A 57671-nucleotide genomic window follows, 5' to 3' on the forward strand; every position below is an offset into this window, starting at 1 on the left:
CTGCTACTTCAACGGCCGGTTCTTCAGCAACTGGCGCTTCAGGTTGTGCTGCCACTTCAACGGCCGGTTCTTCAGCAACTGGCGCTTCAGGCTGTGCTGCTACTTCAACGGCCGGTTCTTCAGCAACTGGCGCTTCAGGTTGTGCTGCCACTTCAACGGCCGGTTCTTCAGCAACTGGCGCTTCAGGATGTGCTGCCAGTTCAACGGCCGGTTCTTCAGCAACTGGCGCTTCAGGTTGTGCTGCTTCTACAACGGCCAGTTCTTCAGCAACTGACGCTTCAGGTTGTTCTTGTGCTTTAAGCTGTGCTTCGTATTCTGCAGCGGCTTGATCGGCAACAGGAACAAACGCAGGTTCGGCATCTTTACTACCTTCTGGCTTACGACGTCTTTGACCTGCCGCACGGAGGTGGCGAGGGGAGCGACGAGAACGCGTTTTGGGTGTCTCGTCAGTTGTCTCTACATCACCTTTTTCTGTGCTAGGTTGAACGTCAGTTAGTTGCGGAACCTTTGCTTGGGCTTTGTCTTCTTGCTTGGTATCGGCTTGCGCCTCTACCGCTACCTCAGCAGTTACCGATGTATCAGTCATTATCGGTTGGTCTTTAGTAGCACTTACTTCAGCACTTTGCGCAACAACTTTCGTGTCTTTTTCAGTGGTTTTTTCCACATCTTGATTCAACGCTTCTACTACAGCTTCCTGCGTTTTCTCACCAATGCGCACTTTCTTACGTAGATTACGACGCTGTCGACGTGGTTTTACTTTAACTTCTTTCGCTTCAGTCTCAGTATTGTTCGCAATAGCTTCTTTATTATCAGTATTAGTCGTTTTGTTGTCGTTGCGTTTACGCGGGTTTTGACGACGACGCTTATTACGACCTTCACCTTTTTCACGATTGTCATTGCTGCGCGTATCTTGCTCCGCTCGCTCTTCTTGAGCATGCTCTTCACGCTTTTTCCCATTGTTACGACGGCGATTTTGGTTTTTGCGACGGTTGTCGTTGTTACGACGCGGCTTCTGAGTAGCTGGCTTTTTCTCTTCCTCTTGCTCAGGTTCAGAGCTAAATAGCCCTTTTAGCCACAGACCGATTTTTGCAAGTAACCCAGCTTCTGACTTCTCAGCTGCTTTTGCTTTTACTTTTGGCTGTTCAGCAACCGGTGCAGGTGCTGGTGCGCTAGGCATCACGACACCTTTAAGTACTGGTTCTTCTTTAATGGCTGTTGGTGTGCGCGATACTTCGATCACTTCCGGCTCTGGCACAGTCATTTGCTCGTAGCTTGCAGCTTCCGATGTTTCATCTTTGCGAAGACGAAGCACTTCGTAGTGAGGCGTTTCCAAATGCTGGTTTGGAATGATCACGACGTCACAGTTATGGCGCTTCTCAATACGGTGTACCGACTTACGTTTTTCATTCAGTAAATAGGCACCAACAGGTACTGGTACTTGCGCGTTTACTTGCGCGGTATTATCTTTGATTGCCTCTTCTTCGATTAAACGAAGAATTGATAGGGCGATAGACTCATTTGAGCGAATGGTTCCTTGACCGCTACAACGCGGGCATGAGTGCTGACTCGCTTCACCTAGACTTGGACGCAAGCGTTGGCGAGACATTTCTAAAAGGCCAAAACGTGATATCTTACCAATTTGAACGCGCGCTCTATCAGGGCGAACAGCCTCTTTAAGACGGTTTTCAACCTCACGCTGGTGGCGAGGAGGTGTCATATCGATAAAGTCGATAACAATTAAACCACCTAAGTCACGTAAACGTAATTGACGCGCAATTTCGTCTGCGGCTTCTAAGTTGGTGTTTAGCGCTGTCTCTTCGATATCACCGCCCTTGGTTGCTTTAGACGAGTTGATATCAATTGACGTTAATGCTTCTGTTGGGTCGATAACGATTGAACCGCCTGAAGGCAGTCTCACTTCACGCTGGAAAGCGGATTCAATTTGGCTTTCGATTTGGTAGTGAGTAAATAGTGGTACGTCGTTTTGATATAGCTTTACGCGATTAATAAAGTCAGGGCGAAAACGCTCAATATGCGCTTTGGCTTCTTCAAAAACACGCGCTTTATCTATCAAAATCTCACCAATATCGCGACGTAAATAGTCACGAATAGCACGGAAAATAACGTTACTTTCTTGATGGATTAAAAACGGTGCCTTACCACTATTTGCTGCTTCTTGAATTGCTTGCCAGTGCACCAACAGTGCTTTCAAGTCATATTCAAGTTCTTCGAAAGATTTACCAACACCAGCGGTACGAACGATTAAACCCATACCTTTAGGTAAGTTTAGGCGGCTTAATGCTTCTTTAAGTTCAATGCGTTCATCACCTTCAATACGGCGTGAAATACCACCCGCTCTTGGATTATTAGGCATTAAAACTAAATAGCTACCGGCTACGCTGATAAAAGTAGTTAACGCTGCGCCTTTTTGACCGCGCTCTTCTTTATCAACTTGAACAATAACTTCTTGGCCTTCTTTGATCACATCTTTGATGTTTGGACGGCCATTGAACGTATAGCCGCTCGGGAAGTATGTTTTGGCAATTTCTTTTAAAGGAAGGAAACCGTGACGCTCAGCGCCGTAATCAACAAAGGCGGCTTCTAGAGATGGTTCGATACGGGTGATTTTACCCTTGTAAATATTCGCTTTTTTCTGTTCGTGACCTGGGCTTTCGATGTCTAGATCGTATAACCTTTGGCCGTCAACCAGTGCTACGCGCATTTCTTCTTGCTGCGTGGCATTGATCAGCATACGTTTCATATTGTTACTCTACTTTCAAATTAGTCGAGTCTGACTGTTTACTACACTGAGTTAATTTAGTGTTCCACTGGTATTGATGCAGTCTCACGACTGGGGAAACAGGAACAAATTACAGTAACCTGCCGTTGCACTTAAGTTAGTTTTCTAACGGTTCAAGCGCCAAACTGGGCAATGCATTCGCATTTAGGTTCGTCGCACGGGCTAAATTGCTCAACGTGGCTAACTATCAGACAAATATATTTATTTCTTGCTTTTTCGTTTTATTAATCGTGCTTAACTGCGCTGACGATCTATTACGCGCATCGTAAGGCGTTAAAGGCACGTGTTTTCCGGGTGTGACAAAAGCTTTGGAAATCCACGCTTCAATCTGTATGATCTGTCACCCATGATGTGCATCACGATTAGTATTTTGCGAGTAAAAAGCAGTTACGCAAAATTTGCGAGCCGATTATCCCACTAATACCCTTGTGATAGCAACTAAATTATTACTCAAATCAGTGATTAGGCAATGTCAGAAAAGTCCGGTTTAAAAGTTAGTTTTGTTACCATAACCGAAGACCAAGAAGGTCAGCGTATTGATAACTTTTTGGTTACCCACTTAAAAGGGGTGCCCAAAAGTGCCGTGTATAAAATTTTGCGTAAGGGTGAAGTGCGTGTAAATAAAAAGCGCGTGAAACCTGTTTATCGACTGCAAATTGATGATCAGGTGCGTATTCCGCCGATCAAGGTGGCGGAGCGTGAAGAATTTGTGCCTCGTAATCTAGATAAAATTTCAGCATTGGAAGACGCCATTATCTTTGAAGATAAGTATCTTATCGTTATCAATAAACCATCGGGTATGGCAGTACATGGCGGTAGCGGTTTAAGTTATGGCCTGATTGAAGCGTTACGTGTCTTAAGGCCAGATGAAAAAAGTCTAGAGTTGGTACATCGCCTTGATAGAGATACATCGGGCTGCTTACTTATTTCAAAGCGCCGCTCCATTTTAAAAGGGCTGCATGAACAGTTGCGTGAAAAGACCATGGAAAAAAATTACTGGGCCTTGGTGTCTGGTGAGTGGGCTGCGAAAATAAAGAATGTAACTGAACCGCTACGTAAAAATACTCTGCAGTCGGGTGAACGAGTTGTGCGCGTCGATGAAGAACAAGGTAAGCCATCACATACGCGCTTTCGGGTGTTAGAACGCTTTGAAGGCTGTACTTTGGTGCAAGCATCACCTGTGACTGGCCGAACACACCAAATTCGCGTTCATACCCAGTGTAAAGGTCATCCGATAGCATGTGATGACAAATACGGAGATCAGGTCTTTGATGCAACAATGCGTAGCCAAGGGTTAGGGCGATTGTTTTTACATGCCCATGATTTACGCTTTTTACATCCAAAAACAGAAACGACGATGTATGTCGAGGCGCCACTCGATAAAGCACTCACAAATTGTTTGCAAGCCTTAAGGAACGGGTAAATGAAGTACAAACTGGTTATTTTTGATTGGGACGGTACAGTGATGGACTCTGTGCCAAAAATAGTAAACACCTTACAATTAGCAGCTCAACAAGTGGGTGTAGAAATCCCTTGTGAAAAACGCGCTGCCTCGATAATCGGTTTGTCTCTCGATACAGCCGTTGCAACCTTATTTCCTAATGAACAGCCTTTATGGGAAGACCTAGTAGCTGCATATCAACACCAATATAAACATGGCGATAATATCCCTACGCCACTTTTTGAGGGGGCTGAAGATTTAATCCAGCGCCTAAATAAGAGCGGTGTACATCTCGCGGTGGCTACAGGAAAGGGGCGTTCTGGATTAAATGCGATGTTGTCTCAAACTGGTGTAGGTCATTATTTTTCTACAACGCGTACCGCTGATGAAGCAGCCTCTAAACCGAGCCCGGATATGGTGCAGCAAATCTTATCTGAATTAGATGTGTTAGCGGAAGATGCCGTCATGATCGGTGACTCGCTGCTAGACATGCAAATGGCATTTAACGCAGGTGTTGATGCCATAGGTATGAGCTGTGGCGCAGCCAGCGAAGAGCAATTATTACAAAGCAATGCACTGGCCGTTTGTGCTGACTTTGAACAGTTAGCGCATAGCTTGCGCGTTCAGCACATCGAGTCCGTTCTTTGCGAGTAGCTTAGTCAGTTGAATAAGGGGAAGACCTATCAGTGAATTTGGGTCATCTCCTTCAAGCCTTTCGAACAAGCATATGCCGAGCCCTTCACTTTTAAAACTACCAGCACATTGATATGGTTTCTCGGCATCACAATAAGCTTCTATCTGTAATTGTGTTAGCTTCCTAAAATGTACTTGAAAAGGCTCTACTATCGTTGTGATAGTGCCACTTTCAATATCGTACAAGCTGAGCCCGGTTAAAAAGGTGACTTTATTGCCACTAAAGCGAGTTAACTGTTCAACAGCATTCTTTTTTGTATGGGGCTTTCCTAATACGCTGTTGTCATAAACAGCCACTTGGTCTGAGCCGATTACCAGTCCTTTTGAGAAAAATTGGCTGGCAGACTTAGCTTTAAGCTCACTGAGACGATGAACAAGTTGTTCCGGCTTTTCATCAGGCAGTGGTGATTCGTCGATGTTGGGAGAGAAGCTCTCAAATGGCAAGTTGAGTTTTTTCAAAATTTGCTGCCTAAATGGCGAACTTGACGCTAAAATGAGTGGGGTTTTCATAAATACTCGAGAGTCAATTTAAACTTGCAGCTAGGATAGGGCGCAATAACGCGAAAAACAAAGGAAAGTTTGATTTTTATTTTGACTAAGGCACTAACTATCTATATGATGCAGCCCCTATGCAAAAGGTGAAAATTCCCATCACCCTTGATCCTTGTAGAGCCGCACAGCGTCGTCTAAATTATGACGGAGTTGTTCAGCTTGAAGAGCTTTCTCGTTTAGAGCAAGTTGTACAAGATCAATCGGGTGAGATAGCGGTAAACATTCATTGCAAAAATGACGAGCAAGGGTTAGTCGTTGTGAGCGGAACTATTCGTGCACACCTTACTGTTATTTGTCAGCGATGTAATGATGAATTAGGGTTGGATTTGGTACAAGACTTTGCTTATTCTCCAGTTGGATTAGGTTCAGAGTCAGATGATCTTCCCGAATGCTACGATGTGGTAGAGCTAAACGAAGAAGGTGAAATTAATCTTCGTCAACTTATAGAAGACGAGTTAATTTTAGCGCTTCCGATTGTTCCTATGCACAACGAAGCATCATGTGCCTATTCTGAGGAGCCTGCCAGCTTCGGAGAAATAGACACGCAAGAGAGCAAACCAAATCCATTTGAAATTTTAAAACAACTTAAGAAAAATTCTTAGGAGAAGGCTAATGGCAGTACAAAAGAGCAAAAAGTCTCGCGCACGTCGTGGCATGCGTCGTTCACACGATGCGATCAGTGGACCAGCTTTAACTGTAGATCAAGTTTCAGGTGAGACTCACCGTCGTCACCACGTGACTGCAGATGGTTACTACAAAGGCGTTAAAGTAATTTCTAACTAAGAGATTGCTTTATGCTGACTCATCTAACCATAGCGTTAGATATGATGGGGGGCGATTACGGCCCCCGTTCATCTATCCCCGCAGCAGTCGCTGCAGTAAACAAGCATCAACATTTAAAGCTGCTTTTGTGTGGTAATGAAGTCGTTATCAGCGAAGGTCTGACTAAACTTGATTCGTTACATCATCCTCGATTAGTTATCAAACACTGTGAAGAAGTTGTTACCAATAGTTGTGAACCGGCACATGCGGTACGCAATAAAAAGGCCTCTTCTATGCGCATTGCCCTCGATTTAGTGAAATCGGGTGAAGCGCAGGCTTGTGTTAGTTCAGGCAACACCGGTGCTTTATTTTTCATGGCACATCATGTGCTGAAAATGCTCCCTGGTATAAAAAGACCCGCGCTTATCTCCTCAGTACCGACAGAAAAGAAACAGCCCGTATATTTACTCGATCTTGGTGCGAACGTGCACTGTGATGCGGAAACTTTATTCCAATTTGGCATTATGGGTTCCATTGTTGCGGGACAAGCCTTGCAACTTGAGCAGCCGAAAGTGTGTTTGTTGAACATCGGTTCAGAAGACATTAAAGGCCACGAAGATATAAAACAAGCAGCGCAATTGATGCGACAATCACCCCATTTAAACTATCAAGGCTACTGTGAAGGTAGTGATATGTTTTCAGGCAAAGCTGATGTGATTGTTTGCGAAGGCTTTGTAGGTAATGTTGCACTAAAAACCTGTGAAGGAATTGCTAAACTTATCATGCATAAGTTTACAAAAGCGTTGAAAAAGCATTTATTTTATCGTTTATTAGCGATTGCATTACGCCCTGTAATAAAAAAACTATATAAAAGGGTGAACCCCGACCAGTATAACGGCGCAAGTCTGGTAGGATTGCGGGGTATTGTAGTGAAAAGTCATGGAAATGCTTCGAATAAAGCATTTCTTGCAGCGATAGAGGAAGCCGCTAGAGAAGTTGAACGCCGTATTCCTGAAAAGATCCAAGCTACTTTTGCGCAGATAATAGCAGCAAATTCAGAACACCCGCCAACGTCAATCGGCAACTAATGTAGTGTCGTAACCGATTTTACGTGGCGCAACAATTACTAGAAGAGCACAATATGTCACAAAAAATTGCACTTTTATTTCCTGGCCAAGGGTCTCAATCCGTTGGCATGCTGTCAGAATTACTTGATTCATCAGAGATTGTAAAACAGACTTTCGCTGAAGCTTCAGAAGCACTGGGTTATGACTTGGCAGCGCTAGTCCTCAATGGCCCAGAAGAAGAATTGAACCAAACTCATCGCACACAACCTGCGCTTTTAACCGCAAGTGTTGCTATTTATCGCCATTGGCTTGCAAGCAACTCTGAGCAAGAAGTCGTAATGGCAGGGCATAGCTTGGGTGAATACTCAGCATTAGTATGTGCAGGTGTGTTGTCTTTATCTCAAGCAGTGAAGCTAGTTGAAAATCGTGGCTTATACATGCAAGAAGCAGTACCTGCGGGTATTGGTTCAATGGCTGCGATCATTGGCCTTGACGACGAAACGATTGTTAAAGCGTGTACAGATTCAGCACAAGGTCAGATAGTATCTCCTGTTAATTATAATTCACCAGGCCAAGTTGTTATTGCTGGTCACAAAGAAGCCGTTGATCGTGCGTCGGAAGCTTGTAAAGAGGCAGGAGCTAAGCGAGCGTTACCCTTGTCTGTCAGTGTTCCATCACACTGTGAACTTATGAAGCCTGCAGCAGATAAGTTGGCACAAGATTTAGCTAACCTAGCAATGAATGCAGCTAATTGCGATGTGATCAACAACGTTGATGTTGCTGTCGCTACATCTGAGCAAGAAATTAAAGATGCACTTATTCGACAGCTATATAGCCCTGTTCGCTGGACCGAGACAGTACAAGCGCTGGCCAAACAAGGTATCACTCAGGCATATGAATTCGGCCCAGGTAAGGTATTAACGGGTTTAGCTAAAAGAATTGATAAATCTGTTGCATGTGCTGCTGTTAATAACAGCGATTCACTTGCAGCAATATAAGAGAAGAAAAGGATCATGAACAAATTATTTTCATTAGAAGGTAAAGTCGTTTTAGTAACCGGTGCAAGCCGTGGAATTGGCAAAGCAGTTGCTAATGCGCTTGTAGCACAAGGTGCAAAAGTTGCGGGCACTGCAACAAGCGAAGGTGGTGCTGAAAAAATAAGTGAATACCTAGGTGAAAACGGTAAAGGCTATGCACTGAACGTGACTGACGCTGAGTCTATTGCACAAACATTAGAAGCAATTAAAGCAGATTTGGGTGATGTTGATGTATTGGTTAACAACGCGGGTATCACACGCGATAACTTATTGATGCGTATGAAAGACAGCGAATGGGATGACATCATAGATACGAATTTAAGTTCTATTTATCGCCTATCAAAAGCTGTGTTACGTCCTATGATGAAGAAAAAATGTGGTCGCATTATCAACATTGGTTCTGTAGTCGGTACTATGGGGAATGCTGGTCAGGCTAATTACGCGGCGGCAAAAGCGGGTGTGATTGGTTTTTCGAAATCGTTAGCACGTGAAGTTGCTTCTCGTGGTATTACAGTCAATGTCGTTGCACCAGGCTTTATCCAAACAGATATGACCAATGAGTTGACTGATGAGCAAAAAGCAGCAACGCTAGCAAGTGTTCCTGCGGGTCGTTTAGGCCAACCAGAAGAGATAGCAGCAGCGGTATGCTATTTGGCATCTGATGCGGCGGCTTATGTATCTGGTGAAACATTGCACGTAAATGGTGCTATGTACATGGTATAAAGTTGCAAAGATCGCAATCTAGGCTTTTAATTTTTTGTGATCTTGCTGCAAACTTACTTGAAATTGCTATTAAAATAGGCGATAAAAGTAACAAATATAACCAAAGAGGTTTGACCAGACAAAAATATCTGAGCAAATCCTTGAATCACAGTATTATGCGCCGTAAACTACGCCGCAATCTGAAAATAACGCAAATGCGTTTTAATAAAGGAAAGAAGAATGAGCGATATTCAAGAACGCGTAAAAAAAATCATTATCGAGCAACTAGGTGTTAAAGAAGAAGAAGTTAAATCAGAAGCGTCTTTCGTTGACGATTTAGGTGCAGATTCTCTAGACACTGTTGAACTTGTAATGGCTCTTGAAGAAGAGTTCGATACTGAGATCCCTGATGAAGAAGCTGAGAAAATCACGACTGTTCAAGCAGCGATCGATTACGTTACTGCTCACGCTGAGTAATTAGCGAAGTATACACTCAGGGCAGCGCACGCTGCCCTTAGTTTTTTATATCCCCTCATAAAATAATAATCCCTTTTTGGAGGAAACCGTGGCTAAACGTCGAGTCGTAGTAACTGGCTTGGGTATGTTGACGCCGCTGGGTAATGATGTAGCATCAACCTGGCAGGGCTTATTAGATGGCCGTAGTGGCATCGAAAACATCACTCACTTTGATACATCTTCTTTTGGAACCAAATTCGCGGGCCTAGTCAACGATTTTGATGCCACTTTGTACATGCCGAAAAAAGAAACCAAAAAAATGGACTTGTTCATTCAATATGGTGTCGCGGCAGGTTCTCAGGCAATTAAAGACTCAGGCTTGGAAGTGACTGATGCAAATGCTGATAGGATTGGTGTGGCTGTAGGTTCTGGTATCGGCGGTTTAACGTTGATCGAAGAAAACCACATTAAGCTGTTAAATAGTGGTCCTCGTAAGTTATCACCTTTTTACGTGCCTTCTACTATCGTCAATATGATCTCTGGTCATTTATCTATAATGCATAATTTACGTGGTCCAAACATTTCCATCGTAACTGCATGTACAACTGGCCTGCACAACATCGGTCATGCAGCACGTATGATTGCCTATGGTGATGCTGATGCCATGGTCGCTGGTGGTTCTGAAAAAGCATCAACTCCAATTGGTATGGGTGGATTCTGTGCGGCTCGTGCGCTTTCATCACGTAACGATGATCCTCAAGCGGCATCGCGCCCATGGGATAAAGATCGTGATGGCTTTGTATTAGCGGACGGTGCTGGTGTGATGGTATTAGAAGAATATGAGCACGCTAAAGCACGTGGCGCGAAAATATACGCTGAGCTGGTTGGTTTTGGTATGAGCGGTGATGCGTATCACATGACTTCACCACCTGAAGATGGTGCAGGTGCAGCATCGGCAATGCGAAATGCGCTCAACGATGCGGGCATTAATGCCGATCAGATTGGTTATATCAACGCACATGGTACGTCAACACACGCCGGTGATAAAGCTGAAACTCAAGCGGTTAAATCTGTATTTGGTGATGCGGCAGGTAAAGTAATGGTGAGTTCATCGAAGTCTATGATGGGTCACTTGTTAGGTGCGGCAGGTTCAGTCGAGTCTATTATCACAGCGCTATCATTGGTGGAACAAAAAGTAACGCCAACGATCAACCTTGATAACCCGGATGAAGGTTGCGATCTAGATTATGTGCCGCATACAGCACGAGACGCTAAGTTTGAATACGCGCTATGTAACTCGTTTGGGTTTGGTGGTACCAATGGCTCGTTGTTATTTAAAAAGGTATAATGCCGTTTAGGCAATGTAAAAAAGCCTGGCTATGCCGGGCTTTTTTGTGGGTGATAAATGGATATTAAACAATCAGATTATATATCAAACGCCGATAGAGGCTTGTCGTATGGCGATGGCTTTTTTACCACGGCTATGATCCAACATGAGCATGTTCAGCTATGGGACTTGCATTTGCATAGGCTCAAAACATGCCAACAACGTTTAATGTTTCCTGACATTGACTTTGAGCAGCTAACTGAGAATATCCAACAAGCGTGTAAAGGCGTTCAGTCTGGCGTACTCAAGGTGATTATAACACGAGGCGAAGGGGGCAGAGGTTACTTACCCGATGCATCCGCGCAACCACAAGTTATAATCAAAACCAGTGAATATCCAAATCATTACCAACAATATCAGCAAAGTGGACTCATTGTGCAACATAGTACGATTAAGCTTGGTCATCAGCCATTATTTGCTGGGCTAAAAACGCTGAATCGTTTAGAGCAAGTTATGATAAAAATAGATGCACAGCACTATGATTGTGATGATGTTTTGGTGAGTGACATTGATAACAACATAATTGAAACTTCGGTAGGTAACCTCATTGCGATTAAAGGTGGTCAAGCGTATACCCCTGCATTGAATAATTGTGGTGTCTCAGGCGTCTATTTGGCACATTTAGCGCGTATAAATAATATTGAACCTATAAAGCTCAAAGCTAGTGACTTAAGCCAGTTAGATGCACTATTCGTGTGTAATAGTTTAATGGGCTGTGTACATGTGGCTTCAATTTTGGATCATCACTATGATGTATCACTTGCAAAACAGTTTAAGTCTCGTTTAGAGTCTGGCTTGTTATGATAAAGAAGTTACTAATTGTTATTTTATTAACTGGGGTCGCGCTCAGTGTTTTTGTTCATCAGCAATTTAAAGTGATGCAGCAAGAACCTCTGCGTGCGCAAACAGCGTTATATGAAGTAAATGCAGGAACGGGATTCCATCGTCTATGCCGAGATTGGCAAAAGCGAGGTTTTTTGCAATCTTGCCTACCATATCAAATTTATTCCAAATTTTTACCGGAACGCTTTGAGCTTAAAGCGGGTGTATATGATTTGAGCAATTTAACTGTGATGGATGCAATTGATAAAATCCACAACGGTAAGCAGCAGCAGTTTAGTTTCACTATTATCGAGGGTGAAACCTTTAAAGATATTCTCGAAAAGCTTAAAACAAGCCCTTACTTACAAGTTTCGGACAATGACGATGAGTTAATCGCAGCATTAGAGGTTGATAATAAGCCTGAAGGGTGGTTCCTACCGGAAACATATCATTACGAAGCGTATACCCGTGCAGCGACTTTATTGAATCGTGCTAAGCAAAAAATGCTGCACATACTAGAACAAGCATGGGAAAGCCGAGCGCCTGAGCTGCCATTGAAATCGTCTTACGAGGTGCTCATTTTGGCATCTATCATAGAAAAAGAAACGGGATATGCACCCGAGAGACAAAAAATAGCTTCTGTATTTGTCAATCGCTTAAAAGCCAATATGCGCTTACAAACTGATCCGACAGTAATTTATGGCATTGGTGATAAGTTTGATGGTGACATAAAGCGTCGTGATTTGAAGCAATATACACCGTATAATACGTACAGAATTAAAGGTCTGCCTCCTACACCGATTGCAATGCCATCAGCTGATGCAGTGCGGGCAGCAACGCAACCAGCGCAAACGCCTTATTACTATTTTGTAGCAAAAGGAAATGGACAACATCAGTTTTCAATTAACTTGCGTGAGCACAATCAGGCAGTACAGAGATATATTTTAAAGAGAAATAATGACAGCTAAATTTATTGTAATTGAAGGGCTTGAAGGTGCCGGAAAATCGACAGCTATGGCTATTTGTCAGCAGTTTTTACAACAACGACATATTGATTTTGTGCAAACGCGTGAGCCCGGTGGTACTCCTTTAGCTGAATCATTGCGTACACTTATTAAACAGCAACATCAGGAAAAAATTGCCAGCGAAACAGAGTTATTGCTTATGTATGCTTCGCGTTGCCAACTTTTGCATAATGTGATTAAGCCTGCATTGGATAATGGTCAGTGGGTACTAGCCGATAGACATGACATGTCATCTCAAGCATATCAAGGTGGTGGTCGAGAACTATCAATATCGACGTTGTCAGCGTTATCTAAGATTGTGCTTAATGGACTGAAACCAGATTTGACTTTGTATCTAGATATACCACCTGAGATTGGTTTGGCCAGAGCGAAGGGGAGAGGTGAGCTAGATCGCATCGAACTTGAGGCATTGAGCTTTTTCGAGCGTACCAGAGCACGTTATTTAGAGCTCGCTAGTGCTGATAAAAACTGTGTTATTATCAATGCAAATCAGAGTATTGACGAAGTCCACAGTGATATCCTTACAGCGCTCGAGCGGTTTTATGTGCAGGTGACAATCTAATGTATGAGTGGCATGCGCAACTTTGGCAGCAATTGGCGCTAACGCACCAGCAGCACCGCTTTCATCATGCGCAATTACTTGTCGGCTTAGTGGGTGTAGGTAAGCGAGAGTTGGCGCAAGATATTGCCTATGGTTTGTTGTGTGATGCCAACGAAACGCTCAATGCGTGTGGTCGATGCAAAAGTTGTGCGCTAATCCAAGCGCAAACTCACCCAGATCTCATGCAGATCAGTGCGCAAAGCCAGAGTATTTCGGTTGAGTCAATCCGCGAACTTGCGAGTTTTGTGCATCATTCAGCTCAGCAAGGTGGTAAAAAGGTGGCGATCATTACGAATGCCCAAAAAATGACGCATTCGGCAGCCAACGCATTGTTAAAAACCCTAGAGGAGCCCAATGATGGGCGCTATATTTTGCTTACTTGTGATGACACAGAACAGCTGCCAGCGACTATTTTAAGCCGTTGCAGTCATGTGCCAGTACGAGTTTTACAGCAATCTCAAAGTTGGGATTGGCTGGTAGGACAAAATATCAATATTGATCAGTATCCTTGGGTTAAACATTTTTTGAGCCAGCCACTTATTGTAATGAAATGGCATGAAGATCAGCTGTTAGATAAAGTGGACGCGTTACACAAATTTGCATGTAACGTCAAAGAGGGAGATAATTTCACACAGGTACAAGCAACTTTGGCTGAAACGCCTGAGTTGATGAGTGTATTTTGCCTCTTTATCCAGATGCAACTTAAAGATAGACTGTTATCAGGTTTATCGTTTCAAGCATATGATAAGCTTCAACATGCACTGCACCAGTTTATGTCAGACACACAACAGATATTGGGCTTAAACCAGGCTTTAGCACTGAATAAATTGGTCGATACAATAAAAAATATGAGTGAATAGGAAACCCAGTGCAAGAATTGCTACTAGACCTTCAAGATCCAGATGAATTATATCTTTGCTACATGGCAACGTTTAAGCAGGGAGGCCTTTTTGTTAAGAGTAACGCGCGTTTTGAGCTTGGCCAGACTGTGTCACTTAGAGTTACACTTCCTGATGAAATAGAAGATCATGTTATTGTTGGCAAAGTTGTCTGGTTGACACCTCAAGGTGCGCAGAACTCAAACCCACCGGGTGCTGGCGTTAGTTTTGTTGAAGACCCAGATAGAGTTAATGATAGAATTATCAAGCAGCTTGGTACTGCTTTGAACTCTGGTAAACCCACCTACACCATGTAAGAGTAGTTATGATTGTAGATTCTCACTGTCATCTAGACAGATTAGATTTTGATAAACTTGACTTGAGCCTGTCCCAAGTCTTGGACGCCGCGCGAGCGAAGCAGGTTGAACACTTTTTGTGTGTTAGCGTCACGTTAGAGCAGTTTCCAAAAATGTTGGAGGCGATTTCACAGTATCGCGATGTGTCTGCTTCTTGTGGAGTGCACCCACTAGATCAAAAAGACAAGTTGAATAAAGAATTACTCACTCGTTTAGCAAGCCATGATAAAGTTGTTGCAATTGGTGAAACCGGATTAGATTACTACTACTCAAAAGATACCCATCAAGTGCAGCAAGATAGCTTTGTTGGCCACATAGAAGTTGCTAATGAGTTGAATAAACCTTTGATAATTCACACTCGGGATGCAAAAGCAGACACTATCAATTTGATGAAGACACATAACGCTGAAAACTGTGGCGGTGTATTACACTGTTTTACTGAAGATTGGGCGATGGCAAAGCAAGCGCTTGACTTGGGCTTTTATATTTCAATCTCAGGTATTGTCACATTCAAAAATGCAGTTGAGTTGAAGGATGTTGTTAAACAAATCCCATTAGATAGATTACTGATTGAAACTGATTCACCGTATTTGGCACCGGTTCCACACCGAGGCAAAACAAATCAACCTGCCTATGTGCAGGACGTAGCCTATTACATCGCAGATTTGAAAGGAGTAAGCTACAAAGAGCTTGCAACTGCGACCACAGATAACTTTTATCAGCTGTTTAATCTAGCTTCTCGGGCGGATGGCTAGTCGCGCGCAGTTACCTACCTTATTACTTGGTCCCATGCTTCGGCGTGCGGAGCAAGCCGCTATTTGTATTCAATTGGCTACGAGTGCGCAACACAAAGTAGAGGTAGTGATAGAAGGTTATGCGTGTAAAACGCAGCAAAAAACTCTGCGCCTTGGTGAACACTGTTTTTTTCATATCCTAGTTGTTTCACCTTGCTCAGGGCTGTTCGCACCTGATATTCATTGCGATTATGCGTTAACTTTAGATGGACAACCGCTATCACTTGACGACTTCAGTTATAGCTGCAAAACCTCTCCGCAATGCATTGTGCCTCAGAAGTTAACACACGTACTTCATGGTAGTTGCAGAAATCCGCATCACCCTAGCCGTGATAGTCTTGTAGCGGCAGATAAGCACCTAGAGCAAGGTTTTGAAAAAGGCCTTGAACTTCCTAGTTTACTTCTGATGTCCGGCGATCAAATTTACGCTGATGATGTTGCCGGCCCCATGTTATTAGCGATAGAGCAACTCATAGAATTGCTAGGGCTATATAAAGAACCCGCGCATATTGAAACGCTGCCAGAAGATATTCAGCAGCAACTGTACGCACGCCAAAATTACTTACCAAAAACGCCTTGGCAATTATGTTCAAAATTTAGTTTTGGTTATTGGTTTAAAAAAGGTGAAGCGCATTTTACTAGCATGTATGCAGGCAACCACCTTGTTTATTTTCAAGAGTTTGTTGCTTGTTATCTGCTTAATTTTGGTAGTCACTGTTGGCAATTGATTGATAAATCATCTTTACACTATCTAGGCTCAGATCAAAAGGTACAAAAGCGCTTTGATAGCCATCTAGAGGCCATCAATGGGTTTGTGAGAGACTTGCCAAAAGCACAGCGTTTATTTGCAAATATTCCTACATTGATGATGTTTGATGATCATGATGTGACCGATGATTGGAACTTAACGGCGCGCTGGGAGCAAGCCATTGCTGCACACAATAGCAGTCGGCGCATTATCAATAGTGGTTTATTAAGTTATTGGTTGTTTCAAGGGCTAGGCAATGATGCTATGCAACATACAGGTGCACTGTGCAGTGAGTTTGAGCGCAGCCTAATAGACCACAAATGGCAATTTAAGGCTTTAGACAAAGCACTTACTCGCTTTGCAAATTGGCATTATTGCCTCGAAACCTACCCGAAAGTGGTTGTGTTGGATACGCGTACTCATCGCTGGCGCAATGAGCAAAATTTTAATGAACCAAGCGGCCTCATGGATTGGGAAATGCTCATGGAACTAGAGGACACGTTGCTCGATCATACAGAAGTTATTCTTGTTTCCCCAGCGCCGGTATTTGGTGTTAAATCGATTGAAGCAGTGCAATCTATCTTTAATTTTTGTGGGCAACCTTTATTAGTTGATGTAGAAAACTGGATGGCACACGAGGGGTCAGCTAAAAAGTTGCTCGAGATTTTTAGACGCCCAGATACACCGAAGGAAACAATTATTTTATCTGGTGACGTACACTATTCATTTTGCTTTTCGGTACAAAGCCGGTTTGGCAAGCATCATAATCGTATTTGGCAGTTGACTGCATCAGGCATCAAAAACGAGTTTCCTAAAAAGCTCATCCGTTGTTTTGATAAATTGGACTCAATTTTATACGCGCCATGGAGTCCATTGAATTTCTTCACTAAACGTTGGCATATGGAAGTAAACAAACATCCATTGAAGACGTCATATAAAAAGCAGCCTTATTTGATCTCAGATAGCGCAATCAGCTTGATCTCACTAGAGCAAGGTAAGTTATCTCGCTATCAATTGCTTCATGGTTGTGGAAAATTACAAGAATTTGAATTGAGTGACGAGTAATAACAATCCGCAATAACACTTAATCATTTTGAGGGATTTAACCTGATGATAGCTGCGTTAAAAATTTCTCATTTAGAACAACTAAATAACGAAATTTTTGCCTTGCCTACATGGATGTAGGTACCTTGACGGTAGCGGTGCTACCGTCAAGGTTTTCTTGCCTCAAAATAGACTACTTCGTTAAGTGAGTTGGTTTAAAAACCTCATACCTTTTTAGGCGTGTTGAACTTTGCTGTGTATCATCGCGCATTTGGGCTATTGAAAGCCTTTGATTTGAACAAAAATCATACCTCAAAATTCAACACGCCCAAGTCTTTGCTATATTTTAGTTAAACTCATTTGGACTTGGCGCCTTATGCAGAAGAAATGGCTCTTGTGCTTATGTTTCATATTTAACGTCGCTTATGCAGTCCCTCAGTTTACTGACACTGCGCAAATAATGCGTCACTACGATTACAGCAATGGATTAAGTCAAGTTACGGTAACAGCATTAGCACAAGATCAATATGGTTATATATGGATTGGCACACAAGCTGGGCTTAATCGCTTTGATGGCCATGAATTTAAGCAATTTGTTCCTAAGCAACAGAATGATAGTAGTCTAGCTGGTGGCTTTATTAGCGACCTGTGCATTAGTGCGGACAAGGTTTGGATTGGTACACGCACTGGGTTGAGTGTCTACCACAGTACTAGAGGGGTCTTTACTTCTTTTTTGTCTGATCAACATGACGCAATTGTCTCGGACCGAGTCATCTCTTTGGACTGCAATGGATCGAATGTAGTGGTATCGCAAGAAGATGGCAATGTTTATCAAATTAACCAATCAACACTGCAACCTTCTAAAGTTTCATTACCCGGCCGTTTTATTCGTAATGTTGTTGAACGTAATGACGCTTATTTTTACTTGAGCGAACAAGGTTTGATGAAGTACATGAAACAGTCTAGAGAAGCGATATTATTACTTGATGGCGAATTTGAAAAAATGAGCTTTTCGGTTCAGCGCATTATTTTGATCAGCAAAGCACAGCAACTGGTCAATTACGACACTCTATATGAACGTGTATTATGGTCGCGCAGTTTTAACAATGACGTAAATGTCACCCTGCATAATGTTGTGGTGAATGGCAATGAGGTGCTGGTGACCAGCAACAATGGCTTATATTTGCTCGATAGGCAAGGGCAACTAATTAATCACTGGTATAAACGTACAAATCAGTCAAGCGGGTTGCTAGACAATAATGTTATTACTGTAATGCGAGATTTAAATCAAGACCTTTGGCTTGGTACAGAAACACGCGGCTTACACTTCTTTAGTCAGCTGAGCGAATCATTTGGTCATGTTAGCCAATTTAATTACCCAGAATCACCATTACAAAGCACAGATATAAGAAGCTTCGCGATTGATAAAAAAGATAGGTTGTGGTTTGGTACATCAAGTGGCTTGTTTGTGTTTGATGGAAAGGGGTTTCGTGAGGCCAAAGCTTTGTACGCGCAGCTTGATGTGTTAGATAACAGCTTTGTCACCAAAGTCGCATTTATTGATGGCGTGCTCTGGATCACAACGCGAGGTAATGGTGCACTTAGATTTGATATGCAATCAGAGCGTTTAGAGCATCTAAAACCTGACTTTGGTAATGGACCTGAGCTGACCTTTAACAGTCTCATCAAGTTTGAAGGGGAGGTTTTAATCAGCTCGCGAACCACAGGTATTTTAAAATACGTGCCGAATAAACATAACTTACAACCATACTTTCATCCCTCTATTCGCGCGCCAAGCCATGTTTCTTCACTGAAAAATATCGATGGTGAGTTGTGGTTTGGTTCTATTGGTAACGGGTTATTTAAATATTCTAAGGGGGAGCTTCGGAATCTGACAACTCAAGATGGCTTGGTTTCTGACCTCGTATTTATGCTCGAAAGAGATCAATATGGCAAAGTATGGGTTGCAAGTGAACTCGGTCTTTCAATCGTGACAGCAGAGTTTAAGATTGCCAACGTGCTGACCAAGGAGCATGGATTGGCAAACACGGCGATTTGGGCATTGGTTTATGATGGCTCGGAACATATTTGGGCGGGGACGAGCGGTGGACTGAGCCAAATTAACACCACCAGTATGTCTATTCATAACTTTTCACCTATTGACGGTGTTCAAGATAATGAATTCAACTATAACGCTGCTTGGCTAGCACCGGATGGCAGAGTATTTATTGGTGGTGCAAAAGGGTTTAATCAATTTTACCCGCAAAAAGTCGTTATAGATAAGAGCGAACGGGCCTTGCTGATAAGCCATATTGAGCTGTTAGGAAAGCTGTTAACCCCAAAAGAAGAGGGCTTGTTGAGTACATCTCCAGAGCTTGCAACAGGCCTTAACCTAGCTCACGATCAAAATATTGTTTCATTACAATATTCTAGCTTAGATTACGGGTCTGAGCAGCAGCAATTTTTTTATCGTGTTTTAGGTTTGAGTGATAAATGGTTAAAGCTTGCTTCAGGTGTAAGGCAGGTTAGCTTGTTACGATTGGAGCCTGCTGAATACGTAGTTGAAGCCTATACCGTAAATCGTTTTAATATAGCTTCACCCGTGCACCGTTTTACTCTAAATATTGGCGCGCCCTGGTGGTGGAATGTTTATTCCAAAACAGCCTACGCGCTGTTTGTATTACTGATATTGTTTCTAATTACTCGAGCTCGCCAAAAGCGCTACGAACAAGTGCTAGTTGCTAACAAAAAAATGCATGATTTACAGCAACGTTTAGAGCTATCGTTGTGGGCCAGCGGTGATGAACTTTGGGATTGGCATATCACTAGCAGCACCATATACAGGCATAGTGTGTCACCAAGAGTTGATTATGGTGTGACTCAAGAACGTATGACTATAGATGATATAGGTGAGTTTGTGCATCAAGCGGATGGTGAGAGGCTTCGCAGCAAAGTAAAAGCCTGCATAAGTGGTGAAGCCCAAAGTTATGAAATTCCCATCAGAGTTAAAGATCTAAACGGAAACTGGGTCTGGGTGCTTGATAGAGGAAAGGTCGTTAAACGGGACCGGCAGGGCCAAGCTATTCGCATTGCGGGTGCTTTGAAAGACATTGAAGAGCTTAAAGAGCACGAAAATGCTTTGCAGGCACTTAACGAGCAACTTGAGATAAAAGTTGCGCTGCGCACTGATGAAATATACAAGAAAAACCAAAAGCTTGAACAGGCAATGCTGGAATTAAAACATACCCAAGATGAATTAATAGAAAGCGAGAAAATGGCGTCATTGGGCGGGCTGGTTGCTGGTGTGGCTCATGAAATAAATACGCCTTTGGGTGTTGCACTGACGGCCTTGACTTACAACGAAGAAAGTATGCAAAAAGTAGCGAAAAAGCTACAGAATAAAACCCTGAGTCAAAAAGATTTGAGTAAAGCAATTGAAGATCAAACGCAGGGTTACCAACTTGTATTTAGAAATTTAGACAGGGCACAAGAGCTTATAGGTAACTTCAAACAAGTAGCAGTTGATCAATCCAGTGAAGTTTGTCGAGAAATCAACCTTAAAGCGTATATAAAGGATGTTTTGGTCTCTTTAGAGCCATTGATTAAAGGCAAAAACATCGTAATTGATGTGCATGGCGCAGAGGATATTGAGTTATTCACTTATGCTGGTGCTATTTATCAAATTATGACCAACTTACTGAATAATTCAGTGATCCATGGCTTTGAAAACAAAAGCAGTGGTCGGGTTGATATTGAGTTAACAGCGGATCAAAACGAGTGGCTTGTTACTTATCAAGATGACGGTGTTGGGATGAGTAAAGAAATGTTGAAAACTGTGTTTGATCCGTTTGTAACGACCAAGCGAAGCCAAGGAGGCTGTGGATTGGGCATGCATATTGTTTACAACCTCGTGACGCAATTGCTGAAAGGGGAGATCCGTTGTGTATCTGAGCAAGGCAAAGGTATTGAAGTAAAATTAAAGGTGCCAATCATTCAAGCTGATAGCTTAGATGATGGCACCAAACAGTCAGTTAGTACTGATAGCTAATGTGCTGAAAGAAACGCACATTGACGTCTTGTTTAGCTGGATTGATTTTTAATTCGTTGGTGAATGCACGGATCATTGCTTCAACGTTGTTCATGAAGCGCCCATAGCCCATATCTTTTTTGTCTGAGTTATGAGCAACAAGTACAAAATTCATGGTATCGACTAGTTTACTAGCATCCCATGTTGAGTGAAATTGTGTTTCTTCGTTATCAGTGTCAAAACTCAATTTACACAGCTCTTCGTTGCCACTGCTTTTATCTATTTGACTATTACGTATTAGCGGTAAACGGTCATCAGCTAGGAAGGCACATAACCGCAGATGTTTGTCTGCACAGCTTGATAAAAATAAGTCTTCAATATTGTTATAAAAAGCACTGTAATCATCGTGGTTATTGATGAGATGCTGATATTCTGTCTTTAAAGCTCGGGTTACTGGCAAGCTGAATGTTGCATACGTCATTTCCGAATGTTCATCAGGCAAGTTACAATTTCTCGCTTGGTATCTCGGGTACAGACCACGCAATTTATAGCCGTAGCTTTCTTTACTGCCCTTTGCCTTTGCAAAAATATCGTAGGTCAAGTGTTGGTGGTCGCGCACACGTAGTGTGTTTTCAGCAATTGGTTTAACGACCTCCACTAATGCATCTAAAGTGAGTTTTACTTTACTGTGAAAACTTGCTGCATTAGCGCGGATGTCGTCACCTGTCGCTAAAAATAGCAATGTGATTTTTCTCGCTTTTACGCCTTCTTCCCAATAAGACTTGTGGGCTTCATGATATTTCGGGTTGTAGAAAAACAACATTTGCTTTTGCGTTTGCAAGCAGTAAGATTCTTCGTGATAACGCACGACAGGTAATTTGTCGTTGGCTATAAAATGCACGTTGTGCAATTCGTACTCATCACATAAAGCAAAAAGTTGTCGAGCTAAACGCTCATAACAGCTATTCAGGTCATCGAAGCAATTGTAAAATTCGTCCGTTGGTTTGAATTCAGCCAAAATATATTGGTTATTTCGCGCTTTTGACGGAATATATACGCGATTCAAATTCATAGAAGCCATGTGTGTTGTCCTTGAGTTACTTCACTTTTATGGGCGCACTATAATTCAATTTTATGACTTTTTTATTGCGATAGAACAAAAAATGTCATGAAATTTTAAGATCTTGTTAAATAGTTGGTTTGGGCATCATGTGCCACTCATATAGGTTGCTATGTGTCATTGCGCATTTGGAGTATTAAAAGCCTTTAATTTGAACAAAAACCATACCTCAAATATCAACACGCCCTAAATCAGGTAATTATTCTTATCTTCAATAAAGGATTTACTGTAAGTTAGCGATGGTTTTTGTAATAATGCCGAGGTTATTAAGTGCAAAATTTCAGAGGAATGCATACCCATGGCGGAAACAGAGAATCGCCCAACAAACTTTATAAGAAATATCATTGATGCAGATTTGGCGAGCGGTAAGCACCAGCAAACTCACACGCGTTTTCCGCCAGAGCCAAACGGCTTTTTACACATTGGTCATGCCAAATCAATTTGCTTAAACTTTGGCATCGCACAAGATTACAAAGGCCTTTGTAACCTGCGTTTTGATGACACAAACCCAGAAAAAGAAGACATCAACTACGTAAAGTCTATTCAAGAGGATGTATCTTGGTTAGGTTTCAATTGGGATGGTGACATTTGTTATTCATCAAACTATTTTGACAAGTTGCACGGTTATGCCGTTGAGTTGATTGAAAAAGGTCTTGCGTATGTGTGTTTCTTATCACCAGATCAAGCACGTGAATATCGTGGCACTTTAACTGAACCCGGCAAGAACAGTCCTTATCGTGATACGTCTGTAGAAGAAAACTTGGCTTTGTTTGCCAAAATGCGTAACGGTGAGTTTAAAGAGGGAGAGTGTGTACTGCGTGCCAAGATTGATATGGCAAGTTCATTCATGGTGCTACGTGACCCAATTATTTATCGTATTCGTTTTGCACACCATCACCAAACGGGTGATAAATGGTGTATTTATCCAATGTACGACTTTACACACTGCATTTCGGATGCGCTAGAAGGGATCACACATTCGCTTTGTACGCTAGAGTTCCAAGATAACCGTCGTTTATACGATTGGGTACTTGATAACATCAGCATTGAGTGTCATCCACAGCAAATTGAATTTTCACGCCTTAATTTAGAATACACCGTGATGTCAAAGCGTAAGCTCAATGATTTGGTTGTAAACGGTCATGTAGAAGGGTGGGACGATCCTCGTATGCCGACGATTGCTGGCTTACGCCGTCGTGGTTATACGCCAGCGTCGATCCGTGAGTTCTGTAAGCGTATCGGTATTACCAAGCAAGATAACATGGTTGAAATGGGCATGTTAGAAGCTTGTATTCGTGACGATTTAAATGAAAGCGCGCCACGTGCCATGGCTGTCCTTGACCCAGTTAAAGTTGTGATTGAAAACTACGAAGAAGGCAAAGTTGAGCAATTGGTTGCGCCAAATCATCCAACAGATGAGTCTATGGGCACGCGCGAGTTGCCATTTACCAAAGAGCTATACATTGAACGTGAAGATTTCCGTGTTGAAGCGAATAAGAAATTTAAACGATTAGTATTGGGCAAAGAAGTTCGTTTACGTAATGCTTACGTAATTAAAGCTGAACGTTTTGATGAAGATGCTGACGGTAATATCACAGCCATTTACTGCACGTATGATGACGAAACTTTAGGTAAAAACCCGAGTGATGGTCGTAAGGTTAAAGGCGTTATTCACTGGGTGAGTGCTACGCACTGTGTTGAAGCGCAAGTTCGTCAGTACGATCGCTTGTTCAACGTACCAAACCCAGCGGCAGCAGAAGACTTTACGCAAACTCTTAATCCGGATTCATTGGTGATCATAGAGTCGGCTAAGTTAGAGCCATCTCTGGCCAACGCAAAACCTGAGCAAGGTTTTCAGTTTGAGCGCATGGGTTATTATAGTCGAGATAATAAGTCAGACGAGTTGGTGTTTAACCAAACAGTTGGCTTACGTGACTCGTGGGCAAAAATTGAAAATGCCTAATTAAACTCTCTAAAAAGGCCGAGCTTCTCGGCCTTTTGTCTGTGTGAAAGGTATCATGACACTCCCCGCCGCAAATAAGCAAAGCGCTAAAGCAATCCACAACTTCTATATTAATGAGCAGCAGTCAATTTATTTGCTGTCGCATCATGATGCAAAAAAGCATCGTCAGTGGCTTAATATTTGTAAAAAGCAACTTACAATGCTGGGCTATAAAGATGTCGAAATTATTGGTTCCGGGGCTTTTGGTTTTGTTTTTGCTGGGGTGAGCCCTGATGGGCAGCAGTGGGTGTTTAAGTTTTCTCGTATCACGTTGGCGCAAGCTGTAAGAGACAGGCTTGAAGACGAAGCTTACATGCTGTCGCAAATTCATAATCCAATGGTGCCGAAATTCTTTGCTTTTGAGCGTGTTAAAAAGCAGGGGATCTTAATGATGGAACGTGCGCTTGGAGAAGATTTAGAGAAAATCTCCCTCAAGCGAGGCCGTTTTCACCCTGATGAGCTGGTGGAACTTGCGCTTAAGTTAAGAAATGTGTTGCGAGATCTGCGCTCTCATCGCAATGGTATGTCACCACAACCCATTGTCCACGGCGATATTAAGCCCTCAAACATTGTCTGGGATGAAGCAACGAAAAGTTTTTCATTGGTTGATTGGGGTAGCTCCGTTTATGCGCAAATTGATGAACACGGTGAGCCTGTCGCCAGCAACATAATGGATTTAATGTCATCGGATGTATCCAGCACCAATGCCAGAATGGGTGATGTGTACTTCATCGGTGATGAGCAAATGTCAGGGGCCCAGTCATCACCGCGGTTTGACGAGCAAGGTGTGGCATCTACTATCTATGCCTTGGCAAGTGCTCAATCTTGCCGTTTTGGCGCGCAAGTGATCCCTGCAAATAGCCTCGGCTTACCGCAAGAATTTGCTGCAGTGATTGATGCTATGTTGAGCAAGGATAAGCATATCAGAGATCAGGCGGGTGATTATTTTATGCGTAATATGCCAAAAATTGCGCGAACATATTTGCCGCGTTTACCTCGAACAGAAAACAAAGCCAATATTCCATTTTGGGTGAGTAACACACTAGAACAGCCAGACACTGTAGTCTATACCTCACGTAAAGAATTCTTACGAAGAGCCGATCATAATCAGCAGCTTGTGGATGTGAATGACGCACAGCTTGATAGATACTATAAAGAGTTCTTATTTGATACGGGTGACACTGAAAAAGCGTTTTTAGCGTCTATCAGTCGTTTAGCGAAATACCCAGTGGTAGGTGGCTTGAGTTTTCACTGGAAACAAGATTCATTATATATTGAATCAAGTTTGATACTACACGATCGCGCGTTACAAAATGCGTTGACGGATGCCATCAATGCCACTGTAATGTTGGCGCAGGGCATTACTCAAAAAGGTCTGTTCAAATGTTGCCTGTTCGATGCAAGACAAACTATCCAGCTAGAAAGGGATGATACAGGTGCATTTATTTTTGATAAGGTGCCCGAGCTATCATATTCAGTTGTGGATGTATCGAGTAACGAGTTAACACGACCACACAGTTATTTTGAAGATGGTAAAGACCCCGACGAACAATTGCAGTTGCCTAAGAGCATTATCAAGTGTGTATTTGAATTGAACCAGATACACCATACCGGTTGTATTATCTTTGAATCTCTAGCAAACCGTATGAAAATACACTATTACTATCGGCTATTGGATGCCAGCAAAGAAGCGCAGTTTAAAGCGCTTTTAAGTCGTATTATGCAGTACGCAATGAGTATCGAAGATGTGGGTGTAGCAGGTTTTATGAAATTACCATACAAAAATACGCGGGAATTTGACTTGTGTGCGCAGCAGATTGAGCACTATTTTCCTAAAAACCCAAAAGCGCTTGAGCTTTAAAGGACTTAGCGCATCGTAAAAGTTACAATGAAAAAAATCACATTGAAATGGCCCGTTGCTTGTTTCACATTAGCAACAGCACAACAAGTTATAAGCAAGGTTACTCTATGGACAAACAACAAAGACAGGATATTTTGAAACTCAGCTGGAGTATTCATGATGATGTTGAACAAGCCGTGTTAAAGCACCCCGCAGTTCACAATGACGAAGCTTGGCCTGAAAAACAGCGATTATTGCTTGCCGATATGGCACTACATTTATTGCAAACAGCGCTTAAACCGGGTGAGCTACAAAAAGACAAACTGACCAATAACTTAAATGCAATTTTAACACTTAGTGATGACTTTATAGAACATGTAGACCTCAAAGAAGTATCGAATAAGTTGTATCAGCCCGAGGCTGAACATGAGCAATAAAATTTCGCTCTCAAAGTCGCAATATGACCTGTTAGTTGAACAAACGCAGGCATATTGCGATAAGCACCATGACTTAAAGCTTGAGCAATTTGATGCTACGTTTATGGTTGATTTTTTCATTGAGCAGGTAGGCAAGCAAGTCTATAACCAAGCGCTAGAGGATGCGAAGGTACACCTGACGCAACATGTTGATGCACTTTGTGATAGGTTGTATGAGCTCGAAAAATACTAAATAATTTCAGGGAAAGCAGCATATGGATATGCCAAAGTTTTTGCATGAGGTACTTGGTGAGCAGCAAACATGGCGAAGCTTACTAACAGTCATATTATTCACGGTGGTGATTTGTGCACCGGTGTTTTACTTGCTTTACGTACCAGAAAATTTGTCTGCTATATCGTGGTGGAAAGAAACGCTCGGCGTTTTATTAATTATTGATGTTATTGCAGGGTGTGCCGCCAACTTTACGCGTGGTACAAATGATTACTATGCCACGCGAGCGAGTGCTCGTTGGGTCTTTATCGGTATACATTTTCATATATTTATCATTGCACTTGCTTTTGACCAACCGCTGGATATGAGCGCCTACATTTGGGGTTACAGTATTTTATCTGCCGCATTACTAAACTGCTTATTTAAGGGACCGTTTCAAAAGTATGTTGCAATGATAGTTGTAATGATTGGCTTGTTTGCGATTAATGAGATGCCCTTGACTCTTTGGTATCAGATTGTGGCAAGCTTGTTTTTAGTTAAAGTGTGCTACGCGTTTGCGGTGGACCATTACCACACACAAATAAGCGAGGCATAAAAAATCCGACACGAAGTCGGATTTCTCAAGACGATTATTCGTCGGGACGATAGGTCTTTTTCATGATGTACACGTAGGCATTCACAAACGCGTTTTCCTGATATTTTTTTAAGCCTGTATCTTCAAAGTCAATTGGAAGCGGATTACGCTTTAACTGCTCTTTTACTTCTGTGCTAGAAAGAAGGCGAACATCTAGCCCTTCAATTAACTGAATAGCCGCTTCCATCTTAAAGCCTGTCGCACTACCTGCAAATTTACCTTTGGGTGCGCGTTGACGGATAGCAACAGAGTCGATTTGGTAGTCAGCCATCAATTTTGCGAAATCAAACTGAAATTTACGCATGTCTTCAGTATCTTGGCCAACATTGCCAAGCGTAAAACGAGTTTGACGTACGTCTCTGATATCAAACACGTCATCTTCTTTGGTAAGCAAACATAGCAATACTTCACTACCTGTGATCTCAACACCACATGTTCTCATTAGTTGTTTCCAATTTATTGTGTTATCGGCGAATTATAGCAATCTCACACTCAAAGCAAAAGCTTACACCATGACTTCAATGGCAATTGCACTATGATCTGAGTATCGAATATCCTCTTCGTCTCTTTGAGGGTCTAAGTGTGCATCAAAATTATGATAAATAACTGATTTGACGCTGGCGTCTTTTTGATTGGGATTGAACTTATTTGAAGCAAGTATGTAATCTAGGATATTTCCAGTACCTTGGTAGTAATGCGTTGGAGGTTTCTGTGCAAAGGTATGTGCATTATCGGAAAAATTAAAACTGTCGAATAAACCAACACTATCAAAACTAGATTGTGCGGCGATTTGAGCGGGAAAAGTTTGCGTCATGAATGACAAAGCGGGGCTATGTATATTGTCGTTGAAGTCTCCCATAACCAATGTTGCGCTATTTTTTTCCCGCTGTGTTTTCAATGCGTCATAATAAATAATGGATGCTTCTAAAGAGCGCGAGATTTGAGACTGCATGGCCCCCACCGTCTGTTGTAGCATGGATAAAAGCGGGTCGTCTTGTGCTTGCTCAGTAAACATGTGCGCCATTGATAGCACGCGTTGTGATTTTAAATGTACGGCGTAGCAAGTGATGTCGCCTATGCCATCCAATTCGATTTGGCATTTTACTGGCGTGCGGTTAAAGCGAAAATCATGTTGGTTATTCAAATAATCAAGCAATTCGGGGCAGGGCACCAAAGCAGAAACTTGTTTAAAGGGGACCTTTGATGCGATGGCTACGACTGGGTTAAATAGTACATTGGAATAAATGGCATCGACTTGTGGTGTATCAACGGTAGCAAAATACTCTAAGCCTAAGCTTTTACACAATGTCTTTAATTCATCGATACTGAATACTTCTTGAAACGCGATTACAGTAGGATCTATATGTTCAATTAACCCTGTAATAAATTGAGTTTTAGATTGCCATTGAGACTCACTGTAATGTTCTTGTGGTTGGTAAAACGAAAATGGTGGTGCGACAAAGTTAAGTAAATTTAAAGAAGCGAAGCAGTAACGAGTCTGATCAGTCATGTTTGGGACCTTATATAATGCGCTAAGGTATACAAATTTAATAATTTATGTATCAATTTTAGTCTTTCCCTTGAATTTCGTCACGTGCACAGTCAAAATACCGTTCGGTTTGGAAGTCCCCAAGCACACGGTACGCTAAATCGCTGCCGGCGCCAATGCTTATTCGTAAAAGCGTTGTTGGGCACTCATTTTTTTAATTAATTAATTTAACTACATGTGATGCGTCGTAGGTGTCACCACTGTAAATAGGATTTATCATGCCAATTATTACGCTTCCTGACGGTAGTCAGCGTGTCTTTGAAAACCCAGTTTCAACTTTACAAGTCGCTCAAGATATCGGCCCTGGTCTTGCAAAAGCAACCATCGCTGGCCGAGTAAATGGTGTGCGTGTTGATGCATGCGACATCATCACTGAAGATGCGAATTTAGAAATCATTACGGCAAAAGACGAAGATGGTTTAGAGATCATTCGTCACTCTTGTGCTCACTTAATCGGCCATGCAATTAAGCAGCTGTTTCCAGATGTAAAAATGGCGATTGGTCCTACCATTGATAACGGCTTCTACTATGACGTCGATTTAGACCATTCATTGACACAAGAAGACTTAGATGCCATTGAAAAGCGTATGCTTGAGCTGGCAAAAACGAATTACGATGTTGTTAAGAAAACGGTTTCTTGGCAAGAAGCACGCGATGCGTTTGAAGCGCGTGGTGAAACATACAAAATTGAGATCCTAGACGAAAATATCGCAAAAGATGACAAGCCTGGTCTTTATCATCACGAAGAATACATCGATATGTGTCGTGGTCCTCACGTACCAAACATGAAGTTCTGTCAGCACTTCAAAATTATGAAAGTGGCAGGTGCTTACTGGCGTGGTAATTCCGAAAACAAAATGCTACAGCGTATCTATGGTACAGCTTGGGCGGATAAGAAGCAGCTTAAAGCCTACTTGAAGCGTCTTGAAGAAGCAGAAAAACGTGATCACCGTAAAATTGGTAAAGCACTCGACCTTTGGCACTGGCAAGAAGAAGCGCCGGGCATGGTATTTTGGCACAACGATGGTTGGAGCATCTACCGTGAGCTAGAAGACTTTGTTCGCGAAAAATTACGCGAATACAGCTACGAAGAAGTGAAAGGTCCAATGATGATGGACCGTGCACTTTGGGAAAAATCAGGCCACTGGGACAAATACGCGGATGCGATGTTCACAACTGAGTCTGAGAAACGCGAATATGCAATCAAGCCAATGAACTGCCCAGGTCACGTGCAGATATTCAACCAAGGTTTGAAATCTTACCGTGATTTACCGCTGCGCATGGCAGAATTTGGTTGTTGTCACCGTAATGAGCCGTCAGGTGCACTGCACGGCTTGATGCGTGTACGTGGCTTTACACAAGATGACGCCCATGTGTTCTGTACTGAAGAGCAGATCATGGACGAGGTTTCATCATGTATTAAGATGGTATACGACACATACGAAACATTTGGCTTTGAGAAGATTGTTGTAAAACTATCGACTCGTCCAGAAAAGCGTATCGGTGAAGATGAAATGTGGGACAAAGCCGAAGCGGCGTTAGCTGAAGCGCTTCAAGCCAACGGTATTGAGTTTGAATATCTACCGGGTGAAGGTGCTTTCTATGGCCCTAAAATTGAATTTACTTTATACGATTGCTTAGAGCGTGCATGGCAGTGCGGTACAGTGCAATTAGACTTCGCACTTCCGGGTCGTTTAGGCGCAACTTATGTTGCCGAAAATAACGAACGTAAAACGCCTGTTATGATCCACCGTGCTATTTTAGGTTCAATTGAGCGTTTTATTGGTATTTTAACTGAAGAATATGCGGGTCTTTTCCCAACTTGGTTAGCACCAAAGCAAGTGGTGATCATGAATATCACCGATAAACAAGCTGATTACGTGCACGAAATTGTGCAAAAGTTAAATAAACTTGGAATTAGAGCTTGTGCTGACTTGAGAAATGAGAAGATAGGCTTTAAAATTCGGGAGCATACTTTAAAACGTATACCTTACCTACTTGTTGTTGGTGATAAAGAAGTTGAACAACAAGAAGTAGCAGTGAGAACACGCAAAGGTGAAGACCTAGGCAAATTCTCAGTCGAAGATTTTATCGCCAAAATCAGCGAAGAAATAAAAACTCGACAATAATATAATTTGCGTGTGGCATAAATATGAAAACGCTGCACGCATTTACTTTTGATTTTCTTGGAGGAACATACCATTAGAGGCGGAAAAAAAGGGCAAACTACAGCTCAAAAAAATCGTATCAATGAAGAAATAACTGCGAAAGAAGTTCGCTTATCTGGCGTTGAAGGTCAGGAAGCGAGCATTATGTCGTTAAAAGAAGCTCAAGCGATTGCTGATGAAGCCGGAGTGGATCTAGTAGAGATTAGTCCTAATGCTGAACCTCCAGTCTGTAAGGTGATGGACTACGGTAAGTTCCTTTTTGAAAAAGCAAAATTACAAAAAGAACAAAAGAAAAAGCAAAAGCAGATCCAAATTAAAGAGATCAAGTTCCGTCCAGGTACTGACGAAGGTGATTACCAAGTTAAGCTACGCAACCTAAGAAAATTCTTAGAAGCTGGTGATAAAGCTAAAATCACTATTCGTTTCCGTGGTCGTGAAATGGCTCACCAAGAAATTGGTATTGAATTACTTAACCGTGTTAAAACTGATTTAGAAGATTTAGCAGTTGTTGAGTCTTTCCCAAATCGTGTTGAAGGGCGTCAAATGGTTATGATGATGTCGCCTATTGCTAAAAAGTAATAAACACGGCATAATGCGCGCGAATTTAATACAGGTTTAAAGCGCCACTGGCCACCTGTATTAACCGGTTTTGAAGAAAGGGGAGACCCTTCACCGGATTTGGTTGTGAGTTAGGCCTTAAAAGTGATGGCAACATCCGCCTGCTTACATTGGTTTAAAGCAATACATTTGGAGTTATTGCAATGGCTTATAAGCTAAAATCACACAGAGGCGCAGCTAAGCGTTTCAAAAAGACTGCTTCAGGCGGTTATAAGCGTAAACAGTCGCACCTTCGTCACATTCTGACTAAGAAGTCTTCTAAGCGTAAACTACACTTACGTGCTAAGTCTATGGTTCACAAAAACGACATCGGTCTAATCGATCGCATGTTACCATTTGCTTAATAGGGGATATCAGAAATGGCAAGAGTTAAACGCGGTGTTATCGCACGTGCACGTCACAAAAAAGTATTAAAGCAAGCTAAAGGTTATTACGGAGCACGTTCACGTGTTTACCGCGTAGCTTTCCAAGCAGTAACTAAAGCAGGTCAATACGCATACCGTGACCGTCGCGCTAAGAAACGTACTTTCCGTCAATTATGGATCGCACGTATCAATGCTGCAGCACGTCAAAACGGCCTTTCTTACAGCCGCTTCATCAATGGCCTTAAAAAGTCATCTGTTGAAATCGATCGTAAGATCCTAGCTGATATCGCAGTATACGACCAAGTAGCTTTCGCAGCATTAGTTGCTAAAGCAAAAGACGGTCTAGCTGCTTAATAAGCACTAAAGCTTATTCCTTAAAAAAGGAGCCAATGGCTCCTTTTTTTGATCTTACCGTTTAGCGGTTTTTTATGAGTACTTTGTCCATTAAGTTTGTGCTTAAAAAGCGCTTTAAATAGCCCATTAAATAGGTAGGGAAAGTGACGTAATAGCGTGGCTTAGCACGTTTTGCAGTGAGTGCGTGTAACAGCTTGTTATACACAGCTTCTGGCGGTAGGGTGAAAGGCTGTGGTGCCGTTTTAGCAGCTAAACGGTTTAATTGCGCATTATATTCTTGTTCATACGGGCTTGATGAAATATCAATGTTTTCGACAAACGCTTGTTTGGCATTTTCTCTAAACTTGGATGTGATTGGTCCCGGTTCTATTAAACTAATTTGAATATTGGTGCCTTTTAATTCCATGCGTAAGGTATCCGTGAGACCCTCTAGAGCAAATTTGCTCGCGTTATATGCCCCGCGAAAGGGTAAAGCAACCAATCCCAAAACTGACGAGTTATGAATTATACGCCCAGCACCATTTTGGCGCATATGTTTTACAGCAAGGTTTGTGAGTGTATGCCAAGCAAAAAAGTTCACTTCGAACTGTTGACGCAAAACTTGAGTTGGTAAGTCTTCAACAGCACCTGGCTGTCCGTAAGCACCATTATTAAAAAGCGCGTCTAGCTTATCATCACAGAGTTTAAGTGTTTCATTAAATCCTTGGTGAATACTGTTTTCATCACTCAAATCGATCTGAATACATTGTAACCCTTCAGCTTTGAGCCTTTCTACATCTGACTCTTTACGGCACGATGCAATGACATTGTACCCTGCTTTTTTTAGAGCATGAGCACAATAGTAACCAATGCCAGTAGAGCATCCTGTTATAAGAATTGATTTTGTCATAAAAGCCTTCTTGAACTGTTTTTGGTTGCTAGTAATTGTGGTTGCGATGCAATTAGCTGCATATTTTTGTTGAATCACCGCACATTGTAAGATGTTAACTAAAATATTGATATAATTGTGCAATCTACGCTGAAAATTGAGAAATATAAATGATAGCAAGCATGATTATGTTAGCTGCAAGCTTGTCATTAGATGGTCACTTACCTCCGTTAATGCAGTGGCAAGGGCAAAGCGCAAACGTGATACAAAAAAGTGGTCCATTAACAACCGACTTTGAATTAAGCGACGGTTTGAACTCGCCTGATTATGCACAAACGATGGCATTTGTAGAGCGCTTAGTCGCAGCGAATCCCACTCAATTTAAAGCTGTAAATATAGGCTATAGCGACTCAGGTCAAGCTATCAGAATGCTGATTGCCTCTGAAGAAGGGCAATTCTTGGCGCCCATGTTGCGTAACAGTGAAAAACCCACGTTGTTGATCCAAGCTGGGATCCATGCTGGTGAAATAGATGGCAAAGATGCGGGATTTATGATGCTCCGTGATGTCGCACTTGGCAAGCGACGTGATTTGCTGAGCAAAGCGAATATTCTATTTATTCCTATTTTAAATGTGGATGGACATGCGCGTCGAAGCAAATATAACCGAATAAATCAGCGTGGTCCGATAGAAATGGGCTTTAGAACGAACGGCAAAAATCTCAATTTAAATCGCGATTACACAAAGCTAGACACGCCAGGGGTTCGGGCTGTGCTTAAAGTGATTAATGATTACAAGCCAAGCCTATATTTGGATGTGCACGTGACCGATGGTGCTGATTATCAGTACGACATTACATATGGCTTTAACCCAGCGTTTGCAAGCGAGTCGCCCTCAGTTGCTAAAGTGTTGAGTGATAACATATCACCTAAGATAGACAAAGCTTTATCAAAACAAGGTCATACCCCAGGGCCTTTAGTTTTTGTCATGGACAAGCGAGACTTTAAAAAAGGTCTAGCAGGCTGGGTTGCAAGTCCTCGCTTTTCAAATGGTTGGGGTGATTTAGCGGGAGTGCCCACTATTCTCGTGGAGAATCACTCTCTTAAGCCGTATAAGCAAAGAGTATTAGGCACGTATGTTTTATATGATGGGGTGATCTCCGCTCTGGCAGAGCACAAAGCCCAACTTGATACGGCAGTGAAAATAGACGCAAATCGCAGGCCGAAAAAGTTGGTGGTAGAGCGCTCTTACACAGATCAGCCAGAGCATATTGAATTCAAAGGCATCGCCTACAAGCAGTTTCAAAGTGCGATATCTGGTCAACTAGAAGCGAAATACCTAGGAATACCAAAGCATTACGAAGCGTTACCTGTTTATTGGCAAAAAGATGTTGCAAAGGTTGTGACCGTACCAGACGCATTTTTTGTTCCTCCAACGTATCCTGAAATCGTAGAAAAGTTAAAGCTACATGGCATTGAGGTTGAGCAAGTTCAAGCAGATGAAGAGGCAACCGTAACGTTACAGCAGGCATCAGTAAGAGAGTATGAATTTGACAAAGTACCATTTGAAGGCCGTTTTAGAGTGAGTGCACAGTTCACTCTATCAACATTGAGTGACGTAGACATAAGTGGCTGGTACCGAGTTACTACAGAGCAGCCCAAAGGGCGATTAGCGACGCACTTATTGCATCCTGAAGCGCCAGACTCATTTTTCAGTTGGGGTGAATTCAATACAATTTTCCAACGAACTGAGTATGTTGAAAATTATGCATTAGAGCCTTTCGCACGTTCTATGTTAAAAGAGAACCCAGCGATGGCGCTAGAGTTCGATCGCAAAATACGTGAAGATGATAAATTTGCAAAGAACTCAAAGGCCAGAATGGAGTGGCTTTATGCACAGACACCGTATTATGATCAGGCCTATTTAAAATATCCTGTTCTAATGTCGTTCAAGGAGAAGTAGGGTGATAGTTCAAACAGTACCAGTGACGCCTTTTATGCAGAATACACGTTTTATTACGTGCGAGAAGTCTCAGAAAAGTGCGATTGTCGACCCAGGAGGTGAGACTGAAAAGCTACTCGCACATATCAAAAAACATGAGCTTGACGTCGAATGTATTTTGCTTACACACGGTCATTTAGATCATGTGGGCGCTGCTGATGAACTAAAGCAATTATTAAAAATAAATATCATTGGCCCGCACGAAGATGAGAAGTTTTGGTTTGATGCGCTACCTATGCAAGCGCAGATGTTTGGCTTTCAAACCCAAGTGCCGTTTTATCCCGACAAGTGGTTGCAACATAATGAGCGTATTGTTGTTGGAGATACTGAGCTTGTAGTACTTCATTGCCCAGGCCATACACCAGGACATGTTGTTTTTTATAATGAAGAAGCAGCGCAAGTATTAGTTGGTGATGTGTTATTTAAAGGTTCTGTTGGCCGAACTGATTTTCCCAAAGGAAATGCGGCACAATTGCACCAATCGATTAGAGAGCAGTTATTTACTTTGCCTGACAATACGCAAGTGATGTCTGGTCATGGAGAAAACACCACCATAGGGTATGAAAAACAAAATAACCCGTTTATGAGTGGACGATTTGGTTAACGAAGGGGCGGACAAATGCTTTGTCTGCATGTATAATTTTTCCCACTGACTAAAATTTAAAGAAAAAACAATGTCATTAAATCAGGTTGATCGCCAAATACTGGCACTATTGCAGCAGGACGCAAGTCTTTCCACAGCGGAAATCGCTGATAAAGTTGGTCTTTCACAGTCGCCTTGTTGGCGTCGAATTGCCAAACTCGAACAGGATGGATATATCAAAGGGAAAGTTGCTTTGTTAGATGAAAAGCAACTTGGATTTGATATGTTGGTCTATGCACACGTTCGTTTATCGAATCATGGCAAAAATAACTTAGCTGAATTTGAAAAGCTAATTATGAGTTATGACGAAGTAACAGAGTGCTACACGATGGCCGGCACGATGGATTTTATGCTGAGAATTATTTCTCGCGGTATAGAAGGCTATGAACTGTTTGTACGAGATAATTTACTCAATCTTGAATATGTACAAGAGGTTCATTCGAACGTGACCATGACTTGTGTGAAACGTACGACAGCGTTGCCATTGTAATTATTGAGTAATTTGTCATAGAGCTGTCGTCAGTTCGGCCTATAATATTGGCATCTAGTTTGTTAAAAGCGCTGTATTTTGATAAAATCCAGCGCTTTTCTGTATGTTGTAAAACGAGGATGTGAATGTTTAATTTAATCAGCAAGGCGCCGAGCTCTGCTAAAAATGACATCTTATCTGGTTTAACCGTGGCACTTGCCTTGGTACCAGAAGCCGTCGCCTTTGCGTTTGTAGCTCAAGTAGACCCACTTGTTGGCCTATATGCTGCGTTTATTGTTGGTTTAATAACGTCTATTTTCGGTGGCCGTCCGGGGATGATCTCGGGTGCCACAGGTGCGCTTGCAGTTGTTATGGTCAGTCTTGTTGTTGAGCACGGCGTTGAATATCTGTTCGCGACAGTGTTACTGATGGGCATATTGCAAATATTAGCTGGGGTATTTAAGCTTGGTAAATTCATACGCATGGTACCTCATCCGGTGATGTTGGGCTTTGTGAATGGATTAGCAATTGTTATTTTCCTAGCCCAACTCGGTCAATTCAAAGTATCCGATGCGCAAGGTCAGCTACAGTGGATGCAGGGCAGTGAGCTTTACATCATGCTTGGCTTAGTCGCTTTGACCATGTTTATTATTCACTTCCTACCCAAAGTTACAACAGCTATCCCTTCTTCATTAGCCGCCATTTTGGTCGTAACGGGCCTAGTGATTGGTTTAGATTTGGATGCACGTAACGTACTTGACTATTTGAAAGATATGTCAGGCAATGTGAACGCGACTATTGCTGGTGGCTTACCTCAATTCCATATTCCTCAAGTGCCGCTGACCTTAGAAACGCTATATATTATTTTCCCTTATGCACTAGTTCTTGCCGCTATTGGTCTAATTGAGTCATTGCTGACTTTAACATTGATTGATGAAATTACAGAAACACGTGGTAACAGCAACCGTGAGTGTATTGGTCAAGGTGCTGCCAATATGACTTGTGGTGTATTTGGAGCGATGGGGGGTTGTGCGATGATCGGACAATCAATGATCAATATTAATTCAGGTGGTCGTAGCCGTTTGTCAGGTATCACTGCTGCTGTATTGCTTTTAGCGTTTATTTTGTTCGCTGCAAACTTAATTGAAATGATCCCACTGGCAGCATTGGTTGGTGTGATGTTTATGGTGGTACTTGGTACCTTTGAGTGGTCAAGCTTTAGACTAATGAAGCGAATTCCTAAAACTGATGCGTTTGTAATTGTTTTAGTTTCTGGCGTTACGGTCGTCACTGACTTGGCAATTGCCGTTTGTGTGGGTGTGATAGTTTCAGCCTTAGTATTTGCGTGGGAGCATGCAAAGCATATTTACACCAACAATTATATTGATGAGCAAGGTTCTAAAGTATACGAGCTTCATGGACCGTTATTTTTCGGTTCAGTTAAAAACTTTGCAGAACTGTTCGACGTAAACACAGATCCTGCGGATGTTATAATTGAGTTTAAATACAGTCGAGTAGCTGATCACAGTGCAATTGAAGCAATAGATAGCTTAGCGGAAAGGTATACCAAAGCGGGTAAAACACTACATTTACGTCATCTAAGCCAAGATTGTAAAGATTTGCTAGAGAAAGCGCGTGACTTGGTTGAAGTCAATGTAATAGAAGATCCAACTTATAAGGTTGCGTCAGATAAACTTGCATAATCTGTACATATTTAGAAAAAGTAAAAGGCACTTCGGTGCCTTTTTTAATTTGCGCTGGAACGTAAAAAAAGCAAGACCACTAGCAGTGATCCAAAAACCTGCACTGGGATATAATTTAATGAGCATACTGGGAGTAAATTAGACAGTTGAAATGGCAAGCACTCGTCGATAATCGACAACGATTTTTTTGGGTTTTACAAATAGCTGGCTGGTTTGGATACGCGCTAGTGAATTACATTGGCTCAAAAGTTTTTGAAATGCGCGACATCTATGTATTTGTGATCGTGTTGAATGCTTATGCAGGCTGTTTAATGACTGTGCCGCTTCGGTATTTGTATCGTCGAGTATGGAACGCATCGCCTTGGGTATTAATCTTAGTGGTTTTTGGTGCTTCATATTTAACAGGCACACTCTGGGCTGTGGTACAAAAGTTTAACCTTTGGGAGATTTACCGACATGGTTATCGTCCTGAGGAATGGTTTTACTATTTACAACAAGGTCTGGATTCGGTTTACATCGTGCTATGTTGGAGTGGCTTGTATTTTGGCGTCAAGTACTATCAATTATTGCAGAGTGAGCGACAAAAAGCGCTGAAAGCGAATACAATGGCCCATGAAGCACAATTAAAAATGCTGCGTTATCAGCTTAATCCCCATTTTTTATTTAATACGCTGAACGCGATTTCCACTTTGATTTTGGTTGAAGAGAATAAAGACGCAAACCAAATGGTGGCAAGGCTTAGTGACTTCTTGCGCTATACACTCAATACAGATCCAATTAAAAAAGTTGCGTTAGAGCAAGAGCTTCATGCTTTGCAACTTTATTTAGAAATTGAAAAAGTACGCTTTGATGAGCGTTTGGCCATTGAAATTGATGTGAGCGACGAAGCGAAGCAAGCATTAGTACCTAGCCTGATCTTGCAGCCGATAATTGAGAACTCAATTAAATATGCGATTGCTCATTTAGTAGAAGGCGGTAAGCTAGAGATAAAGGCGCAAGTTTTCGCTAATGAGCTGTTGTTAGAAGTGGGTGATAATGGCCCAGGCGCAGAGATCGAAAATGGACAGCTTAAGAGTGCGCAAGGTGTTGGTATCGCCAATACCATAGACAGATTAAGGACATTATATGATAACAATTATTCGTTTGTGTTGTCGCATAATGAACCCAGTGGATTCAAAGTAAATATTCGTGTCCCTTTTGAGAAGGCAAAGAAGTAATGAGCAAAATTAAAGCATTGATTGTTGATGATGAACCTTTGGCAAGAAAGGGCTTAGCGGTACGCTTAAAAGATTTCTCAGATATTGATGTTGTTGAGCTATGCAGTAGTGGTCAGCAAGCGATCGATACCTGTCACGATAAAGATATTGATTTAGTTTTTTTAGATATCCAAATGCCGGGTATGAACGGGTTTGAAGTAGCAAGAGCGTTGAGCGAGAGTGTAAAACCACTTCCTGCTATCGTATTTGTTACTGCTTTTGATCAGTATGCCGTTCAAGCATTTGAGATCCATGCATTGGATTACATTTTAAAACCCGTTGATGACAACAGACTAAAACAGGCGGTGGAAAAAGTGCAAAGTTACTTAAAAACACAACAAGATAACGCTCACAAGAAAAAGCTAGCAAGCTTTGTAGCGGGGATCACAGGGAATAATTGTGAAGAAATACTTAAAAAACTGGCAACGGGCGATGCATTGGTAGATAAAAAGTATCCCGAGTCTTTGGCTGTGAAGGAGCAGGGGGAGATTATTCGCGTGTCGACAGCTTCAATTCAATGGGTTGATGCGGCAGGTGATTACATGTGTTTGCACTGTAGTGATGGCCAAACACATATCTTAAGAAAAACCATGAAAGAACTAGAGCAAGAGCTAGATCCGACTTTGTTTGTGCGCGTACATCGTTCTGCTATTGTCAACACGAAACAAATTAGCAAACTGGTTACTCAAAGCAGTGGTGAATACTTATTGGTGTTAGACAACGGTCAGGAACTGAAGGTAAGCCGCAGTTATAGAGACAAGGTAAAAGCAGCTTTAGCAAGCTAAGCAGCCTTTACAGGCCGCTTAGTGATAAATACGGTTATACGGTTACAATTTTCATTGTATTCGTTGCTCCTATAGTTTCCATTGCATCACCGTGGGTTAAGATCACAGTGTCGCCAGGTTGTAATGAGCCAGCTTTAACCAGTGTGTTAAGTGCGTCTTTTACCATTGTTTGATCTGAACACTTCGTCGAATCAAAATAAACAGGGTATACACCTCGGTATAGCGCTGTTTGACCGAGTGTACTGGTGTGACGAGACAAAGAATAGATAGGTAACCCCGAGCTAATACGTGACATCAACTTTGCAGTTTTTCCCGATTCAGTCAAAGCGACAATTGCTTTAACTGTGCCAAGGTGGTTTGCTGCATACATTGCCGAAAGCGCCAAAGTCTCAGAAGTGTCTGCAAACATACTATCTAAACGGTGCTTAGATACATGTACTTCTGGTTGTGATTCAGCACCTAAACATACGCGTGCCATAGTGGCTACCGTTTCTTCAGGGTAATCACCCGCCGCAGTTTCTGCTGAAAGCATGACCGCATCGGTACCGTCTAACACCGCATTTGCCACGTCCATTACCTCTGCACGCGTTGGCATTGGATTATCAATCATTGACTCCATCATTTGCGTTGCAGTGATCACGGTACGATTGAGTGAGCGTGCGCGGCTGATGATCAGTTTTTGTTTACCAACCAGTGCAGCATCACCGATTTCGACACCTAAATCACCACGAGCGACCATGACCGCATCAGAAGCTAATACGATATCATCGACTGCTTCTTGGCTTTCTACTGCTTCTGCCCGTTCAATTTTGGCAAGAAGCTGAGCGTTTGATCCTGCTTTTTCCGCTAAAGAACGTACATAACGCATATCATCGCCACTGCGAGGGAATGATACCGCAATGTAGTCCACGCCAATTTCTGTTGCAGTGAGCAAGTCTTCTTTATCTTTTTCTGTAAACGCTGGTGCGGTTAAGCCTCCACCTAAACGGTTGATGCCTTTGTTGTTTGAGAGCACTCCACCTACTTTAACGGTTGTGTGCACTAAGTGGCCATCAACGTCATCAACAGTTAATTGAATTAAACCGTCGTTTAACAGTAGCAAGTCACCTTTGCTGACGTCTTGTGGTAATTCTTTATAATCGATGCCTACAGCTTCAACAGTACCTTCACCTTTACCCATTTGGGCATCAAGTGTGAATTTTGCGCCAACTTCTAGGTTCACCTTACCGTCTTTAAAAGTTGAAACTCGGATCTTTGGACCCTGTAGATCGGCTAAGATGGCAATATGCTTACCTAGCTTTTTTGCAATGTCACGTACAGCTTGTGCTCGGTCTTTATGGTCTTGAGCAACACCGTGGGAGAAATTAAGTCTGACAACGTTTGCGCCAGCTTGGATGATTTTTTCTAAATTATTGTTTCTGTCTGTTGCAGGTCCAAGTGTCGCTACGATTTTTGTGCGTCTAAGCATCAGGTTCTCCTGTAAACCTATCGTTATAGGGCTATTTTATTTGCTACTAATTCATTACAACATCATTTATTGAAAATATGCGAATAAGTCGGCATAGATTCTAAAAATTATCACTCATGTTAAAAAGATTTGCCACAAAAGGCTTTTTAACACTTCGATTAAATTATATGATCTGTATGACGTCATTATGACACCGGTGTCAGTGGAGGTCAATCACTGATATTGTTGCTAAAAAAATATACATAGTGTGTTTTGTACTTCAGTTTTCTGAGTTTTTGATTCAGAGAGTTATATAAATTTAGCCATGATTTCGCTGTTATTAAAACCCCTTCGTTTTATGGGGAGTTGCTATAATTGGCCAGCGCCTAGCATCTTATTTAGGCTAGGGTATAATGCGTGTCGAAGTACAAAATACTCACAAATTGTAGTTACCGAGGAGGAAACTAAATGCAGGTTGCATTAGTTGGTTTGGGTGTGATGGGGAAAAACCTCGCGCTGAATCTTATCGAAAAGGGGTTAACATTAGTTGCCTATGACAAAAACCCCGACGCAGGCGCTGAGCTATTAAGCTGTGCTCAATCTCTTGGCTTAGCTGAGCGCTTACACATAGTTTCAGATCTCGGTGATATGGTAAGACGCTTAGAGTCGCCACGTTCTATCTTGTTACTTGTGCCTGCTGGTGAGTTAGTTGACAAAGTTTGTACTGACTTGATTGAAGCAGGTGTTGCGAAAGAAGACATCATTGTTGATTGTGGTAACAGCAACTACAAAGATGGCATTGCGCGTAAGCTCAAATATCAGAATAAATTTGAGTTTGCTACGATGGGGATCTCTGGTGGTGCCGAAGGCGCGCGTCATGGTCCTGCAATGATGGCGAGTGGTTCAGAAGGTGGTTGGGAGCGTGTCGAGCCATGGTTTGAGAAAGTTGCTGCGAGCTATAATGGTGAGTCTTGCTTTGCCCGAGTTGGGCAATCAGCTAGTGGCCACTTTGTAAAAATGGTTCACAATGGTATCGAATATGCGCTTATGCAGTTGATTGCGGAAGTGTATCAGTTATTGCGCCATGGCACAGGACGCAGCTGCAAAGAAGTAGCAGATATTTTTGAGCAATGGTCACAAGGCACACTTAATAGCTACTTACTTTCTATTTCAAGCCATATTCTTAGCCTAGAAACAAAGCAGAGTGAGCCGCTTGTTGATCTTATCGACAATAAAGTTGGAGCAAAAGGCACTGGGCTTTGGACCGCTCAAAATGCGTTAGAACTGGGTATTGCAGTACCATCTTTGGTCGCAGCGGTACAGGCGCGTCATCTAACTAATACAATTGATACTCACGCCGCGAAAGAAATGACTTACGCTACAAAATCGACGGTGAAGGTAGATGTTGATTTAGAAGAGTTAAAAGATGCATTTTATCTTGCAAGCCTGCTGTGCTATCGCCAAGGTCTTGCCTTGATCAAAGGTGCTTCACGTACTCACCAATGGAAGGTTGATTTAGCTAAAACTCTACAGACTTGGCGAGCGGGTTGTATTATTCGCGCGGATTACCTAGATGATATCGCACAGGGTGTTGAGTTTATCGACACGCTTGGCAAAGAAAGTGATGCACTACGTAAAGTAACAGGGCTTGCTGTTGCCAGTGGATTAGCGTTCCCTGTGTTGGCATCGACGCAAACTTACATCGCGACGCTAAGTACGCCAAGCAATGGTCATTTGGTACAAGCCCAACGTGACTACTTTGGCGAGCATGGTGTTAAAACACACCAAGGTGAGACATGTCATTTAACTGATTTGGTTGAGTTAGACGCAAAAGTTCGTTAATAAAAAGCTGAAATTTAGAAGCCGGCAATCGCCGGCTTTTTTATCGGGTGAGCTCGCCACGCAAATTATCTTGCATAAGATGTCTGACAGTTTCAAGTTCTAACTTTTGACTAAACAAATAATGTAGTTTGGCAATACACGCTTCAATCGTCATATCAAAACCGCTGATCACTCCGCTGTTTAACAGGGCATTACCCGTTGCATAGCCTCCCATATTGACTTGACCTTGAATACACTGAGTTAAGTTGATCAATACCACGCCACGCTCACTTGCTGCTTTTAAAGCATTGAGAAAAGCTGGCTGCTGAGGGGCGTTGCCCACACCAAAGCTCAAAATGATCAGTGCTTTGATGTCACCGTTAATCACATTATTGATAATGTTGATATCAATTCCAGGGTACAGGTATAAAACACCAATGTTCTGAGGCACAACCGGAGTAACTTGTAGCGCTTGATCCACATACGGGCTTAGTTTGCCTTCTTTAAGTTGGATATTAATACCTGATTGCGCCAGAGGCTGTAGGTTTGGCGAAGCAAACGCATCAAAGCCATCTGCATGGGCTTTGGTTGCTCGATTGCCTCGGAACAGTTTGTTGTTAAAGAACAAGCTGACTTCGGCAATGGGGTAGTTTGCAGCCAGATACATGGCATTGAGCAAGTTTACTTGGCCATCAGAGCGCAGCTGCGACAGCGGGATCTGCGAACCTGTCACAATTACAGGTTTGGTCAAATTCTCGAACATAAAAGATAATGCGGATGCGGTATAAGCCATGGTGTCTGTACCATGAAGCACCACAAAGCCGTCATATTGCTCGTACTTTTGTTGAATGTCATCAGCAATCATTTGCCAATGCATGGGTGACATATCTGAAGAGTCGATTAAAGGGCAGTATTCGTGGATATCAAATAGTGGCATCTCATCTCGAGTAAACTCGGCATTGTTCTTAACAGTTTCTGTCAAGTAACCTTCAGCAGGGATATAACCACGGCTTGATTGCTTCATACCAATCGTACCGCCTGTGTAAGCGATGTATATTTTTTTTCTTTTCATAAAAAAGCCCAGAATAGGTTCTGGGCTTAGTATATCAACTGCAGCATCACATTGGCAGTTAGAAACTTACCTCACACACCATACAGCGGGTATAAGTGTCATTTGGATCGTTAAATTGATTCAAAATAGTGAAATTACTTTCAACTTGACTGGTGATAGGCGCCAGGTAGCCGCTAGCTAATTGTGACATCGGCGAAGATACTTTTAAGCTTGAGATCGCAGAGCTTACGATTGATGTTGCAAAGATATCGTGTAACAACTGCTCTTTTTCGCTTAACTCTTGCTCAATTGTGATCACATCATAAAAATCAAGTTTGGCTAACTTAGCTGCGGCTTCAATCGCATCTTGTTTGTAACCTAAGTGGTCGATTAAACCAAACTCTTTGGCTTGTGTAGCAGTCCATACACGGCCTTGTGCCACTTTATCAACGGCTTCTTTGTCCATACCACGTTCTTGTGCCACCAAAGAGATAAATTTATCGTATGAGTTTTCAACGCTGAGTTGGAAAATATCCGCTAAGCGCTTATCAATACCACGAGTAACAGAAATACCGCTCAGCTCAGTGGTTGCAACACCATCTGAGTAAATACCAAGCTCTTTTAAAGAGTTTTCAAAGGTTAACATTGCACCAAATACACCGATTGAACCTGTGATTGTGCTAGGTGCTGCCCAAATTTCATTTGCTGATGCAGCAATCCAATAGCCGCCCGATGCTGCAACAGAGCCCATTGACGCGATAACTGGTTTGCCAGCTGCTTTAATCGCAAGTACTTCATTGCGAATGGTTTCAGAAGCAAACATACTGCCGCCGCCAGAATCAATGCGCAAAACAACGGCCTTAACTTTGTCGTTTAAACGTGCTTTTTTCAACAAAGCGGCAGTTGAATCACCACCAATAGTACCCGCTTTTTGCTTGCCATTGACAATGTTTCCGCGAGCAACAATCACTGCTACTTTTTCTGTAATCGGGTTTTCAAATTGAACGGCAGGCTTAACCACGTTTAAATACTTATTAAATGAAATCTGCTTGTACGACTTACCACTTTGGTTTTTGCCAACCAATTGGATAAGCTCTTCTTGAAGTTGTTGGTTTGTTTTAAGCTCATCTACCCAACCATTTTTGAGTGCATACTGAGCCCAATCGCCGTTCACAGCCTGTATTTTGCTCGCAAAGTCATCAAGTGTTTCATCAAAATTAGCCAAGTCAAACTGACGCGCTTTACTTATCTCATTTTTGTACTGCTGCCATAATTCGCCTAGCCATAAACGGTTAGCTTCTTTAGCTGCATCTGACATATCATTTCGGATCAAAGGTTCAATGGCTGATTTATAAGTACCAACTCTGAAAATATGTTGCGTCACTTTTAGCTTATCTAGCGCATCTTTAAAGTACATCGGATACGACGCAAAGCCTTTAATATCAACACTACCATATGGGTGCATTGAAACGGTATCGGCGTGAGAAGCTAGGTAATACTGAGCTTGAGAGTAGTAGGCACCATGCGCAATCACTTTTTTACCTGCAGCTTTGAACTCATCAATGGCTTGGCTGATCACTTCTAGTTTGTCTAGGTGTCCGCCATGTAAGTTTTCAAGGTCAAGTAATAATACACTGATACGTGAATCATTTTTTGCGTTATGAAGCACATCAAGCACATCATCTAGCAGTATTTCTTTTGGTTGATCGCTTGAATCGCTAATGTCTTGAAATGCTGCGTCAATCGGATCAATGTAAGTAAGCTCTTCAACTAAGAAGCCGTTTAGGTTTAGTCTAAGTACACTATTTTCTGAGACTTTTGTTTCTTTATCTGAGCTAAAAGCAGCGATGAGCGCAGCCGCGATAAGGAAGATAAAGATAAGGTTAAACACTAAACGACGTGAAAAATTGAGTGTATTCCACAGTATTTTAAAAAATTTACCAATCAGACTCAAAGCGACTCCCCATTCATTGAATTGTCTAATCTATCATTTCATTATCATAACCTAGTTTGATTTTGGGTGTTACCTGAAAAACGTAACGAAGTATTTATTGAATGTAAAAAAGCCAATAAATACATTGGCAAAGTGCATATATTGCGCGGTTTATGTCGAATTAATACTTGAAACATTTAATTTACTTAATATCGACGCTTGCTAAATCTTAGAAAATTGATAATGTTGCACAGGTTAGACCAGTTAGTTGGGGCAAGTAATGTTAGAAAAACAATTAGAATTGAAGCACACAACGCTTCGAAACCGCTTGGTCATGGGATCAATGCACACAGGATTAGAAGAAGGATGGCATAATCGTAAACGTTTAAGCGCGTTTTACGAGGAACGCGCTAAAGGCGGTACAGGGTTACTTATAACTGGCGGCTATAGTCCAAACTTGAGAGGGAAGTTGACCCCAATATCATCTTCTTTTAACTCTTATTACGATGTGATTAAACACAAGGCGTACACTAAGGCTGTACATGATCATGGCGCTAAAATTTGCTTACAGTTGCTTCATGCTGGTCGCTATGCCTATCATCCATTCAATGTCGCGCCAAGTGCGATAAAAGCGCCCATTAATCCCTATAAACCTAAAGCCATGTCTAAAAGCATGATCAAGGCAACCATCAAAGACTTTGCGCGCTCAGCAAAGCTTGCCCAAAAAGCAGGATATGATGGTGTTGAGATCATGGGTTCTGAGGGGTATTTGATCAATGAATTTATGGCGGATCACACTAACAAGCGTACCGATGAATATGGCGGTAGCTTAGAAAACCGCATGCGGCTTGCCGTTGAGACCGTAAAAGCGGTTCGTGCGGCTGTTGATGATAGCTTTTTAATTATTTTTAGACTGTCGGTGATGGACCTTATTCCGAATGGGTCTACAGCAGACGAGGTGACCGTGCAGGCTAAAGCGCTTGAAGCTGCAGGGGTCGATATTTTAAATACCGGTATTGGCTGGCATGAAGCACGTGTGCCAACAATTGCGAGTATGGTACCACCGGGTGCATTTAAAGAAGCGTCGAAGCGCTTAAAAGATGTTGTTGATATTCCGGTAATTGCGGTCAACCGTATTAATACGCCTGATATCGCCAATGGTATTTTGCATGCACAAGAAGCAGATCTGATATCGATGGCGCGTCCTTTATTGGCTGATCCTGAGTTCTTTAATAAATACGCAGCGAATAACTGTGAACAAATCAACGTCTGTATTGGTTGTAACCAGGGTTGTTTAGACCATGTGTTTAAGGGGAAACGTGCAACTTGCTTAGTGAACCCCCAAGCCGGCTTTGAGTTGGATTATCCACTTACGCCTGCGGCAAAGAAAAAGAAAGTGTTAGTGGTAGGGGCGGGTCCTGCTGGATTATCGGCAAGCTATTATTTGGCAAGTAAGGGACACGCGGTTAAATTAATTGACAAAAATACTCAACCCGGTGGTCAGTTCAATTTGGCGATGCAAATACCAGGAAAAGAAGACTTTAAAAAGACGCTCAAGTATTACTTACATGAAATTGAACGCTTAGGTGTTGAATTGAGCTTAGGCACTGAATACCAATCAGATATGGACAGTGACTTCGATGATATCGTGTTTGCCACTGGGGTCAGTCCTCGTTTGTCAAACATTGAATGTAGCGATGGCAAACGTGTATTTGCCTATGATGAAGTGATCAGAAAAGAAGTGGAGCTAGGCAATAAAATTGCTATTTTAGGTGCTGGTGGCATTGGCTTTGATATGGTCGCATTTTTAGCTGAAAAGCCAGAGCAATCAATAGAAGAGTTTAAGCATCATTGGGGTATTGAGTGTGATGCACAACCACTCAAAGATCCGCGTAAGCTGTATATGTTGAAGCGCAGTCCAGGTCGTTTTGGCAGTGATTTGGGTAAAACAACAGGTTGGATCCACCGACAAGTAGCTAAACAGCATGAGGTGGAGCAAATTGCACAGTGTGAATACATTGCCTTTTCGGATAAAGGTCTGTTGATCAAGCAAGCAGGGGAAGAGAAGTGGCTAGATGTTGACACGGTAATAGCGTGTATTGGCCAAGTTTCCAACGATAAGTTGTTTAACAAAGAAGCCTTGCCGAGTAATCACCATGTGATTGGTGGTGCGAAGCTGGCAAGTGCGATTGACGCAAAACGTGCTATTTACGAAGCACTGCAAGCGGCTAGATTAATTTAATATTGATATTTGTAAGAAAAAAACGAAGCTAACGGTCTATTCTGGTAATTAAGAAATCTTTGATCACCAAGTAGGCCGTTTATGATCTGTAAGTTGTATAAGTTTTACCAATGCGCTGTTGAAAAATGTCAATTATTCAATGGTGTCTCCCCTTTATTGTTTCGTCTAATCTTAGCCCCTGTCATGATCATTGCGGGATATAGCAAGCTAAATCTTGGTAAAGAGGACATATCTTTTCCAACTAATCTTTTAGCTGATGAGAGTGTGGTTTCTTGGTTTGGTAATACAGAGTGGGGGCTGGGGCTGCCGTTTCCTGATTTATTAGCATTTATTGCAGGCTGGACGGAGTTTTTGGGCGGCTGGTTGTTATTAGTGGGCTTGCTAACTCGTCTAGTTTCTATTCCATTGCTTGTCACTATGTTTATTGCCGCGACCAGTGTGCATTGGGAAAATGGCTGGTTTTCAATCACGCCAACTAACCCTGACACGAGTGCTGCGAAAGTGCTCGACTGGGTAGGGATACCTGCAGCACAAGCAAGCCTAGAAAATAGCGTGCAAGCGGCAGAGCGACTTGAGAAAATTAAATCACTCGTAGATACCCATGGTTACCCTGACTACCTGTACGAGCACGGCAGCATTGTTATTTTGAACAACGGCATTGAGTTTGCGGCGATTTATTTTGCCATGTTGTTGAGCTTGCTTTTCACCGGCGGTGGCCGTTTTGTGAGCTTAGATTATTGGGTCAAGCGATATGGGCAAAAGTATTGCATTGAAAGTTAAGATAAATCATAGATGATGTATAGATACGATGGTATTCTTCCACTTAACAAGAATGATATTCAATTAGGTGACAATAATGGATGCCATCGAGCTATTAACCACACGCCAATCTGACAGTAATTTGTCATTTCCGGGCCCTTCCCAAGAACAATTAGAGATCATAAAAAAAGCGGCTTTAAAAGTGCCAGATCATGGTGGTTTAGCACCGTGGAAATTTATTGTTGTTCAGGGGGAGGGGCGAGATAAGCTGGGTGAAATATATCATCAGGCAGCAGTTGCTGAAAACCAAGATGAACGTACTATCAGCCGAGCAAAAGAATTACCGCAACGTGCACCTATGCTGATCATTGCGATCAGTCCGTTCCAAGAGCACCCAAAAGTGCCGCGTATTGAACAAATTGAAAGCGCTGCATGCAGTATTTTTGCCATGCAACAAGCCGCATTTGCCCAGCGTTTATCGGGCGTTTGGCGCACGGGTTATTATGCGCAAAGCCCAACGGTTAAATCTTTGCTAGGGTTAAATGAGCAAGACGAAATAGTGGGTTATCTTTATTTGGGTACGCCGACCGTGGCTTGTACTAAACCTGTTCGCCATAAAAGCGAATCGTTTTTTAGTGAACTGTAAGGAATATCAACATGTCATTACATATTATCGACCACCCGCTCGTTCAGCATAAATTGGCTCTGCTACGTGAGTACGGTATTAGCACGAAGAGCTTTCGCGAATTAGTATCGGAAATTGGCACTTTGCTTACCTATGAAGCAACCAAAGACATGCCACTACAAACTCAAACCATCAAAGGTTGGCAAGGTAACGATATTGACGTATCAAAGCTACTTGGCAAGAAGATTACCGTCGTGCCTATTTTACGCGCAGGCTTGGGTATGATGGATGGTGTGATGGAATTGATCCCTTCAGCAAAAGTCAGTGTTGTTGGCTTGCAGCGTAATGAAGAAACTCTGGAGCCAGTACCGTATTTTGAAAAGCTGGTGGGTAATATAGATAAGCGTTTGAGCTTAGTGATAGATCCCATGTTGGCAACAGGTGGGTCAATGATTGCGACGATTGATATGCTCAAAAAAGCAGGGTGCACGCACATCAAAGCTATTGTGCTTGTTGCCGCACCTGAAGGGGTTAAAGCCACACTGGAAGCACATCCAGATATTGAGATTTATACGGCCGCACTGGATAGTCATTTGAATGAGCTTGGCTATATTGTGCCGGGCTTGGGTGACGCAGGCGATAAAATATTTGGTACGGTTTAACCATACTCAAAACCTTAGCGGGAAATAACAACGATGCGCTGCAAACTGGTTGATGTATTTAGCAAGCAAAAGTTGCAAGGAAATGGGCTTTCAATCTTTTATGATTTTGAAGATGTTGATAAGCGAAAAATGCAGGCGTGGACGCGAGAAATGCGTCAGTTCGAGTCTATTTTTGTAAAAACAGAGGTAGAGCCATATCGTGCTTGGATTTTTACCATGGAAGAGGAGCTTGATTTTGCAGGGCATCCATTAATCGGGCTAGCGTATCATTTACATGAAGAGCTGGCTGAGCAAAGCACACCGCAAAAATGGTGTATTGAGTTAAACCAAACTCATATAGAGCTAACCAGCCGATGGGAAGGTAAGCACTTTGTTGCATCTATGCACCAAGGTGCACCTGAATTTTTGGCGACTCTTAGCACTAAACAGGCTGAGCCATTTTACGATGCGCTGGGTATCGCTCACTTACAGCCTCAAGATTATCCTGCTCAGATCATAAGTACAGGTTTGCCTTACCTCGTTTTACCCATTGAGCATGGACTCAGTAAAGTCTCTTTTAAAACGACTGAGCTTGAAACTATGCTTGGCGAATATCAGGCAAAATTTTTATATCTTGTTGATATTAATAACTTCGAAGGCAGAACATGGGACAATTTTGGCAAAGTCGAAGATATTGCTACGGGGAGTGCGGCGGGTCCTGTTGCGGTGTATCTATATGAAAACGGATTAACAACCGACAAAAAGGTCGTGATCAAGCAAGGCCGCTTTGTAGATAGACCAAGTGAAATTGATGTCGCACTTATCTGTGAACTAACAGAAATTAAAGATGTGGTCGTGAGCGGCTACGTGAGCAAAGTAGGGGAATTTATACCCACATGACAATAGAGTTACACATATGAAGGTGACCCTTATTAAATTTTTGTTGCGAGTATTGATCTGGCCCGCCAGCTTTGTGTGGTTTGGCATTAGTTTGGTAAGTATTTGGGTGTTCGTTCGCGATTTAGACCCAAGCATACACTCAATTGCGAATTTAATTTTCTCACTCGTTGGACTGCTCTCTTTGCTTTTTATGTCAGTTGCGGCTTTAAAGTATCCACAGATCACACTTTCACATGTTGCTATTTCACAACTTGGTTGTGCAGTATTGGGCTACATCATGTATATCGGGATGTTTGTAGAACCTATCATGGTGTTTAGTGGGTTATCTTTGTTAATCGCTTGCTGTGTTTTGAGCGTCGATTTTATTGTTACTCGTGTGAAATAGTAGCAGCTCAAACAGCGGTGTTTTAAAGCTGTCACTTGTAGCGTTAAAGTAAATGAGTAAATACAAATCAAATTATACTTATCAACATCTTGTATTTTATAAATAATATCCAACCTAGCAACTCGGCTTAAGTAAAAGCCACCACGTTATAAGCAAACTTATAAATTTTTGAGATTTATCCTTGTGTGTGTAAGCGCTTACATGTTAGCGTTTTATTATCTGTTTAGGGCTTCGTCGAAATGGCTTAGCGGACCGACAGTTAACAGATACTAACCGCGCAGTCTTTATTGGTAAGCAGTCCAACGCGCAATTAATGACAACATGTAAAGGAATAAATAATGAAAAACTTCAAGTGCGCTAAACTGGCTTTGGCTGGTGTTGCGATAACACTTGCAAGCGCTTCCCCTGCTTGGGCGGCTGTGGGTAAGCTCTTATGGCAAGACGATTTTAGTACCTTGAATACGGATGTGTGGACCATCGACATGGGAGATGGTTGCGACCAAGGTTTATGTGGTTGGGGCAACCAAGAGCTGCAATGGTATAGCGATAATAATGTCTCTATTGCCGATATAGAAGGAGAGCCCGGCAACAAAGGCTTGGTACTAGAAGCGCGTAAAGAGCGCATCGGCACGAAAGCGTTTTCATCTGGCAAAATACATAGTAAAGATAAGCTTGCAATTCAATATGGTATGGTCGAATTTAGAGTGAAAGTCTCTAATGTCGATACCGGATTGTGGCCTGCGCTTTGGATGTTGGGTACAAGCACCGCATCGTGGCCAGCCAAGGGTGAGATCGACATCATGGAAATGGGCCAGTCGATGCAAGGGCGCATTGACGCGGGCTTTCCGAATGCAGATAGTAATAGCTATAGCGGCTCAAACCTGATTTTTTATAGTGAAGATGCCTGTAGTGTAGGCAACCCCACATGTGCCGCCAGTGTTGCTTGGCAAAATGACAACGCGCATCTGTCAAACTCACCTTTAACCAATCGTTTTGTGACGTATCGAGTATATTGGAGTGACACCCAGATCCGCTTTACCGTGATAGATGATGGCGCTGAGTATTTTATGTTTGATCAACCATTTACAATCAGTAGTGAATCGGACGAGTTTAGAGCGCCATTTTACCTATTGATGAACTTGGCGGTAGGGGGAAACTTTACGGACGCCAAACGTAATGATCAAGTCACGGCGCCTTTACCCGGAAAAATGGTGGTCGATTATGTCAAGGTATATGAGTGGGATGGATTAGGCGAGGTGAAACAGGGCAGTGTGACAACACCGGAGCACGGAACATTCGGCGTTTTTACCGACACCACACCGACGGACAATCAGCTCAATCCAGGTGTTGACTCAGACATTTATGTTTGGAATCAAAACTCGATTTCGCAGGGGACTTTAGTTCCCTATGAAGGGGAAAATGTGATTGCCTGGGACTATAAACCTAATCAATGGTTTGGTGGCGGCTTTCAAGTGCGTCAAGCAAGAGATATGACTGCGTTTAGAGATGGACAGTTGCGCTTTAGAATTAAGATCCCCGCCGATGTGGGTTTTAAAATTGGCGTGAGTGACACTTATACCAATGAACACTGGCTCAATTTTGATGCGGGGCAAACCAAATACGGTTTAGTGCGAGATGGCAACTGGGCGCAAGCCATTGTGCCTATTGATGAGCTAGCTGGGCCACTCATCGCGCTGCAATCTATTAAAAACCACTTTAATATTGCTTCACTGGATGGGCAAATTCCCAATCGGCCTTTTGCCATGGCCATTGACGACATAGTTTGGATTGGGGGAGGGGAAACACCTATTAAAGACTCAGACAACGATGGCGTACCTGATGAGTTTGATGAATGTGCTAATACATCACCCAATACCCCCGTGGATGATAAAGGCTGTGAAATTGTTAGGTCTGAATTTGGGCTTTCGCAGCTTGATAGCGCACGCGTGCTGTTTTACGTCAATAGTACGGGTTGGGCTGATGTACATTATCGAGTAAATAATGGTGTGCAGCAGAATGTACGTATGACGGTGAATGCCGGGCGAAATGAGCTAACGTTAAGTAATTTGCAAGCATCGAATGAGATCACATATTGGTTTACTTACCTAAAAGAAAATGGTGCAACTGATACCATTGAGCAGCGTTATATCGTTCGAGATTAACTAGTTCAGTGGCTTGAAAGCGTTTTCATACAGTATTATGTTAGCGCTTTCACTTTAACGCAGCAGTATTGCCTTAAAAAGCCTAAATTCGTCTTTGCAAAGAGACATCGCTGACGGTTACGCCGCCCCCACATTTCGTTATAAAATTGTTTTAAAAACAAGGTATAAATATGTACGTGTTGCCACACTCGCCAAGTTGGGCCAATGAATTTGAAGTAGAGGTAAAGCGCTTAACATCGGCATACAGCGGTAAAATTCGCTATTACCACATAGGCTCAACCGCTATACCTGGCTTAATGGCCAAAGACTGCATTGATATTTTAGGGATTGTGAGCGACCTACCTGCAGTTACACACGCACGCGACAAGTTTGAGTCTATCGGCTACGACGCCCGCGGCGCGTAAGACAGAAACCAAAGAAGACAGAAACCAAAGACACCCATCACAAATTTGCACCTTCCTTAAATGCTACCTAAGCTTTAATCCTGTACTCAAAGGATTGAGGAAACCAAACGATGGCAACCGCCCGTAAAAGACAAATCAGTTTAACCGACACCAAATACTATCACTGTATCTCCCGTTGCGTAAGGCGCGCGTTTCTGTGCGGTGAAGATAGGTTTACGGGCAAATCATACGAGCACCGCCGCGATTGGGTTGAAAAAAAGCTCCTGATATTGGGGTCTGTGTTTTGTATTGATATCTGTGCTTATGCCGTGATGAGTAATCATACTCACATTGTTTTATATGTTGATGATAAAAAGGCTAAGCGTCTGTCGGATAAAGCAATTGTGATACGGTGGCACAAGTTATTCAAAGGCAATTGGATAACACATAAGCTCGTTGAGGGAGCGCCACTCAAAGAGTCGGAGCAGTTGATACTCGATGAGCATGTCGCCAAGTACAGGGAAAGACTCGCGGATATTAGCTGGTTTATGCGGGTACTTAACGAAGACATCGCCCGCAAAGCAAATAAAGAAGATAATTGTACAGGTCGATTCTGGGAAGGACGATTTAAATCTCAAGCATTACTGGATGAAGCCGCACTGGCTGCTTGTCTCGCTTACGTAGACTTAAACCCCATTAGAGCGAAAATCGCCGCAACACCTGAAACCTCAGACTACACAAGCATCAAAAAGCGCATCGACCACGCTAAGCAGGGAAAACAGCCAAAAAGCCTACTACGCTTTGCTGGCAGCCCTCGAAAACAGGTGCCAAAAGGACTGCCTTTTGAGCTCAAATCCTATATTGAATTAGTTGAACTAACAGGCCAATGCATTCGCGCTGACAAGCGTGGTTATATCAACGAAGCGCAGCCCATTCTGACTCGATTAAATATAGAGCCTGAGAATTGGATAAAACTCACAACTCAGTTTTCTCGAGTATTCCGCGGCGCGGTTGGCCGAGAGCGGACAATAACCGCTTACTGCGAAACACTTCAAAAACGACGGCGCACGAATCTAACAAACTGCGAGCGCTTGTTGTCTTAGTCAGACAAGTACTATCAACTCAAAAATCTATAACTGTTGTATTTACAGCGCTTTGTCGTGCGCGATAACCCGGTTTTGGTGCAGAGATACACTTGGGCGCTAAAAATTAGCCTATCGAAAAATGTGTTTGTACCCAACCCAGTGATTGGAGTATTTTTATACGTTTTTATTTCTTTTACTTTTTATTTTACTGCCTCAGCTTGGATATCAATAGTGATGGGTGTCACTTATTTCTCTTATTTACTTGTATTGTGATGGGTGTCACTTATTTCTCTTATTTACTTGTATTTAATGAGCTACAAGTTTCAGCAGTGTATCGTTTTACGTATGGATATTTGCTCTGTCGCCTAGTGGTATGGTCTTATCGTGGATTAGGTTTGACTTTGTCGTCCTCAATATCGGATGGCGTTTCTTCGCCCTTGATTTGACCTACTTATCGCTGTCTACTTGTTTCAACACAACTCATCTTGAATCCGCCTTTTATGTTTTAGCTGCAGGGACTTAGGGGATATGGTAGGGTTGCACTTACCTTAAATAGGCGCAAAATTCACAAGGAGAGTTTATGCCGTTTACACCATTTCATATGGGCGTTGGGATATTTGTAAAAGCGTTGCTACAAGGTAGTTTTAGCTTGATGGTATTTGGTTGGTCACAGATAGTGATGGATCTGCAACCATTGTGGGTCATGCTTCATGGCCATGGGCACGTTCATGGCTTTTCTCATACCTTTCTGGGTGGATCTTTAATCGCTGTGTTAGCAGCGTTAACGGGCAAGTATTTGTCTGAATTTGGCTTACGCATTTTAGGTATTTCTAAAAAAGCCAATCCAATTAATATATCTTGGCTAGTGGTCTTTATTAGCGCCTTTATTGGCTGTTTTAGTCACGTGGTTTTAGATGGCATTATGCACGGTGACGTGCAACCGTTTTTTCCGTTTTCATTATACAACCCGTTGTTAAATTATATGTCGATAAGTAGTTTACATAAGGTGTGTTTGTACAGTGGCTTGTTAGGTGCCGGTTTGTTTTACTTTATTCAGTGGCGCACTAACAAATCCAACAAATAAGGTCACTGAAGTTGGTAGTGTGAGCGACCAACATCAATGTCGGTTAGTTGAACAAGTGGAAGGGCAATATATTTGCCTAGAATAAGGATAGTGCGGCGTGTGTGTTTATTTGAGGTGCTAGGTTTGTTGTGTTTGCTCAAACCTAGCAATAAAACGAGGGGGAGGGTTACTGTTAAACTTTAAATTGCTCAAGCATGTTTTCTTGCTCGGTGATTTTGTCAACCTGACTTTGCATTGTATGGTCAACGGTTTTGGCTTCATTAAACACCATGTCAGAGATGTTGCGGATCTCCATTGCGTTTGAATTGACTTCGCTGACTACCTGACGCTGTTCATTTAACATATCGGCAATTTGCACATTGAGCTGCACGATGTGCTCAATGGCTTGACGAATTGCTTGCAGTGAGTCACTGGTTTCATCCGCTTTACCAACGGTTTTTTCTACAATGGATTGACTCTGTTTCATCACTTGAACCGCATTAACTGCTCCAGCTTGTAACTGATCAATCATTGACTTGATTTCTGTAGTGGCTTCTTGGGTGCGTTGTGCCAGCGTTCTTACTTCATCTGCAACGACTGCAAACCCGCGGCCTGATTCACCCGCGCGTGCCGCTTCAATCGCAGCATTGAGTGCCAGTAGGTTAGTTTGCTCGGCGATACCGTTGATCACCGATAGGATCTGTTCAATGCCGCTGGTGGATACTTCTAAATCATTTACTACATCTACCGCCGTTGAGATCTGTTCAGATAGATTGGCAATGGTATCTGTGGTTTGCATCACGATTTTTTGACCTTCCACCGCAGCTGTGTCGGTTTTTTGAATTGCGTCTGCAGCTTCTTGTGCTGAGTTGGCTACTCGAAGCTCTGTTTCAGCCATGTGTTCAGTGGCTGTTGCCAAGGAGTTCAGCGATTTCAGCTGTCTTGAGATGGCGTTGCTCG

Annotated in this window: 53 protein-coding genes (1 of these 53 running past the window's edge); 43 read left to right on the plus strand and 10 right to left on the minus strand. The window is 42.4% G+C overall.

The window, feature by feature from the left end; translation table 11 throughout:
- On the minus strand, positions 1–2761 hold a 2761-nt coding region (gene rne, locus ACW689_RS17880), incomplete at its 3' end, for a ribonuclease E (RefSeq protein ID WP_476293421.1).
- Between the two features lie 508 nt (positions 2762–3269).
- Here rne and rluC point away from each other — a divergent pair.
- Positions 3270–4223 (plus strand): 23S rRNA pseudouridine(955/2504/2580) synthase RluC, encoded by a 954-nt coding sequence (gene rluC / locus ACW689_RS17885; protein ID WP_476293422.1) that lies wholly within the window; start codon positions 3270–3272, stop codon positions 4221–4223.
- Entirely contained in the window at positions 4224–4895 is a 672-nt protein-coding gene (locus ACW689_RS17890; protein WP_476293423.1) for an HAD-IA family hydrolase, read from the plus strand. It abuts the gene before it with no gap.
- Here ACW689_RS17890 and ACW689_RS17895 read toward each other — a convergent pair.
- On the minus strand, positions 4845–5444 hold the full coding sequence (locus ACW689_RS17895) for a Maf family protein (RefSeq protein ID WP_476293424.1): 600 nt from the start codon (positions 5442–5444) through the stop codon (positions 4845–4847). The genes ACW689_RS17890 and ACW689_RS17895 overlap by 51 nt on opposite strands.
- Before the next feature lie 119 nt (positions 5445–5563).
- On the opposite strand from ACW689_RS17895, the gene yceD reads away from it, so the two are divergent.
- The 15 genes from yceD (at position 5564) to ACW689_RS17970 (ending at position 21213) form a co-directional block, all read left to right on the plus strand.
- Positions 5564–6088, plus strand: a complete 525-nt coding sequence (gene yceD / locus ACW689_RS17900; protein ID WP_476293425.1) for a 23S rRNA accumulation protein YceD — start codon at positions 5564–5566, stop codon at positions 6086–6088.
- Positions 6089–6098: 10 nt separating this feature from the next.
- On the plus strand, positions 6099–6269 hold the full coding sequence (gene rpmF / locus ACW689_RS17905; RefSeq protein WP_070985127.1) for a 50S ribosomal protein L32: 171 nt from the start codon (positions 6099–6101) through the stop codon (positions 6267–6269).
- A gap of 11 nt (positions 6270–6280) precedes the next feature.
- Positions 6281–7336: a phosphate acyltransferase PlsX gene (gene plsX, locus ACW689_RS17910; protein WP_476293426.1), complete on the plus strand. Its 1056-nt coding sequence runs from the start codon at positions 6281–6283 to the stop codon at positions 7334–7336.
- 53 nt (positions 7337–7389) lie between these two features.
- Positions 7390–8313, plus strand: coding sequence for an ACP S-malonyltransferase (gene fabD, locus ACW689_RS17915; protein ID WP_476293428.1), 924 nt, complete (start codon positions 7390–7392; stop codon positions 8311–8313).
- 15 nt (positions 8314–8328) lie between these two features.
- Entirely contained in the window at positions 8329–9075 is a 747-nt protein-coding gene (gene fabG / locus ACW689_RS17920) for a 3-oxoacyl-ACP reductase FabG (protein ID WP_476293429.1), read from the plus strand.
- Between the two features lie 219 nt (positions 9076–9294).
- Positions 9295–9531 (plus strand): acyl carrier protein, encoded by a 237-nt coding sequence (gene acpP, locus ACW689_RS17925; protein WP_070985135.1) that lies wholly within the window; start codon positions 9295–9297, stop codon positions 9529–9531.
- Between the two features lie 88 nt (positions 9532–9619).
- Positions 9620–10858 (plus strand): beta-ketoacyl-ACP synthase II, encoded by a 1239-nt coding sequence (fabF, locus tag ACW689_RS17930; protein WP_476293431.1) that lies wholly within the window; start codon positions 9620–9622, stop codon positions 10856–10858.
- 57 nt (positions 10859–10915) lie between these two features.
- The gene (pabC, locus tag ACW689_RS17935; protein ID WP_476293433.1) at positions 10916–11701 is read left to right on the plus strand and encodes an aminodeoxychorismate lyase; all 786 of its coding nucleotides are present in this window, start codon (positions 10916–10918) and stop codon (positions 11699–11701) included.
- Positions 11698–12687, plus strand: coding sequence for an endolytic transglycosylase MltG (gene mltG, locus ACW689_RS17940; protein ID WP_476293434.1), 990 nt, complete (start codon positions 11698–11700; stop codon positions 12685–12687). Before pabC ends, mltG begins: the two co-directional genes overlap by 4 nt.
- Positions 12677–13306, plus strand: coding sequence for a dTMP kinase (gene tmk, locus ACW689_RS17945; protein ID WP_476293435.1), 630 nt, complete (start codon positions 12677–12679; stop codon positions 13304–13306). The genes mltG and tmk overlap by 11 nt, the downstream gene beginning before the upstream one ends.
- Positions 13306–14205 carry a DNA polymerase III subunit delta' gene (gene holB / locus ACW689_RS17950; protein WP_476293437.1) on the plus strand — a complete coding sequence of 300 codons (900 nt, stop codon included), beginning with the start codon at positions 13306–13308 and terminating at the stop codon, positions 14203–14205. Before tmk ends, holB begins: the two co-directional genes overlap by 1 nt.
- An 8-nt stretch (positions 14206–14213) precedes the next feature.
- Positions 14214–14540: a PilZ domain-containing protein gene (locus tag ACW689_RS17955; RefSeq protein ID WP_476293438.1), complete on the plus strand. Its 327-nt coding sequence runs from the start codon at positions 14214–14216 to the stop codon at positions 14538–14540.
- A gap of 8 nt (positions 14541–14548) precedes the next feature.
- Complete coding sequence (locus ACW689_RS17960) at positions 14549–15334, plus strand: TatD family hydrolase (protein ID WP_476293439.1); 786 nt, start codon at positions 14549–14551, stop codon at positions 15332–15334.
- Positions 15327–17186, plus strand: coding sequence for an alkaline phosphatase D family protein (locus ACW689_RS17965; RefSeq protein WP_476293441.1), 1860 nt, complete (start codon positions 15327–15329; stop codon positions 17184–17186). Before ACW689_RS17960 ends, ACW689_RS17965 begins: the two co-directional genes overlap by 8 nt.
- Positions 17187–17541: 355 nt before the next feature.
- Positions 17542–21213 carry a sensor histidine kinase gene (locus tag ACW689_RS17970; RefSeq protein WP_476293444.1) on the plus strand — a complete coding sequence of 1224 codons (3672 nt, stop codon included), beginning with the start codon at positions 17542–17544 and terminating at the stop codon, positions 21211–21213.
- Here the strand turns inward: ACW689_RS17970 and ACW689_RS17975 are convergent.
- Positions 21197–22273, minus strand: a complete 1077-nt coding sequence (locus tag ACW689_RS17975) for a DUF3083 family protein (protein ID WP_476293446.1) — start codon at positions 22271–22273, stop codon at positions 21197–21199. The genes ACW689_RS17970 and ACW689_RS17975 overlap by 17 nt on opposite strands.
- 337 nt (positions 22274–22610) lie before the next feature.
- Between ACW689_RS17975 and glnS the strand changes: the two genes are divergently transcribed.
- The 5 genes from glnS (at position 22611) to ACW689_RS18000 (ending at position 27397) form a co-directional block, all read left to right on the plus strand.
- Positions 22611–24275, plus strand: coding sequence for a glutamine--tRNA ligase (gene glnS, locus ACW689_RS17980; RefSeq protein WP_476293447.1), 1665 nt, complete (start codon positions 22611–22613; stop codon positions 24273–24275).
- Positions 24276–24330: 55 nt separating this feature from the next.
- The gene (locus ACW689_RS17985; protein ID WP_476293448.1) at positions 24331–26175 is read left to right on the plus strand and encodes a serine/threonine protein kinase; all 1845 of its coding nucleotides are present in this window, start codon (positions 24331–24333) and stop codon (positions 26173–26175) included.
- A gap of 107 nt (positions 26176–26282) precedes the next feature.
- Positions 26283–26591 (plus strand): hypothetical protein, encoded by a 309-nt coding sequence (locus tag ACW689_RS17990; protein ID WP_476293449.1) that lies wholly within the window; start codon positions 26283–26285, stop codon positions 26589–26591.
- Complete coding sequence (locus ACW689_RS17995) at positions 26581–26823, plus strand: DUF2164 domain-containing protein (protein WP_476293450.1); 243 nt, start codon at positions 26581–26583, stop codon at positions 26821–26823. The genes ACW689_RS17990 and ACW689_RS17995 overlap by 11 nt, the downstream gene beginning before the upstream one ends.
- A 22-nt stretch (positions 26824–26845) precedes the next feature.
- Positions 26846–27397: a hypothetical protein gene (locus ACW689_RS18000; RefSeq protein WP_476293451.1), complete on the plus strand. Its 552-nt coding sequence runs from the start codon at positions 26846–26848 to the stop codon at positions 27395–27397.
- A 34-nt stretch (positions 27398–27431) separates the two neighbouring features.
- On the opposite strand, the gene ACW689_RS18005 is transcribed toward ACW689_RS18000, so the two are convergent.
- Together ACW689_RS18005 and ACW689_RS18010 are read right to left on the minus strand one after the other, a co-directional pair.
- A complete protein-coding gene (locus tag ACW689_RS18005) occupies positions 27432–27878 on the minus strand; it encodes a DUF3010 family protein (protein WP_476293452.1) in 447 nt (148 codons plus the stop codon).
- Between the two features lie 63 nt (positions 27879–27941).
- Positions 27942–28946: an endonuclease/exonuclease/phosphatase family protein gene (locus ACW689_RS18010; RefSeq protein WP_476293453.1), complete on the minus strand. Its 1005-nt coding sequence runs from the start codon at positions 28944–28946 to the stop codon at positions 27942–27944.
- A 257-nt stretch (positions 28947–29203) separates the two neighbouring features.
- Between ACW689_RS18010 and thrS the strand changes: the two genes are divergently transcribed.
- The 4 genes from thrS to rplT all read left to right on the plus strand — a co-directional run bounded on the left by thrS (position 29204) and on the right by rplT (position 32490).
- Positions 29204–31114, plus strand: a complete 1911-nt coding sequence (gene thrS / locus ACW689_RS18015; protein WP_476293454.1) for a threonine--tRNA ligase — start codon at positions 29204–29206, stop codon at positions 31112–31114.
- Between the two features lie 57 nt (positions 31115–31171).
- The gene (gene infC / locus ACW689_RS18020; protein ID WP_476293455.1) at positions 31172–31732 is read left to right on the plus strand and encodes a translation initiation factor IF-3; all 561 of its coding nucleotides are present in this window, start codon (positions 31172–31174) and stop codon (positions 31730–31732) included.
- Positions 31733–31914: 182 nt separating this feature from the next.
- Positions 31915–32115, plus strand: coding sequence for a 50S ribosomal protein L35 (gene rpmI / locus ACW689_RS18025; protein ID WP_070985175.1), 201 nt, complete (start codon positions 31915–31917; stop codon positions 32113–32115).
- A gap of 15 nt (positions 32116–32130) precedes the next feature.
- Positions 32131–32490 (plus strand): 50S ribosomal protein L20, encoded by a 360-nt coding sequence (rplT, locus tag ACW689_RS18030; protein ID WP_070990847.1) that lies wholly within the window; start codon positions 32131–32133, stop codon positions 32488–32490.
- Between the two features lie 61 nt (positions 32491–32551).
- Here the strand turns inward: rplT and ACW689_RS18035 are convergent, their stop codons facing one another.
- Positions 32552–33379: an SDR family oxidoreductase gene (locus tag ACW689_RS18035; protein WP_476293456.1), complete on the minus strand. Its 828-nt coding sequence runs from the start codon at positions 33377–33379 to the stop codon at positions 32552–32554.
- Positions 33380–33528: 149 nt separating this feature from the next.
- Here ACW689_RS18035 and ACW689_RS18040 point away from each other — a divergent pair, with 149 nt between their 5' ends.
- The 6 genes from ACW689_RS18040 (at position 33529) to ACW689_RS18065 (ending at position 40214) form a co-directional block, all read left to right on the plus strand.
- A complete protein-coding gene (locus tag ACW689_RS18040) occupies positions 33529–35319 on the plus strand; it encodes a M14 family metallopeptidase (RefSeq protein WP_476293457.1) in 1791 nt (596 codons plus the stop codon).
- Position 35320: 1 nt separating this feature from the next.
- Positions 35321–35962, plus strand: a complete 642-nt coding sequence (locus tag ACW689_RS18045; RefSeq protein ID WP_476293458.1) for an MBL fold metallo-hydrolase — start codon at positions 35321–35323, stop codon at positions 35960–35962.
- Between the two features lie 70 nt (positions 35963–36032).
- Positions 36033–36491, plus strand: coding sequence for an Lrp/AsnC family transcriptional regulator (locus ACW689_RS18050; RefSeq protein WP_476293459.1), 459 nt, complete (start codon positions 36033–36035; stop codon positions 36489–36491).
- Positions 36492–36616: 125 nt separating this feature from the next.
- Entirely contained in the window at positions 36617–38173 is a 1557-nt protein-coding gene (locus ACW689_RS18055; protein ID WP_476293460.1) for a SulP family inorganic anion transporter, read from the plus strand.
- A gap of 146 nt (positions 38174–38319) precedes the next feature.
- The gene (locus ACW689_RS18060) at positions 38320–39390 is read left to right on the plus strand and encodes a sensor histidine kinase (protein ID WP_476293461.1); all 1071 of its coding nucleotides are present in this window, start codon (positions 38320–38322) and stop codon (positions 39388–39390) included.
- Positions 39390–40214, plus strand: coding sequence for a LytR/AlgR family response regulator transcription factor (locus ACW689_RS18065; RefSeq protein WP_476293463.1), 825 nt, complete (start codon positions 39390–39392; stop codon positions 40212–40214). The genes ACW689_RS18060 and ACW689_RS18065 overlap by 1 nt, the downstream gene beginning before the upstream one ends.
- A gap of 34 nt (positions 40215–40248) precedes the next feature.
- On the opposite strand, the gene pyk is transcribed toward ACW689_RS18065, so the two are convergent.
- A complete protein-coding gene (pyk, locus tag ACW689_RS18070; RefSeq protein ID WP_476293464.1) occupies positions 40249–41682 on the minus strand; it encodes a pyruvate kinase in 1434 nt (477 codons plus the stop codon).
- 447 nt (positions 41683–42129) lie between these two features.
- Between pyk and gndA the strand changes: the two genes are divergently transcribed.
- Positions 42130–43503, plus strand: a complete 1374-nt coding sequence (gene gndA, locus ACW689_RS18075) for an NADP-dependent phosphogluconate dehydrogenase (protein WP_476293465.1) — start codon at positions 42130–42132, stop codon at positions 43501–43503.
- Positions 43504–43543: 40 nt separating this feature from the next.
- Here the strand turns inward: gndA and ansA are convergent, their stop codons facing one another.
- A complete protein-coding gene (gene ansA, locus ACW689_RS18080; RefSeq protein ID WP_476293466.1) occupies positions 43544–44554 on the minus strand; it encodes an asparaginase in 1011 nt (336 codons plus the stop codon).
- A 58-nt stretch (positions 44555–44612) separates the two neighbouring features.
- Complete coding sequence (gene sppA / locus ACW689_RS18085) at positions 44613–46481, minus strand: signal peptide peptidase SppA (RefSeq protein ID WP_476293503.1); 1869 nt, start codon at positions 46479–46481, stop codon at positions 44613–44615.
- 265 nt (positions 46482–46746) lie between these two features.
- On the opposite strand from sppA, the gene ACW689_RS18090 reads away from it, so the two are divergent.
- The 10 genes from ACW689_RS18090 (at position 46747) to ACW689_RS18135 (ending at position 56732) form a co-directional block, all read left to right on the plus strand.
- Positions 46747–48708: an oxidoreductase gene (locus ACW689_RS18090; protein WP_476293467.1), complete on the plus strand. Its 1962-nt coding sequence runs from the start codon at positions 46747–46749 to the stop codon at positions 48706–48708.
- 81 nt (positions 48709–48789) lie between these two features.
- Entirely contained in the window at positions 48790–49488 is a 699-nt protein-coding gene (locus ACW689_RS18095) for an HvfX family Cu-binding RiPP maturation protein (RefSeq protein ID WP_476293468.1), read from the plus strand.
- 76 nt (positions 49489–49564) lie between these two features.
- Complete coding sequence (locus ACW689_RS18100) at positions 49565–50113, plus strand: NAD(P)H nitroreductase (RefSeq protein ID WP_476293469.1); 549 nt, start codon at positions 49565–49567, stop codon at positions 50111–50113.
- A gap of 11 nt (positions 50114–50124) precedes the next feature.
- Positions 50125–50754, plus strand: a complete 630-nt coding sequence (gene upp / locus ACW689_RS18105) for a uracil phosphoribosyltransferase (protein WP_476293470.1) — start codon at positions 50125–50127, stop codon at positions 50752–50754.
- 33 nt (positions 50755–50787) lie between these two features.
- Positions 50788–51633 (plus strand): PhzF family phenazine biosynthesis protein, encoded by an 846-nt coding sequence (locus ACW689_RS18110; RefSeq protein WP_476293471.1) that lies wholly within the window; start codon positions 50788–50790, stop codon positions 51631–51633.
- A 16-nt stretch (positions 51634–51649) separates the two neighbouring features.
- Entirely contained in the window at positions 51650–52018 is a 369-nt protein-coding gene (locus ACW689_RS18115) for a hypothetical protein (protein WP_476293472.1), read from the plus strand.
- 338 nt (positions 52019–52356) lie between these two features.
- Positions 52357–54180, plus strand: a complete 1824-nt coding sequence (locus ACW689_RS18120) for a glycoside hydrolase family 16 protein (RefSeq protein ID WP_476293473.1) — start codon at positions 52357–52359, stop codon at positions 54178–54180.
- Between the two features lie 170 nt (positions 54181–54350).
- The gene (locus tag ACW689_RS18125; RefSeq protein WP_476293474.1) at positions 54351–54584 is read left to right on the plus strand and encodes a GrpB family protein; all 234 of its coding nucleotides are present in this window, start codon (positions 54351–54353) and stop codon (positions 54582–54584) included.
- Between the two features lie 110 nt (positions 54585–54694).
- Complete coding sequence (locus ACW689_RS18130; RefSeq protein WP_476293476.1) at positions 54695–55666, plus strand: transposase; 972 nt, start codon at positions 54695–54697, stop codon at positions 55664–55666.
- 562 nt (positions 55667–56228) lie between these two features.
- Positions 56229–56732: a metal-dependent hydrolase gene (locus ACW689_RS18135; RefSeq protein WP_476293478.1), complete on the plus strand. Its 504-nt coding sequence runs from the start codon at positions 56229–56231 to the stop codon at positions 56730–56732.
- A 172-nt stretch (positions 56733–56904) separates the two neighbouring features.
- Here ACW689_RS18135 and ACW689_RS18140 read toward each other — a convergent pair whose 3' ends face one another.
- Positions 56905–57671: the 3' end of a methyl-accepting chemotaxis protein gene (locus ACW689_RS18140; RefSeq protein WP_476293479.1), read on the minus strand. Its footprint extends 1102 nt past the window's final position; 767 of the gene's 1869 nt are visible here — the last part of the coding sequence; the start codon falls outside the window, past its right edge; its stop codon occupies positions 56905–56907.

The organism is Pseudoalteromonas sp. ABE4_541 (genome assembly GCF_056312285.1).

Excerpts from the sequence above, each read along its gene's own strand:
- ACW689_RS18090 (WP_476293467.1), top strand. The coding sequence starts at position 46,747 with ATGTTAGAAAAACAATTAGAATTGAAGCACACAACGCTTCGAAACCGC.
- rluC (WP_476293422.1), top strand. The coding sequence starts at position 3,270 with ATGTCAGAAAAGTCCGGTTTAAAAGTTAGTTTTGTTACCATAACCGAA.
- ACW689_RS18065 (WP_476293463.1), top strand. The coding sequence starts at position 39,390 with ATGAGCAAAATTAAAGCATTGATTGTTGATGATGAACCTTTGGCAAGA.
- ACW689_RS18120 (WP_476293473.1), top strand. The coding sequence starts at position 52,357 with ATGAAAAACTTCAAGTGCGCTAAACTGGCTTTGGCTGGTGTTGCGATA.
- ACW689_RS18010 (WP_476293453.1), bottom strand. The coding sequence starts at position 28,946 with ATGACTGATCAGACTCGTTACTGCTTCGCTTCTTTAAATTTACTTAAC.
- acpP (WP_070985135.1), top strand. The coding sequence starts at position 9,295 with ATGAGCGATATTCAAGAACGCGTAAAAAAAATCATTATCGAGCAACTA.
- ACW689_RS17890 (WP_476293423.1), top strand. The coding sequence starts at position 4,224 with ATGAAGTACAAACTGGTTATTTTTGATTGGGACGGTACAGTGATGGAC.
- glnS (WP_476293447.1), top strand. The coding sequence starts at position 22,611 with ATGGCGGAAACAGAGAATCGCCCAACAAACTTTATAAGAAATATCATT.
- upp (WP_476293470.1), top strand. The coding sequence starts at position 50,125 with ATGTCATTACATATTATCGACCACCCGCTCGTTCAGCATAAATTGGCT.
- ACW689_RS18000 (WP_476293451.1), top strand. The coding sequence starts at position 26,846 with ATGGATATGCCAAAGTTTTTGCATGAGGTACTTGGTGAGCAGCAAACA.
- ACW689_RS18100 (WP_476293469.1), top strand. The coding sequence starts at position 49,565 with ATGGATGCCATCGAGCTATTAACCACACGCCAATCTGACAGTAATTTG.
- ACW689_RS17985 (WP_476293448.1), top strand. The coding sequence starts at position 24,331 with ATGACACTCCCCGCCGCAAATAAGCAAAGCGCTAAAGCAATCCACAAC.
- holB (WP_476293437.1), top strand. The coding sequence starts at position 13,306 with ATGTATGAGTGGCATGCGCAACTTTGGCAGCAATTGGCGCTAACGCAC.
- tmk (WP_476293435.1), top strand. The coding sequence starts at position 12,677 with ATGACAGCTAAATTTATTGTAATTGAAGGGCTTGAAGGTGCCGGAAAA.
- ACW689_RS18005 (WP_476293452.1), bottom strand. The coding sequence starts at position 27,878 with ATGAGAACATGTGGTGTTGAGATCACAGGTAGTGAAGTATTGCTATGT.
- pyk (WP_476293464.1), bottom strand. The coding sequence starts at position 41,682 with ATGCTTAGACGCACAAAAATCGTAGCGACACTTGGACCTGCAACAGAC.
- gndA (WP_476293465.1), top strand. The coding sequence starts at position 42,130 with ATGCAGGTTGCATTAGTTGGTTTGGGTGTGATGGGGAAAAACCTCGCG.
- ACW689_RS17970 (WP_476293444.1), top strand. The coding sequence starts at position 17,542 with ATGCAGAAGAAATGGCTCTTGTGCTTATGTTTCATATTTAACGTCGCT.
- ACW689_RS17990 (WP_476293449.1), top strand. The coding sequence starts at position 26,283 with ATGGACAAACAACAAAGACAGGATATTTTGAAACTCAGCTGGAGTATT.
- ACW689_RS18050 (WP_476293459.1), top strand. The coding sequence starts at position 36,033 with ATGTCATTAAATCAGGTTGATCGCCAAATACTGGCACTATTGCAGCAG.
- ACW689_RS17975 (WP_476293446.1), bottom strand. The coding sequence starts at position 22,273 with ATGGCTTCTATGAATTTGAATCGCGTATATATTCCGTCAAAAGCGCGA.
- mltG (WP_476293434.1), top strand. The coding sequence starts at position 11,698 with ATGATAAAGAAGTTACTAATTGTTATTTTATTAACTGGGGTCGCGCTC.
- ACW689_RS17965 (WP_476293441.1), top strand. The coding sequence starts at position 15,327 with ATGGCTAGTCGCGCGCAGTTACCTACCTTATTACTTGGTCCCATGCTT.
- ACW689_RS18135 (WP_476293478.1), top strand. The coding sequence starts at position 56,229 with ATGCCGTTTACACCATTTCATATGGGCGTTGGGATATTTGTAAAAGCG.
- yceD (WP_476293425.1), top strand. The coding sequence starts at position 5,564 with ATGCAAAAGGTGAAAATTCCCATCACCCTTGATCCTTGTAGAGCCGCA.
- fabG (WP_476293429.1), top strand. The coding sequence starts at position 8,329 with ATGAACAAATTATTTTCATTAGAAGGTAAAGTCGTTTTAGTAACCGGT.
- thrS (WP_476293454.1), top strand. The coding sequence starts at position 29,204 with ATGCCAATTATTACGCTTCCTGACGGTAGTCAGCGTGTCTTTGAAAAC.
- ACW689_RS17960 (WP_476293439.1), top strand. The coding sequence starts at position 14,549 with ATGATTGTAGATTCTCACTGTCATCTAGACAGATTAGATTTTGATAAA.
- ACW689_RS17995 (WP_476293450.1), top strand. The coding sequence starts at position 26,581 with ATGAGCAATAAAATTTCGCTCTCAAAGTCGCAATATGACCTGTTAGTT.
- ACW689_RS18110 (WP_476293471.1), top strand. The coding sequence starts at position 50,788 with ATGCGCTGCAAACTGGTTGATGTATTTAGCAAGCAAAAGTTGCAAGGA.
- ACW689_RS18130 (WP_476293476.1), top strand. The coding sequence starts at position 54,695 with ATGGCAACCGCCCGTAAAAGACAAATCAGTTTAACCGACACCAAATAC.
- rpmF (WP_070985127.1), top strand. The coding sequence starts at position 6,099 with ATGGCAGTACAAAAGAGCAAAAAGTCTCGCGCACGTCGTGGCATGCGT.
- ansA (WP_476293466.1), bottom strand. The coding sequence starts at position 44,554 with ATGAAAAGAAAAAAAATATACATCGCTTACACAGGCGGTACGATTGGT.
- ACW689_RS18055 (WP_476293460.1), top strand. The coding sequence starts at position 36,617 with ATGTTTAATTTAATCAGCAAGGCGCCGAGCTCTGCTAAAAATGACATC.
- ACW689_RS18035 (WP_476293456.1), bottom strand. The coding sequence starts at position 33,379 with ATGACAAAATCAATTCTTATAACAGGATGCTCTACTGGCATTGGTTAC.
- pabC (WP_476293433.1), top strand. The coding sequence starts at position 10,916 with ATGGATATTAAACAATCAGATTATATATCAAACGCCGATAGAGGCTTG.
- ACW689_RS18125 (WP_476293474.1), top strand. The coding sequence starts at position 54,351 with ATGTACGTGTTGCCACACTCGCCAAGTTGGGCCAATGAATTTGAAGTA.
- rplT (WP_070990847.1), top strand. The coding sequence starts at position 32,131 with ATGGCAAGAGTTAAACGCGGTGTTATCGCACGTGCACGTCACAAAAAA.
- ACW689_RS17895 (WP_476293424.1), bottom strand. The coding sequence starts at position 5,444 with ATGAAAACCCCACTCATTTTAGCGTCAAGTTCGCCATTTAGGCAGCAA.
- ACW689_RS18095 (WP_476293468.1), top strand. The coding sequence starts at position 48,790 with ATGATCTGTAAGTTGTATAAGTTTTACCAATGCGCTGTTGAAAAATGT.
- ACW689_RS18115 (WP_476293472.1), top strand. The coding sequence starts at position 51,650 with ATGAAGGTGACCCTTATTAAATTTTTGTTGCGAGTATTGATCTGGCCC.
- plsX (WP_476293426.1), top strand. The coding sequence starts at position 6,281 with ATGCTGACTCATCTAACCATAGCGTTAGATATGATGGGGGGCGATTAC.
- ACW689_RS18040 (WP_476293457.1), top strand. The coding sequence starts at position 33,529 with ATGATAGCAAGCATGATTATGTTAGCTGCAAGCTTGTCATTAGATGGT.
- fabD (WP_476293428.1), top strand. The coding sequence starts at position 7,390 with ATGTCACAAAAAATTGCACTTTTATTTCCTGGCCAAGGGTCTCAATCC.
- rpmI (WP_070985175.1), top strand. The coding sequence starts at position 31,915 with ATGGCTTATAAGCTAAAATCACACAGAGGCGCAGCTAAGCGTTTCAAA.